Annotated in this window: 63 protein-coding genes (1 of these 63 only partly in view); 22 read left to right on the top strand and 41 right to left on the bottom strand. The window is 46.1% G+C overall.

Going from position 1 to position 54,713, the window contains the following annotated elements:
- The 3 genes in view from ACTTK6_RS07760 to ACTTK6_RS07750 are tightly spaced (at most 33 nt apart) and all read right to left on the bottom strand, a layout consistent with a single transcriptional unit that may run on beyond the window.
- A protein-coding gene (locus tag ACTTK6_RS07760; protein WP_027847484.1) for an NAD kinase crosses the window boundary here: on the bottom strand, positions 1–727 show its 5' portion. The gene continues 68 nt to the left of window position 1, outside the view; the window shows 727 of its 795 coding nt (coding positions 1–727); the start codon lies at positions 725–727; the stop codon falls past the left edge of the window.
- Between the two features lie 23 nt (positions 728–750).
- Positions 751–1,386 carry a GTP pyrophosphokinase gene (locus ACTTK6_RS07755; protein ID WP_079475906.1) on the bottom strand — a complete coding sequence of 212 codons (636 nt, stop codon included), beginning with the start codon at positions 1,384–1,386 and terminating at the stop codon, positions 751–753.
- 33 nt (positions 1,387–1,419) lie between these two features.
- Positions 1,420–1,797, bottom strand: a complete 378-nt coding sequence (locus ACTTK6_RS07750) for a UPF0738 family protein (protein WP_079475905.1) — start codon at positions 1,795–1,797, stop codon at positions 1,420–1,422.
- Positions 1,798–1,946: 149 nt separating this feature from the next.
- On the opposite strand from ACTTK6_RS07750, the gene ACTTK6_RS07745 reads away from it, so the two are divergent.
- From ACTTK6_RS07745 to ACTTK6_RS07730, 4 genes are all read left to right on the top strand, one after another.
- A complete protein-coding gene (locus tag ACTTK6_RS07745; RefSeq protein ID WP_079475904.1) occupies positions 1,947–2,534 on the top strand; it encodes a CYTH domain-containing protein in 588 nt (195 codons plus the stop codon).
- Positions 2,535–2,608: 74 nt separating this feature from the next.
- On the top strand, positions 2,609–3,334 hold the full coding sequence (locus tag ACTTK6_RS07740; protein ID WP_233133416.1) for a lytic transglycosylase domain-containing protein: 726 nt from the start codon (positions 2,609–2,611) through the stop codon (positions 3,332–3,334).
- A 182-nt stretch (positions 3,335–3,516) separates the two neighbouring features.
- On the top strand, positions 3,517–3,903 hold the full coding sequence (locus ACTTK6_RS07735; protein ID WP_079475903.1) for a globin domain-containing protein: 387 nt from the start codon (positions 3,517–3,519) through the stop codon (positions 3,901–3,903).
- Between the two features lie 21 nt (positions 3,904–3,924).
- A complete protein-coding gene (locus ACTTK6_RS07730) occupies positions 3,925–4,851 on the top strand; it encodes a ClpXP adapter SpxH family protein (RefSeq protein ID WP_079475902.1) in 927 nt (308 codons plus the stop codon).
- A 48-nt stretch (positions 4,852–4,899) separates the two neighbouring features.
- Here ACTTK6_RS07730 and pepF read toward each other — a convergent pair whose 3' ends face one another.
- From pepF to ACTTK6_RS07690, 8 genes are all read right to left on the bottom strand, one after another.
- A complete protein-coding gene (gene pepF, locus ACTTK6_RS07725) occupies positions 4,900–6,714 on the bottom strand; it encodes an oligoendopeptidase F (RefSeq protein WP_462833110.1) in 1,815 nt (604 codons plus the stop codon).
- A 29-nt stretch (positions 6,715–6,743) separates the two neighbouring features.
- A complete protein-coding gene (locus ACTTK6_RS07720; RefSeq protein WP_462833109.1) occupies positions 6,744–8,120 on the bottom strand; it encodes a competence protein CoiA in 1,377 nt (458 codons plus the stop codon).
- Positions 8,026–8,688: an adaptor protein MecA gene (gene mecA / locus ACTTK6_RS07715; RefSeq protein WP_079475899.1), complete on the bottom strand. Its 663-nt coding sequence runs from the start codon at positions 8,686–8,688 to the stop codon at positions 8,026–8,028. The genes ACTTK6_RS07720 and mecA overlap by 95 nt, the downstream gene beginning before the upstream one ends.
- Before the next feature lie 301 nt (positions 8,689–8,989).
- The gene (gene spxA / locus ACTTK6_RS07710; RefSeq protein WP_022795164.1) at positions 8,990–9,385 is read right to left on the bottom strand and encodes a transcriptional regulator SpxA; all 396 of its coding nucleotides are present in this window, start codon (positions 9,383–9,385) and stop codon (positions 8,990–8,992) included.
- Positions 9,386–9,767: 382 nt separating this feature from the next.
- Complete coding sequence (aldA, locus tag ACTTK6_RS07705) at positions 9,768–11,219, bottom strand: aldehyde dehydrogenase (protein ID WP_094908754.1); 1,452 nt, start codon at positions 11,217–11,219, stop codon at positions 9,768–9,770.
- A 109-nt stretch (positions 11,220–11,328) separates the two neighbouring features.
- Entirely contained in the window at positions 11,329–11,469 is a 141-nt protein-coding gene (locus tag ACTTK6_RS07700; protein ID WP_022795166.1) for a hypothetical protein, read from the bottom strand.
- 18 nt (positions 11,470–11,487) lie between these two features.
- Entirely contained in the window at positions 11,488–12,060 is a 573-nt protein-coding gene (locus tag ACTTK6_RS07695) for a GNAT family N-acetyltransferase (RefSeq protein ID WP_079475897.1), read from the bottom strand.
- Between the two features lie 202 nt (positions 12,061–12,262).
- A complete protein-coding gene (locus tag ACTTK6_RS07690) occupies positions 12,263–13,471 on the bottom strand; it encodes a putative glycoside hydrolase (RefSeq protein ID WP_462833108.1) in 1,209 nt (402 codons plus the stop codon).
- Between the two features lie 321 nt (positions 13,472–13,792).
- Here ACTTK6_RS07690 and ACTTK6_RS07685 point away from each other — a divergent pair, with 321 nt between their 5' ends.
- Complete coding sequence (locus ACTTK6_RS07685; RefSeq protein WP_094908498.1) at positions 13,793–14,320, top strand: HD domain-containing protein; 528 nt, start codon at positions 13,793–13,795, stop codon at positions 14,318–14,320.
- 52 nt (positions 14,321–14,372) lie between these two features.
- Here ACTTK6_RS07685 and ACTTK6_RS07680 read toward each other — a convergent pair whose 3' ends face one another.
- Both ACTTK6_RS07680 and ACTTK6_RS07675 read right to left on the bottom strand, forming a co-directional pair.
- Positions 14,373–15,248, bottom strand: a complete 876-nt coding sequence (locus ACTTK6_RS07680; protein ID WP_094908497.1) for an NAD(P)-dependent oxidoreductase — start codon at positions 15,246–15,248, stop codon at positions 14,373–14,375.
- A 5-nt stretch (positions 15,249–15,253) separates the two neighbouring features.
- Positions 15,254–15,535 (bottom strand): YciI family protein, encoded by a 282-nt coding sequence (locus ACTTK6_RS07675; RefSeq protein ID WP_079475894.1) that lies wholly within the window; start codon positions 15,533–15,535, stop codon positions 15,254–15,256.
- Positions 15,536–15,709: 174 nt separating this feature from the next.
- On the opposite strand from ACTTK6_RS07675, the gene ACTTK6_RS07670 reads away from it, so the two are divergent.
- The 4 genes from ACTTK6_RS07670 (at position 15,710) to ACTTK6_RS07655 (ending at position 20,834) form a co-directional block, all read left to right on the top strand.
- Entirely contained in the window at positions 15,710–16,705 is a 996-nt protein-coding gene (locus ACTTK6_RS07670) for a sodium:calcium antiporter (protein ID WP_094908496.1), read from the top strand.
- A gap of 208 nt (positions 16,706–16,913) precedes the next feature.
- Entirely contained in the window at positions 16,914–17,903 is a 990-nt protein-coding gene (gene trpS, locus ACTTK6_RS07665; RefSeq protein ID WP_079475892.1) for a tryptophan--tRNA ligase, read from the top strand.
- A gap of 83 nt (positions 17,904–17,986) precedes the next feature.
- Entirely contained in the window at positions 17,987–18,265 is a 279-nt protein-coding gene (locus ACTTK6_RS07660; RefSeq protein ID WP_462833107.1) for a hypothetical protein, read from the top strand.
- 13 nt (positions 18,266–18,278) lie between these two features.
- Positions 18,279–20,834, top strand: coding sequence for a CBS domain-containing protein (locus tag ACTTK6_RS07655; RefSeq protein ID WP_462833106.1), 2,556 nt, complete (start codon positions 18,279–18,281; stop codon positions 20,832–20,834).
- A 38-nt stretch (positions 20,835–20,872) separates the two neighbouring features.
- On the opposite strand, the gene fabF is transcribed toward ACTTK6_RS07655, so the two are convergent.
- The 9 genes from fabF to argC all read right to left on the bottom strand — a co-directional run bounded on the left by fabF (position 20,873) and on the right by argC (position 32,041).
- Positions 20,873–22,117 (bottom strand): beta-ketoacyl-ACP synthase II, encoded by a 1,245-nt coding sequence (gene fabF, locus ACTTK6_RS07650; protein ID WP_462833105.1) that lies wholly within the window; start codon positions 22,115–22,117, stop codon positions 20,873–20,875.
- 154 nt (positions 22,118–22,271) lie between these two features.
- Positions 22,272–22,445 carry a hypothetical protein gene (locus ACTTK6_RS07645; protein ID WP_462833104.1) on the bottom strand — a complete coding sequence of 58 codons (174 nt, stop codon included), beginning with the start codon at positions 22,443–22,445 and terminating at the stop codon, positions 22,272–22,274.
- A gap of 126 nt (positions 22,446–22,571) precedes the next feature.
- Entirely contained in the window at positions 22,572–23,522 is a 951-nt protein-coding gene (gene argF / locus ACTTK6_RS07640) for an ornithine carbamoyltransferase (protein ID WP_079475888.1), read from the bottom strand.
- 3 nt (positions 23,523–23,525) lie between these two features.
- The gene (locus tag ACTTK6_RS07635) at positions 23,526–26,690 is read right to left on the bottom strand and encodes a carbamoyl phosphate synthase large subunit (RefSeq protein ID WP_462833103.1); all 3,165 of its coding nucleotides are present in this window, start codon (positions 26,688–26,690) and stop codon (positions 23,526–23,528) included.
- Positions 26,683–27,762 (bottom strand): carbamoyl phosphate synthase small subunit, encoded by a 1,080-nt coding sequence (locus ACTTK6_RS07630; RefSeq protein ID WP_079475886.1) that lies wholly within the window; start codon positions 27,760–27,762, stop codon positions 26,683–26,685. Before ACTTK6_RS07630 ends, ACTTK6_RS07635 begins: the two co-directional genes overlap by 8 nt.
- Positions 27,763–27,785: 23 nt before the next feature.
- The gene (locus ACTTK6_RS07625; RefSeq protein ID WP_462833102.1) at positions 27,786–28,943 is read right to left on the bottom strand and encodes an acetylornithine transaminase; all 1,158 of its coding nucleotides are present in this window, start codon (positions 28,941–28,943) and stop codon (positions 27,786–27,788) included.
- A gap of 13 nt (positions 28,944–28,956) precedes the next feature.
- Positions 28,957–29,745 (bottom strand): acetylglutamate kinase, encoded by a 789-nt coding sequence (gene argB / locus ACTTK6_RS07620; protein ID WP_425320080.1) that lies wholly within the window; start codon positions 29,743–29,745, stop codon positions 28,957–28,959.
- 15 nt (positions 29,746–29,760) lie between these two features.
- The gene (argJ, locus tag ACTTK6_RS07615; protein WP_079475883.1) at positions 29,761–30,993 is read right to left on the bottom strand and encodes a bifunctional glutamate N-acetyltransferase/amino-acid acetyltransferase ArgJ; all 1,233 of its coding nucleotides are present in this window, start codon (positions 30,991–30,993) and stop codon (positions 29,761–29,763) included.
- A 16-nt stretch (positions 30,994–31,009) separates the two neighbouring features.
- A complete protein-coding gene (argC, locus tag ACTTK6_RS07610) occupies positions 31,010–32,041 on the bottom strand; it encodes an N-acetyl-gamma-glutamyl-phosphate reductase (RefSeq protein WP_462833101.1) in 1,032 nt (343 codons plus the stop codon).
- A gap of 368 nt (positions 32,042–32,409) precedes the next feature.
- Between argC and ACTTK6_RS07605 the strand changes: the two genes are divergently transcribed.
- Both ACTTK6_RS07605 and ACTTK6_RS07600 read left to right on the top strand, forming a co-directional pair.
- Complete coding sequence (locus ACTTK6_RS07605; RefSeq protein WP_462833100.1) at positions 32,410–33,246, top strand: Cof-type HAD-IIB family hydrolase; 837 nt, start codon at positions 32,410–32,412, stop codon at positions 33,244–33,246.
- 33 nt (positions 33,247–33,279) lie between these two features.
- On the top strand, positions 33,280–33,732 hold the full coding sequence (locus tag ACTTK6_RS07600; RefSeq protein ID WP_079475880.1) for a GNAT family N-acetyltransferase: 453 nt from the start codon (positions 33,280–33,282) through the stop codon (positions 33,730–33,732).
- Between the two features lie 32 nt (positions 33,733–33,764).
- On the opposite strand, the gene ACTTK6_RS07595 is transcribed toward ACTTK6_RS07600, so the two are convergent.
- Entirely contained in the window at positions 33,765–34,331 is a 567-nt protein-coding gene (locus tag ACTTK6_RS07595; RefSeq protein WP_094908487.1) for a helix-turn-helix domain-containing protein, read from the bottom strand.
- Positions 34,332–34,396: 65 nt separating this feature from the next.
- Between ACTTK6_RS07595 and ACTTK6_RS07590 the strand changes: the two genes are divergently transcribed.
- Both ACTTK6_RS07590 and ACTTK6_RS07585 read left to right on the top strand, forming a co-directional pair.
- Entirely contained in the window at positions 34,397–35,107 is a 711-nt protein-coding gene (locus ACTTK6_RS07590; protein WP_094908486.1) for an AzlC family ABC transporter permease, read from the top strand.
- Positions 35,104–35,406: an AzlD domain-containing protein gene (locus ACTTK6_RS07585; protein ID WP_158219148.1), complete on the top strand. Its 303-nt coding sequence runs from the start codon at positions 35,104–35,106 to the stop codon at positions 35,404–35,406. The genes ACTTK6_RS07590 and ACTTK6_RS07585 overlap by 4 nt, the downstream gene beginning before the upstream one ends.
- A gap of 32 nt (positions 35,407–35,438) precedes the next feature.
- Here ACTTK6_RS07585 and ACTTK6_RS07580 read toward each other — a convergent pair whose 3' ends face one another.
- The 5 genes from ACTTK6_RS07580 to ACTTK6_RS07560 form a co-directional block, all read right to left on the bottom strand.
- A complete protein-coding gene (locus tag ACTTK6_RS07580) occupies positions 35,439–35,903 on the bottom strand; it encodes a BsuPI-related putative proteinase inhibitor (RefSeq protein WP_462833099.1) in 465 nt (154 codons plus the stop codon).
- A gap of 25 nt (positions 35,904–35,928) precedes the next feature.
- Positions 35,929–36,774: a YitT family protein gene (locus ACTTK6_RS07575; RefSeq protein ID WP_462833098.1), complete on the bottom strand. Its 846-nt coding sequence runs from the start codon at positions 36,772–36,774 to the stop codon at positions 35,929–35,931.
- Between the two features lie 30 nt (positions 36,775–36,804).
- Complete coding sequence (locus ACTTK6_RS07570; RefSeq protein ID WP_462833097.1) at positions 36,805–37,560, bottom strand: serine aminopeptidase domain-containing protein; 756 nt, start codon at positions 37,558–37,560, stop codon at positions 36,805–36,807.
- Between the two features lie 153 nt (positions 37,561–37,713).
- Positions 37,714–38,028, bottom strand: a complete 315-nt coding sequence (locus tag ACTTK6_RS07565; protein WP_079475873.1) for a hypothetical protein — start codon at positions 38,026–38,028, stop codon at positions 37,714–37,716.
- Between the two features lie 139 nt (positions 38,029–38,167).
- Positions 38,168–38,539: a rhodanese-like domain-containing protein gene (locus ACTTK6_RS07560; RefSeq protein ID WP_079475872.1), complete on the bottom strand. Its 372-nt coding sequence runs from the start codon at positions 38,537–38,539 to the stop codon at positions 38,168–38,170.
- Between the two features lie 127 nt (positions 38,540–38,666).
- On the opposite strand from ACTTK6_RS07560, the gene ACTTK6_RS07555 reads away from it, so the two are divergent.
- Positions 38,667–39,566: a PucR family transcriptional regulator gene (locus tag ACTTK6_RS07555; protein ID WP_462833096.1), complete on the top strand. Its 900-nt coding sequence runs from the start codon at positions 38,667–38,669 to the stop codon at positions 39,564–39,566.
- A gap of 1 nt (position 39,567) precedes the next feature.
- On the opposite strand, the gene ACTTK6_RS07550 is transcribed toward ACTTK6_RS07555, so the two are convergent.
- The gene (locus tag ACTTK6_RS07550; RefSeq protein WP_079475870.1) at positions 39,568–40,443 is read right to left on the bottom strand and encodes a fumarylacetoacetate hydrolase family protein; all 876 of its coding nucleotides are present in this window, start codon (positions 40,441–40,443) and stop codon (positions 39,568–39,570) included.
- A 21-nt stretch (positions 40,444–40,464) separates the two neighbouring features.
- Positions 40,465–41,031 carry a hypothetical protein gene (locus tag ACTTK6_RS07545; RefSeq protein WP_079475869.1) on the bottom strand — a complete coding sequence of 189 codons (567 nt, stop codon included), beginning with the start codon at positions 41,029–41,031 and terminating at the stop codon, positions 40,465–40,467.
- Between the two features lie 162 nt (positions 41,032–41,193).
- Here ACTTK6_RS07545 and ACTTK6_RS07540 point away from each other — a divergent pair, with 162 nt between their 5' ends.
- Entirely contained in the window at positions 41,194–41,634 is a 441-nt protein-coding gene (locus tag ACTTK6_RS07540) for a hypothetical protein (protein WP_079475868.1), read from the top strand.
- A gap of 46 nt (positions 41,635–41,680) precedes the next feature.
- Here ACTTK6_RS07540 and accB read toward each other — a convergent pair whose 3' ends face one another.
- Genes accB through accC form a run of 3 tightly spaced genes read right to left on the bottom strand, consistent with a single transcriptional unit; the run spans position 41,681 to position 44,213 of the window.
- On the bottom strand, positions 41,681–42,166 hold the full coding sequence (gene accB / locus ACTTK6_RS07535; RefSeq protein WP_079475867.1) for an acetyl-CoA carboxylase biotin carboxyl carrier protein: 486 nt from the start codon (positions 42,164–42,166) through the stop codon (positions 41,681–41,683).
- A 29-nt stretch (positions 42,167–42,195) separates the two neighbouring features.
- Positions 42,196–42,828: a TetR/AcrR family transcriptional regulator gene (locus tag ACTTK6_RS07530; protein ID WP_462833095.1), complete on the bottom strand. Its 633-nt coding sequence runs from the start codon at positions 42,826–42,828 to the stop codon at positions 42,196–42,198.
- A 23-nt stretch (positions 42,829–42,851) separates the two neighbouring features.
- The gene (gene accC / locus ACTTK6_RS07525) at positions 42,852–44,213 is read right to left on the bottom strand and encodes an acetyl-CoA carboxylase biotin carboxylase subunit (RefSeq protein WP_079475865.1); all 1,362 of its coding nucleotides are present in this window, start codon (positions 44,211–44,213) and stop codon (positions 42,852–42,854) included.
- A 241-nt stretch (positions 44,214–44,454) separates the two neighbouring features.
- Between accC and ACTTK6_RS07520 the strand changes: the two genes are divergently transcribed.
- The 3 genes from ACTTK6_RS07520 (at position 44,455) to ACTTK6_RS07510 (ending at position 46,145) form a co-directional block, all read left to right on the top strand.
- Complete coding sequence (locus ACTTK6_RS07520; RefSeq protein WP_462833094.1) at positions 44,455–45,333, top strand: dimethylarginine dimethylaminohydrolase family protein; 879 nt, start codon at positions 44,455–44,457, stop codon at positions 45,331–45,333.
- A 2-nt stretch (positions 45,334–45,335) separates the two neighbouring features.
- Complete coding sequence (locus ACTTK6_RS07515; RefSeq protein WP_094908502.1) at positions 45,336–45,620, top strand: 4a-hydroxytetrahydrobiopterin dehydratase; 285 nt, start codon at positions 45,336–45,338, stop codon at positions 45,618–45,620.
- Between the two features lie 297 nt (positions 45,621–45,917).
- Entirely contained in the window at positions 45,918–46,145 is a 228-nt protein-coding gene (locus ACTTK6_RS07510) for an EAL domain-containing protein (protein WP_079475862.1), read from the top strand.
- Between the two features lie 183 nt (positions 46,146–46,328).
- Here ACTTK6_RS07510 and ACTTK6_RS07505 read toward each other — a convergent pair whose 3' ends face one another.
- Positions 46,329–46,772, bottom strand: a complete 444-nt coding sequence (locus tag ACTTK6_RS07505) for a DUF2188 domain-containing protein (RefSeq protein ID WP_079475861.1) — start codon at positions 46,770–46,772, stop codon at positions 46,329–46,331.
- 266 nt (positions 46,773–47,038) lie between these two features.
- On the opposite strand from ACTTK6_RS07505, the gene ACTTK6_RS07500 reads away from it, so the two are divergent.
- Positions 47,039–47,494, top strand: coding sequence for a DUF948 domain-containing protein (locus ACTTK6_RS07500; protein ID WP_079475860.1), 456 nt, complete (start codon positions 47,039–47,041; stop codon positions 47,492–47,494).
- Positions 47,487–47,795 (top strand): YtxH domain-containing protein, encoded by a 309-nt coding sequence (locus ACTTK6_RS07495; RefSeq protein ID WP_079475859.1) that lies wholly within the window; start codon positions 47,487–47,489, stop codon positions 47,793–47,795. Before ACTTK6_RS07500 ends, ACTTK6_RS07495 begins: the two co-directional genes overlap by 8 nt.
- Positions 47,796–47,813: 18 nt before the next feature.
- On the opposite strand, the gene ACTTK6_RS07490 is transcribed toward ACTTK6_RS07495, so the two are convergent.
- The 7 genes from ACTTK6_RS07490 to ACTTK6_RS07460 all read right to left on the bottom strand — a co-directional run bounded on the left by ACTTK6_RS07490 (position 47,814) and on the right by ACTTK6_RS07460 (position 53,153).
- Entirely contained in the window at positions 47,814–49,538 is a 1,725-nt protein-coding gene (locus ACTTK6_RS07490; RefSeq protein ID WP_462833093.1) for a pyruvate oxidase, read from the bottom strand.
- A 131-nt stretch (positions 49,539–49,669) separates the two neighbouring features.
- Complete coding sequence (gene queF, locus ACTTK6_RS07485) at positions 49,670–50,161, bottom strand: preQ(1) synthase (RefSeq protein WP_079475857.1); 492 nt, start codon at positions 50,159–50,161, stop codon at positions 49,670–49,672.
- Positions 50,162–50,174: 13 nt separating this feature from the next.
- The gene (gene queE / locus ACTTK6_RS07480; protein ID WP_079475856.1) at positions 50,175–50,894 is read right to left on the bottom strand and encodes a 7-carboxy-7-deazaguanine synthase QueE; all 720 of its coding nucleotides are present in this window, start codon (positions 50,892–50,894) and stop codon (positions 50,175–50,177) included.
- Entirely contained in the window at positions 50,895–51,335 is a 441-nt protein-coding gene (queD, locus tag ACTTK6_RS07475; protein WP_079475855.1) for a 6-carboxytetrahydropterin synthase QueD, read from the bottom strand. It abuts the gene before it with no gap.
- Positions 51,332–52,003 (bottom strand): 7-cyano-7-deazaguanine synthase QueC, encoded by a 672-nt coding sequence (gene queC / locus ACTTK6_RS07470; protein ID WP_079475854.1) that lies wholly within the window; start codon positions 52,001–52,003, stop codon positions 51,332–51,334. The genes queD and queC overlap by 4 nt, the downstream gene beginning before the upstream one ends.
- A 170-nt stretch (positions 52,004–52,173) precedes the next feature.
- Positions 52,174–52,710, bottom strand: coding sequence for a dCTP deaminase (dcd, locus tag ACTTK6_RS07465; protein ID WP_462833092.1), 537 nt, complete (start codon positions 52,708–52,710; stop codon positions 52,174–52,176).
- Between the two features lie 149 nt (positions 52,711–52,859).
- Positions 52,860–53,153 carry an IDEAL domain-containing protein gene (locus ACTTK6_RS07460; RefSeq protein WP_079475852.1) on the bottom strand — a complete coding sequence of 98 codons (294 nt, stop codon included), beginning with the start codon at positions 53,151–53,153 and terminating at the stop codon, positions 52,860–52,862.
- Positions 53,154–53,497: 344 nt separating this feature from the next.
- On the opposite strand from ACTTK6_RS07460, the gene ACTTK6_RS07455 reads away from it, so the two are divergent.
- Positions 53,498–53,890 carry a hypothetical protein gene (locus ACTTK6_RS07455; protein ID WP_462833091.1) on the top strand — a complete coding sequence of 131 codons (393 nt, stop codon included), beginning with the start codon at positions 53,498–53,500 and terminating at the stop codon, positions 53,888–53,890.
- 78 nt (positions 53,891–53,968) lie between these two features.
- The gene (locus ACTTK6_RS07450; protein WP_079475850.1) at positions 53,969–54,622 is read left to right on the top strand and encodes a potassium channel family protein; all 654 of its coding nucleotides are present in this window, start codon (positions 53,969–53,971) and stop codon (positions 54,620–54,622) included.
- The last annotated feature ends 91 nt before the right edge of the window (positions 54,623–54,713 follow it).

Genomic DNA, 54,713 nt, shown 5'->3' with positions numbered 1-54,713 from the left:
CTTTTTCCTCCGCCACCCGGTACTGAATGGACTCGATGCCCTGATCGACGAGAGTAATATGGTCGATGGTGATCTGCATATCCACATCGTTCACCGGGCGCAGAAGACAGGTATGGTGCTGCGGCAGAATTAACGGCGAGCCAATCGTCCGGTAGACCCGGTTATTGATGCTTGCCATTTCGGCTATTTGAATACTTGATAAGGAGGGGTGCAAAATCGCTCCACCCAGTGATTTATTGTATGCCGTGCTTCCGGAAGGAGTAGAAATACACAGACCGTCTCCGCGAAACGTTTCAAAATGCTCGCCTTTAATGTCGACGTTGCATACGAGAGAACCTTCAAGCGTTTTTACCATACACTCATTTAGAGCCAAGTACCGTTCGAACCTCGTATGTTCATTGTAGCGGACAATCACTTCAAGCAGCGGATATTCCACTACCTGAAATGGCGTTTTCGCGAGATGGATCACCAGCTTCTCCACTTCTTCCGGCTGCCAGTCTGCATAAAAACCAAGATGCCCGGTATGTATACCTACAAAGCAAACATCTTCAAGCGATTCATAGTAATGGTGAAACGCCTGGAGCAGCGTGCCGTCCCCGCCGACAGTAATGACAATGTCCGGGTGGACTTCGTCATGAATCAGCCCAAATTCGTTCAGGTAGGAAAGCACTTTGTCCCTAATTTCATTGGAGGTATCATCTCCACGGGACGTGACATTATATCGCATGTTTTCATCAGTGGACGGGATGCTCATGTATTTGGACCCTCACTTTCCCTGTTTTGCATATAGATACGCTGGGCTTCCCGTACCTCGCCTTTAATTTTAGACATTTCTTCATCGAGCTGAAACGCGGCTTCAGCAGCTCGCTGCAGCCGGTGCTTAATATCCTCCGGAATTTCGCCGCTATATTTATAATTTAAAGAATGCTCTATAGTTGCCCAGAAATTCATCGCCATTGTTCGTACTTGGATTTCTGTGAGTACGTCTTTGCGCCCATCGATCGTATGCACGGGATAAGAAACGACCATATGAAACGACCGGTACCCACTATCTTTCTTTTCTTTGATGTAATCTCTTTCCTCTAAAATTTCAAAATCCTGTCTTGTCCGCATCAGCTCCACAATGGTATCAATATCGCTGACAAATTGGCAGACGATACGAATACCGGCAATGTCCTGCATTTTTGTATCAATTTCGTCGAGCGGGATATCCTTACGCTGGGCTTTATCGAGAATGCTGGTTACAGGCTTGACCCTCCCGGTAACGAATTCGATTGGTGTATGCTGTGAAGATGTTTGGTACTGCTCTCTTAACCCTTTTAATTTCACTTTCATTTCTTCTACTGCCTGCATATAAGGCGAAAGAAATGTCTGCCAGTTGCTCATGGTTTACCACCACTCATTTACATTATTATGAGGTTATACGTTGAAAGCTTCTTCAAATGCAGATACCATTTCAGTACCATAATTCCCGTTTCCAGGCACATTATCCATTAAATACTCAATTTCTTCATGGAAGTTTTCTAAATGGAGCTTGCTTCCGCTTTTTACGTAAACATGCTTCTCGCTTTCATAAGCCGATTTCAAAAGCGGCCATACTCTTTTTGGAATACGCAGCTGCACAAATTCGTCTTCCATATCAAGCACATAAACAAGCGTCAACGCATCGGAGTCTGCAAGCATCTGGCCGCCATCGCTTAATTTTCCCCATTCTTTTTCCGGCCATTCTTCCACCGGATACATTATTAATGTTTCATTGTCTTCTTCGTAATGATTTACAGTCAATATATGCTGCATGTCACAACTCCTCCAAAAATGGCAAGTATACATCCCATATCTGTACTTAATTTTATCATAACTTATGTACACAGACAGAGCTCAAACCATATGATAAGATAATGCATAGCGTTTTTCCAGTAATCCGGTAGCAGAAAGGACGATTCATTATGGCGAAAGAACAGGAAATTGAAGCGAAGAATCTTCTGACGGAAAAAGAATTTTCCTCTTTGGTGACCGGCTTCGCAATCCACGAAAGCGATTTTTCTTCGCAGCAAAATACATATTTTGACACAAAAAGCTTTGCTCTGCGTTCCCGTAAATCCGCTCTGCGCATTCGGGAACGCGCCGGCACTTTCACCTTGACCTTAAAAGAACCTGCCCCGGAAGGGCTTACCGAATGGAATCAGTCTGTCAGCGCTCAGAACGCCCGTGAGGCTATTTCGGGCGGGACACTGCCTGCCGGTGAAGTTTCCGAGCGCCTTCGGTCACTGATCGGTGCCGAGCGTGTCGAAAATATAGGGACGTTGACCACCTACCGGGCTTCCCAGCCCTTTCGCACAGGAGAAATCTTTTTTGATCGAAGTCACTATTTGGGAGTCACAGATTATGAACTTGAAATAGAGGGACCGAGTGAAAAAGATGTTTCTTCCTGGATGAATGAGCTTTCAGAGCAGCACCACTTTCCTCTTCGTAATACTCCAAATAAAATTGAACGCCTGTTTCAACGAAACCGGGAGCAAAATGAAGAACAGTAACATACGCACATTGTTCTTCATTTGAAATACTGGTATATTTTTCTTATCTGAATTTTATTAGTGGGGTGAGTTTTTTGACGATTTCTTCCTCTCTTTTTCCGTCTTCCACGGGCTCAGCAGTTGGAAACAGCCAGCAGGCCACGTCCTCGCAGCCTGCGTTTGCTGCGGGACGCTTTGGCTCCTTTTTATACGATTCCCTAAAGTCAACGCAGGCTATCATGGCTGAGCAGACCGGCAGTGGTTTCAGCCCGGTATCTTCCTCGCTATTTTTAAACCCGGCGAGCGCCGGCAGTTATTTTCGTCATTTAGGCGATGATTCCTCCGCTGTTCCAAACGAGCCTTCCAATAAAGAAGTGAAACAGAATGCCGAACCTGCTTCTGAACGTACTTCTTCTTCCAAGCAGAGTTCAAATTCAAGCTCCGGCATTGTTCAGACGATTGAACGTTTGTCAGAAAAATACGGCGTAGACAGCAAGCTTGTACGTGCACTGGTCAAGCAGGAATCCGGCTTTGATCCAGACGCTAAAAGCCATGCTGGAGCTATGGGGCTGATGCAGCTGATGCCCGGAACAGCTTCCATGCTGAAGGTAAATGATCCAATGGACCCTGAACAGAATCTTGACGGCGGCATACGCTACTTAAGAGATATGCTCAATAAGTACAATGGCAACAAAACGCTTGCCCTTGCCGCTTATAACGCCGGCCCGGGCAACGTTGATAAGTATGACGGCATTCCGCCCTTCAAAGAAACACAGAAATACGTACCAAACGTACTCGCCAACTATCAGGACCTTGTATAATTTGCTTTAAAACAACTCCACACCGGGGTTGTTTTTTTGCCCCGTTCCCCTTTTCGTTCAAAATATTTGCGGTTAACATGTCTCATTGCTAGAATAAAAATTGAAAATACAATAATTACGTTTTGCCCAATTGCTCTGTCTTTTCAGGCATGAGCGTTAAAACGTTGTTCCGGAGGTTCACTATGGCTGCTTTTAAACCGAGCTTTGACCAGATTGGCGAAGAGAAACTTTCCGAGCTGATTGATACGTTTTACGGAAAGGTTGGCGCCCATCCGGATCTCGCTCCTATTTTTCCGGACGACCTTACGGAAACCGCCCGTAAACAAAAGCAATTTATGACTCAATTTTTAGGCGGCCCGCCTTTATATACAGAAGAACACGGCCATCCTCGCCTGCGCGCCCGCCATCTCCCATTTCCAATAACGGAAACACGGGCGAAGGCCTGGCTGTTATGCATGGATGAAGCGATGGAAGAAATAAACTTGGAAAACAACGTTCGGCAGGAAATGTTCCAACGGCTTGTGGTGACAGCCCAACACATGATAAATAATACTGAAGAAAATTCATAATGAAAGGAGCGTGAACTGGTCATGAGCAACGAGCATTTTTCTTTTTGTGATGACAGTTCCGGTTCCTGCAGCCTGTCGCAGTCTACCAGCCCATCTTTATCGAAAAAGCCGCTTGAATTATATATTTTTATGGATCCATTATGCCCGGAATGCTGGGCGTTCGAACCTGTACTAAAAAAGCTGCTCATCGAATACGGCCACTATTTCACGCCAAAGCTCCTGCTTACTTCTAATATTGAATGCTGGAGCGAAGAGAAGCAGAAGCCGTTAAAAGAAGATACGAAAAAAGAAATGTCCCTGTTTTACGAAGAAGTTTCCACATGGTCAGGTATGCCGGCAGACGGAAGCGTATGGCTGAAGCATTCGGCTCCTTCTGCCTACATTCCTGCTTTGGCCATGAAAGCAGCAGAAATGCAGGGCAAGCAGTTGGCCTCCGTTTTTTTCCGGAATATTAGAGAAAATTTGTTTCTGCACGGCCGGGATATTTCTACAGAACAAACACTTGTTCAAATTGCAGAAGCTACCGGACTGGATATTGAAGAATTCCAGCGGGATATTCATTCTGCCTGCACCCGTAAAGCTTTGAATTGCGATATCAGAACTTCCCGGGAAATGGAAGTCGATCAGGCACCAACGTTCGTTTTCTTTAACGATCATGTCGAAGATGGCGGATTAAAAGTGTCCGGACTTTATCCCTATCAGGTATATGAAGAAATCCTTTCTGACATGCTCGGGTACGTACCGAATCCGGAGCCCTCGCATTCCTTAAAGCTTGAAGATTTTCTCGCGCGCTATCCACGTATTACGACAAAAGAAATTTCTGTTGTATTCGATTGGAGTGAAAAAGAAGCTGAAAAGCAATTGAAGCAGCTTGTGCTAATGAGAAAAATGAAGCACGTGCCATTAAAAAACGGTGCCTATTGGGAGTATACTCCTTCCTTTACCTAAAAGAAGCAAAAAATTAGCGGAGATGCTCTAAAGCATCTCCGCTAATTTTTATTGAAGCAGCAATTCTTCTAATTCATTCAACGTGTCTTCAAAGGATTTCATGGCTAATTCAATCGGTGTCGAAGTAGTCATATCAACCCCCGCTTTTTTCAGAACTTCAATCGGGTAATCTGAACTCCCGGATTTAAGGAACTCGAGGTAGCGTTCTACCGCAGGCTCTCCTTCCTCTACGATCTGCTGCGACAAAGCAGCTGCTGCACTGTAGCCGGTAGCGTACTGATATACATAAAAGTTCATATAAAAATGGGGTATTCTGGCCCATTCAAGCGCAATATCATCATCAAGCGTCATGTGCGGACCAAAGTACTGCTCGTTTAACTGATAATAAAGAGAATTTAACAAATCCGGAGTTAATGCCTCCCCTGCTTCCGCTTTTTCATGAATTAACTGCTCAAACTCGGCAAACATCGTCTGGCGGAAAACCGTGCCCCGGAAACCTTCAAGATACTGGTTCAACAAATACGCTTTTTCCGTTTTGTTTGTTGTTTGTTCGAGCAAATGACGGGTAAGCAGCGCTTCATTTACAGTAGAAGCCACCTCCGCCACGAAAATGGTGTAATCCGCATAAGGATACGGCTGGTTTTGGTGAGTCAGATAGCTATGCATCGAATGCCCGAGTTCATGGGCAAGCGTATACACATTATTAACACTGTCCTGCCAGTTCATCAAAATGTATGGCATCGTGCCATATGCGCCGGAAGAATACGCACCGCTTCGTTTTCCAACATTTTCATAAACGTCCACCCAGCCCCTTTCAAATCCTCCGGCAATTGTTTCTGTATATTCTTTTCCCAGCGGCTCGAGCGCTTTAAGCACGGTTTCTTTTGCTTCTTCATATGTCATCTTCATATCAATATCTTTGACTAGCGGCGTATACAGGTCGTAGTTATGAATCTCATCAAGCTCAAGCACCTGTTTGCGCAGCTTAACATAGCGGTGAAGCAGCGGCAGATAATCATGAACAGTCGAAATCAGCTGGTCATAAACCTTTTCCGGGATATGATTATTACTTAGCGCCGCTTCCCTCGCCGAACGGTATTTACGTATACTCGCATTGAACGTATTCTTTTTCACCTGGCCGCCAAGCGTGCTTGAAATCGTATTTTTAAACCGGCCGTATGTGCTGTAGACAGCTTTAAAGGCTTCTTCGCGCACACGCCGATCGTCGCTTTCCAAAAAGTTCAGCAGGCGCCCATGCGTCACCTGGGCATCGTTGCCGTTCTCATCTTTTATGGACGGAAATTCCAAATCTGCATTATTAAGCATGCCAAAGGTGTTCCCAGGCACTGCCATCACTTCTGAAGCCTGTGCGAGCAATGCTTCTTCAGATTCTGTCAGCACGTGCGGGCGTTCTTTATTGATGGCATCGAGAGCGTGTTCATACAGGCGCAGCTCGGGCTCCTCATCATAAAAAGCTTTAATCGTTTTCTCCGGTATCGTCAATATTTCCGGCACAAGGAAAGCCGTCGCCTGCCCAAGCTGGCTCGCCAGTCTTCTTGCCCGGTCCTCCATTCCCTGATACAGCGATTCGTTTGTATTTTGATCATAGCGCATATGCGCGTAAACAAATAAACGGCTGAACCGCTCAGTAATTTTATCCTGCTGCTGCAATGCTTCGTACAGCATATGGCCTGAATCTCCAAGACGCCCTTTATACGACTCGATCGCTGGAATTAAGCTTTGAATGTGTTTAAATTCCTCTTCCCATTCTTCGTTACTTGAAAAAATATCCTCTAAATTCCATTTATACTGTTCACTGATTTCTTCGCGTTTTGGCAATTTTTCTACAGCAGATGAACTCAATGGAATGCACCTCCCTTTATCTTTAACTCCTATTGTATCGAACTATCTCCAGTTGTACCAATGAATCGTTTTTCTGTTTCAAGCTTTTTGAGAAAGACTGTAAACATTTTGACGAAACTGCGGTCCTTCGACCATCCTGTTTCCACCGAAACTTCGGGCAGAAGCTCTTTTTTTACATGCCAGCGGCCGTTGTGAAAACAGACCGCCTTCCGGTCCTTAAGCCACTGCAAAAAGTGCCATACCGCCTGGTGCATATACACCTCCGAACGAAGACCCGGACGTATCAAAGGCGCGAGCATTGGATCCTCCTGTACAGAAGCTAAAATATTTTTTAAGGCAGCGCCTTTTTGGTAAATAACCCGGTAAAACAGCAGCGTCTGCCACAGGAGGGGCGGCCCCTGAAAAACGTAACAATACGGTGTCGGCCATCCTAATTCGGCAGGATGCATACTGATGTGGGAAAGAAACCGCGTATATATCTCCAAACCGGCCCAATACTGCCCGCATCCTGCAAATCGGCGAGAGGTATAGCGCCATTTATATTTATGGGCAAGTATTTCACGGTAACCATCGAAGGGCAGGTTCATGGGAGTGAAAAAATGCGGCAGCTTAATAGCTGATAACGGGAATCTTGACGCTCTTGCTGCGATGCGATTAGGCGAGGTTTCAAAAAATGGCTGTACAATTAGAAGTTCCTGGGAAGACCACTTCAGTACAGGCACCGCATTAAAATATCCAGAAAACACCGAACCCCACACCGCTTCATTCCAAAACCAGCGTCCATTGCTTTTTCGCTGGACCAGGTTTGAATCAAAAATCCACAGTGGCAGGATCTTGCTGTCTGTATATGTACGGCTTCTGTCCAAAAGCAATGACGAAGAAATCGCGCTTCTCTGCATCTCTATAGCCACGTTGTTACCCGCCCATTGCACGAATACATCTGCTCTTCGTCCTTCTTCTGGTAATTGTTTTTCCATAATGGGCGAGAGGTTCTGGCCTTTGAGCCAGTCTGCCAGCAAAGCTTTTCCTTGTGTATGTCCCTCCGACTCTCCAAAAACTTGGATGCAATCCGCATTTCGGGAATGAACGAAATGGGGACGGGTGGTTCGGGTTTTACGCAGTTGTAATTCATGATGACAATCCGGGCAGTAGTACGGGGGGTGAATGAAAGGATCCAGGCTTGAAATTGCCCGGCCCTCTGAGGTAAGGGCATTAAACATGAGCATCTGCCTTTCAGGGGAATGACATGCAGGGGATTTTATAAAAAAATAAAAGACCAGCGCCACACGCCAGTCTCTTAGAGATACACACTTATGAGAAGTTTTCGTTAAAGGTTTGAAGACCGTGTTCAGAGGCAATCGTTGTACCATACTCACGTATACGGAAAATGGATAGATCTGATTCATTTCCGTATTCCAGCACGTGGCTTACCATATTGTCCTGTTCATCTTCTGTATAACGCTGATCAAATACTAAATAAAGATAATACCGGTTTTCAAAGAAGTATACTTCATTGTGCACATCCGATACATGAAAAGCTTTACTCAAGCTGATTAGATCTTCCATATCCTGGAACGAAATAACGATTTCCAAATCCTCAGACTCAAGCGACCCATTTCTGTCTGATTTTGACGAACGGTATTGTTCGTCAAGCATATCTACGATGTTATCGTCTACCGGAGCTTCTTCTTTGTTTTCTGAAACCGGAATTTCAAGCTTCACATTTCCATCAGTCACTTGTCCTCTAGTTACAACAATTTCCATGCCCTGGTCGAGTGCCTGTACCTGAATCCATAACGGGCCTTCTATTTCAAAATTTTCTAAGTCGTGAGCTTCATTAATCATGTCAAAGAATAATTCTTCTCCACGTTCACGGTTATACCAAATCTCGTCCCGATCGAAACCACGGTCTTCGATGTCCGTGTACGTAATGTAAAACTTCACTGTCGACTCGTTGATTCTTTCGATTTCCACTATTTTTCTCCCTCCTCAAGCTAGGGTCGGTTTTCTGACTACTATAAAATACTATACCCTAACAATAACATATAGTAATCCTTTTAATCACAGCACCGTATTAGACCCTTTGTGAGTTGTGCTCATCCCAGGATGCAACGTTCGTTGAGGGAGCGGAGCATCAATAATATAACACTGGTTTGGTTTTATATTTTCAGATAAAATCACACTCATGTCAAGGAATGAAACTCATTTTAGCAAAACAAAGCGTAATTATAAAAAGAAGAAAAATTCCGACCGACGCCGAAATTTTTCTTTCTTTTTAGTTTACCATTTTTTGCGCTTCCATCAAGTTAAAAGTACGGACTTTTCTTGGAAGGAAACGACGGATTTCAGCTTCATTATATCCTACCTGCAGTCGTTTATCATCATAGATGATCGGTCTTCTGAGGAGACCGGGATGTTCGCTGATTAATTGAAAAAGGCGCTGCAATGGAAGATTCTCCATTTCTACGTCTAATTCCTGAAAAACCTTCGAACGACGGGAGACAATTTCGTCTGTGCCGTCTTCTGTAAGGCGGACGATTTCTTTTACTTCATCCACAGTTAAAGGTTCTGCAAAAATATTTCTTTCATTATAAGCAATCTCGTGTTCGTCCAACCATGCTTTCGCTTTCCGACAGGATGTACAACTTGGAGATGTAAGCAATGTCACCATGTTAACAAATCTCTCCTTCCCCAACTATTGGGATTAAAATGGGCGAAAACAACGTATAATATTCTCTGCTTTTTAGTCACAAGCTTATTATACAATAATTATTCTAATTTGAAAAGAGGTTTTAATTAGTTTGTGAACAACTATACTTTTGGACTTTAATTCAACAATACTCTGTTTATACCTCTTCATCATGGTTTTAAAACTTTATAAGCGTTTAATTTGTTAACGTTTTGTGACAATTCATCTAAACTGTTCACTTTTTATTTTGAATGAACGATTCTCAATTACTTGCTTTGTTTTTCAACAAATCATTCAATTGTTTCCGCCCTTACTATACATACGTTAGAAAATGGCTGAAGGTTCACCCTCCAGCCAAATTTCTTTAATTTTTTTCGTTATTATACTGCATATACACAACATGTGTGGCCAGAAAGTCTTCCACCCCATGCTTGCCATCGGCGCCTCCGAGTCCGGATTTGCGAAAACCGGCGTGATATCCCTGCACAGCTTCAAAGTTTTCCCGATTAACATACGTTTCGCCAAAACGCAGCTCGTTCACTACTCTCATAATTTCATTCATATCTTCACTGTACACAGAAGAGGAAAGGCCAAACACAGTGTCATTGCCTTTTTCTATTGCTTCATCAAGTGTTTGGAACGTATCGATAGGAATAACCGGCCCAAATATTTCTTCCTGCATAATTTCCATGTCATGACGGGCGTTGCTGATTACCGTCGGCTTATAAAAATAACCTTTATTCTGGTCACCCTGTTCACCGCCAGCTACTACTTTCGCTCCAGATTTTTTAGCGTTTTCCACCATCGCATGCACTTCATCGAGGCGATCTTTACTTACGAGCGGACCGACGTCTGCATCTTTAGAGGCACGCGGATCCCCCATTGTTTTTTGTTCAAACGCTTCCTGCAGGCGCTTGGTAAATGCTTCAGCTATGCTTTCATGCACATACACCCGTTCTGCGTTCGTGCAGGCCTGGCCATTATTGGCAAGCCTGGAGGTTGTAATATGCTTCACTGCAGTCTCGATATCTGCGTTTGCTGTTACAATGGCTGGGGCTTTCCCGCCAAGCTCCAGATTCACTTTTGTAATGTTCTGCGCCGCAGCTTCCATTACTTTTGTTCCTGCAGGCACACTGCCTGTCATTGTGATCATATCTACATTTTCATGAGAAGCAAGGGCGTTGCCTATTTCCGAGCCTGTACCTGTAATCAGGTTATAGACGCCCTTTGGCACTTCATCCATTTCGTCAATGATTTTCGTGAATTCAATGGCTGTGTTCGGTGTCTGCTGACTCGGCTTAAGGACAATTGTACAGCCGGTCACCAAAGCCGTGGCTACTTTCCTGGCTAAAATAAATACTGGAAAATTCCAAGGCACAATGCCTCCGACGACTCCTATCGGTTTTTTGTAAATGAAAATATTCTCATTTTCCCGATCACTCGGAAGAATCTCTCCTTCAATTCTTCTTGCCCACTCGGACATGTAGCGGAAATAATCAATAGCAAGCTCCACTTCACCGCTCGCAAGTCCGTAATCCTTGCCCTGCTCTTCCTGCAGAAGATCAATAAAGCGGTCTTTGTTTGCTTCAATTTTATCTCCAAGAGCGCGGACAATATTACCGCGTTCGATATTTGGTGTCAGTTCCCATCCTTTTTGGGCTGCAGATGCGGCAGCAACAGCTTTATCCACGTCTTCTTTTGTCGCTTTTACCGTACGCGAAATGGTTTCTTCCGTCGCCGGGTTTTCAATTTCAATATATTCATCGCTAGATCCGTTTACGTATTCTCCATTGATATACAGTTGATGTGTCTGCATTAGAAACCCTCCTATTTTCTTTACATTAAGGATTGTTCCACCTCAACCAGCCTCTCAAACCTTACGGCATATAAAAAACGCAGCCCGTCTGAGCTGCGCTTCCATTGTATTAAGCGGTGTGTCTTGAAGGAGTTGGAACGCCCTTTTCGGGCGATTTTTCTTTGTTCAGGCCCTTGAGATTCTTTTTAAGCATATCCCGCAGCACTTCTCTTTTCATTTTTCTGCGTTTTTTTGCAACTGCATTTTTCATACCGCTTCGCCCTCCTTTCTAAGCGTTCTTTAATTCATCTTTGTTATCATACGTGAGCACTTCAGTCACATCCTGATACGCTTTACCATAGATTTCTTCGTCTTTGTACGTATGAATGTTTTTGTACGTATGCTTCATTTTTTCATAAATAACTTCTTCTGAGGCATCGTCCGGCGACCAATACAAAATTTCGAGCGTGTTCACTTCATTTGTTGCCAGAGAAATTCTGCTGTAGCCGATGGATTTCGCCTGCCGGAACCCGGCTCTTTCATAAAAACGAAACCGTTTCGCTGTGTCACTTTCTTCATAATCAAGGGGTTCCACTTCTAAAATTATCGGTTTATTCTTACTTTTAAGGCTATCAAGTAATTTCTGTCCGAGTCCTTCTCCTCTAGCTTCCTTCGCTACCAGCAGGTAGTCGATAAAAACAAATTCTTCGGTTTCTACATACATCATAACATGGCGAGGTCCCTCATCCTTATGGTAAATATCACCTTTTTCATCCAGCAGAACTTCCATATGCTTTTTTGATTTCATCTCTTCAACTGGAAAGTATTGGTTCAATTTTTCGTACCAGTTTAGTTTAGACATAATGACCCCCAAATTTGTGTTAAGTATATTATAACGCGAAACCTGGTATATAGTAAGTGTCTTCAGTACTTATTTAAGCTTTCTGAAGGCGCTCTTTCCTATATACAAGCCCCAAAGAGAAATGTTGTTGCATTTACTCTTTCACACTCGTGCGCACAGCAAAAAGGAGCGGTTTTCATCCCCCGCTCCTTTGATTTTCTTTTTACGGCGTATAGTCTGTACCTTTGGAATAAGAATTCTGGGCGTCCCACAGCAGGTACTCTTCAATGCCGTTATCCTGCAGCGCCTGAATCTGCGCCTCTACTTCAGTGCTTCCGTAATGAAGATAATTACCGCTTCCTAAATAGCTTGCAGTAAAATCCTGAATCCACGGCCGGGTTATCGGCTGCTCTTCGAGACTTGATAAAATCTTTGTTTCTGCCTTTGCATAAGCATCGATCACCTCATACGGCTGTTTGTCTGGTTTATCAATATTAAAATAACCGCTCCCCCAATGGCTTGGGTAGATCATGGAGCTGATAACGTCTACATTTTCAGAAATCAGCCGGAAATCCTGGCCGATACCCGGAGCCCGTTCCTGGGTAGCTGAATAACCGAAGATATCTGCTGAGACATTTACATTATACTTTGTTTGAAGCGTCTCTTCAGAATAGGCGACAAAATCTGTAACGGCGTCTACTCTTTCCTGCACATTGTCATCCCCGTTATCATAGTCGCCAGTAGAGTAAGTGAGCTGGTCATCCCGCGTTTCGAACCCTTCCGGAAAACGAATGTAATCGAACTGGATATCTTGAAAACCGAGCTTCGCCGCTTCTTCTGCTATTTGAAGATTATAATCCCATACTTCTTTCATGAACGGGTTAGTAAACATATGGCCGCTTCCATTCGACCACGTAGCTCCCCCAGCTGTCTGATAGGAATATTCCGGGTGCTTTTTGGCAAGCACATTATCCTTAAAGGTAGTGATACGGGCGATTGGGTAGATATTATGTTCTTCCAGTTTTTTCATCAGGGCTTCGGGATCTTTGATCATATTTTTCCCTATATCAGGAAGCTCCGAGCCTTCCGGCACGCTGAATGTTAAATTCCCGTGATCGTCTTTAATATCTATTACCATGGCGTTCAGATCCGTGGAATCAATAAGATCAATTAACTTATCCATTCGAGCGCCGCCCGCTGAGTGACCGGTCACATATATTCCTTTAACTCCCTCTTCAGGGTAGCTGAAATCCAGCCCTGAGTCATATGTAAAGCGCGGCATGCTGCCTGCTAGGGTTAATGTATGCCCGCCGGCCGTCATCGTCGCCAAATCGTGTTCGTTTCCTTCTTCTGCTTTTGCTTCTGCCACAGTAAGTCCTGAAACAACAGTTAATACTGCTGCTAAGGTCCAAATGCCTAAATTTTTTTTCATATTGTCCCTGCCTTCGATATTTTTTGTAAAAAAAGCAATTAAATAGTCACTGTTTACTGGAATTATTTTCTTTATTCAATTATACGTGTAATAATACATATTACCAACCATCCTTTTAATTTTCAGCTATTTTTTTGCTTATAAATTTAAATATTTAAAATAATAACTGAATGGCAGTTAATCTTTCATTTCTCTTGCAATCTGGGCTCACAGTTATTATACTATTAAAAATATCTTTAAAACTTACAGTACTTCCACAGGGTCCTTAGCCTTCATTGGCCGGGGCCCTTTTGCAAAATAATCTACAAAGGAGGAACAATAATGAGCAGAGTAACGATGATTGATATTTACAAACACCCAATTACTCAAAAGTATGTCCGCCGTTCCGGACTTGCCCATGCCATCCGTGTGGCTGATATAGCATTAGAGCTTGCCGGAGAACGAAACGTGGATGTTGATCTCGCTGTAAAAGCTGGTTTCCTGCATGATATGGGCCATTACCTTTTTTACAAAAATGGGAAATGGGACTTTGAAGAGTACCGGACGAACGACATTCATGCTATTAAGGGAGCAGAGCGGGCGCACAAGCTGTTAATCCGGCTCGGCGAAGAACCGGCTCGGGCAAAAGAAGTCAGTATGGCCGTTTTACTGCATACCGATTCGTATCTTCCGGCAGCTAATATCCAGCGCACTCCGCTGCAGCAAGTAGTTGCGGATGCAGATGAACTTGACGAAGAGCCGTCTGGAAGGCATCATTACCGGTCGATTACAGAAGAAGAAGCATTCACCCGCCTTCATTCTCTCGACGAACGCCTTGGGCGTGCTGTTTCGGAAGCTATGCATTCATAAAATGAAAAGAACCCGCCTTCACGCAGGAAGGCAGGTTCCGTGTCTACATATTTTATTTTTCATTGTTTTTTACGTAATAAAACAAGCTGCTCATATCTTTTTTCCCGAATCCTTCGCGATCTGCTCCTTCAAACAATGAAAGTACCTCTCTTCCCGCTCTTGGAGAAATTCCAACACGATCGCTCATTTCTTTAGCCAGGCCGAGATCCTTCAAAAGCAGTTCAAGCGCAAATCCAGGCTCTTCTTTATTGTCATGAAGAAATTCTGTATAGTGACGGTCATAGATTTTACTCTGCCCCATGCTGTTAGTAATAACGGAATGAAGCATTTCCAGATCAACTCCGGCTTTTTCGGCCATTGTTAACCCTTCGCTTACCGCTGCGGTATGCATACCTACCATAAACTGGTTAATCAATTTCACTTTGGTGCCTTTACCGATACTGCCAGCATACGTAATATTTTTGCCTACCGCTTCAAAAATTGGCCCCGCTTTTTCAAAAGCTTGTTCGCTCCCGCCAACCATGACAGCAAGCGTTCCTGCTTCTGCTCCCGTTGTTCCACCGCTGACCGGAGCATCCAGATAATCCACGCCTTTTTGAGCTGCCTCTGCTTCAATTTTTTCATGCAGCTCTGCCGACACCGTACTGAAGTCGATGACGAGAAGTCCCTGCGAAGCATTCGTAATTACCCCGTTTTCACCGAGCATCATCTCCTCTACATGCTCTGGTTTCGGCAGGCAGGTCATGACGACATCCATTTGCCCAGCTGCCTCAGCCGGAGTGATGCCGGTAGTGCCCCCGGCTTTTTGAAAGCGATCTTCCTTTTCGTTTCCTTTGTTGATTCCGTATACGTCAAATCCTTTATTCAAAATATTAATGGCCATCGGCATGCCCATGTTTCCAAGGCCGATGAAAGCAGCTTTTTTCATAAATACTATTCTCCTTTCGTCCAGACATGCGAGTTCATATCCCACTCATGCATGTGATAATCCCGGGCGCCAAGCTGTATGTAAGGATCCTGTTCAACTATTTTCCGTACAGCCTCCTCTTCTTCTCCGCGGTACATGATTAAACCTCCGGCTCCATCAACAAAACGCCCATAAGCCAGCACATTCCCGTTCAGTTCTTCATCCTCAAGAAACTTCAGGTGCTGGGAACGGAACTTTTGCGATTTTTCTTCGTCTTTCATTGTAAGCAGTACAGCAAATATCTTCATAGTAGCCCTCCTTTGAAGTCTTTCTATTTTATTATAGACGTTGTCCTCCAATATTTACATAGATGAAGGGGTTTTCACGCAGCTTCCTTTTGACCTTCCGGGCAAGTTAAGGTACACTAACCCTGTTCTAAAGCGTTTTAAGCTGAAATTATTGTTAGAGAGGGGACCCCATCATTGGTCTTTGTATTCTTTTTTATAGCGGCTGTTGTTACAGTTATCGCTGCCACTAAGCTGTCTTCGTACTCTGATATTATCAGCGAAAAATCTTCTCTTGGCGGCATGATGGTCGGTACTCTTTTACTTGCTGGAGCCACTTCCCTGCCGGAAGTTACGACGAGTTTAACGGCTGTATTTCTGGATAATCCGGATATTGCCGTAGGCAACGTGCTTGGAAGTAATTTATTTAACATTCTTATTATTGCTGTATTTGATATTTTTTACCGCCGAAGAAGGCTGTTCAACCGAGTTTCCCCAGGGCATACATATACAGCCGGACTTGGAGCGCTGCTTGCTTTTGTCACGGGAGCAGCTTTTCTTCTTCAGCTGTCCTGGAATATTTTTGGTGTCGGTGTTGATGCGCTCGCCCTTTTAATTTTTTATGCAGTCGGGATAGTCTGGGCAAACCGCCAGAATGAAGGGGTTATTCCAGACGAAGAAGAAGAAGAGGTGCCAAAGCCGAATCTTTCACTGCGCCAGGCTGGAATTGGATTTATTATCGCTGCTTTATTCACCTTGGCCGCTGGTACAGTCCTCACGACCACCGGCGACCAGATCGCTGTAATAACAGGCCTGGGCTCAAGTTTTATCGGCAGTTTTTTAATAGCTGCTTCAACCTCCCTGCCTGAAGCAGTTTCTGTTTATGTAGCGATGAAGCTGAAAAACTACAATCTGGCGCTGGGTTCTATTTTGGGAAGCAACTTGTTCAATTTAACCCTGCTTGCCCTGAGTGATATTTTTTACAGAGGAGAACCAATCATTTCCGCAGCAAGCCGGACAAACCTGGTGACTTCTCTCGGCATTACGCTTCTTGCTGCCATAGTATTTTACGCGGTCCTGCGAGGCAGCAAGCGGAAAACACCAGCCTTCTATCTCTGGCCTTCCATCACCCTTGTCATTGTTTACTTTATCGCCTCCTACTTAACCTTTATCGGCCTGGGGGCTGAGTGGTGATGAAGCCATGAAAAGCAGCCTTCGTCTGTGGATGCTTATAACAGCTCTATTGTGGATAGCAGCGCTTGCCCTGCAGGCTCGCTTCGGAGGATTTCCCGCCTGGCCGGGATTTATTCTCTTTATCGTACTCGTTATTGAGTGGTCCGCCCTTCTTGTTCTTAAATATAAAAATCAGCGGAAGTAAGTTTTGGATGAAAGGATGTATAATATGAAAACCGTTTTTTCCGGTGTCCAGCCGAGCGGAACACCTACCATCGGCAATTATCTGGGAGCAATCAAACATTTTGTCGATTTACAGAAGGACTACCGCAGTTTTTTCTGCATTGTAAACCAGCACGCTATCACAGTGCCTCAAGGTAAGCAGGAGCTGCAGCACAACACTCGGAGTCTGGCAGCATTGTATATCGCCGCCGGCCTCGATCCTGAAAAAGCAACGATTTTTATTCAATCGGAGGTTCCTGCCCACGCCCAGCTTGGCTGGATGCTTCAATGCATTGCCTATATCGGGGAGCTTGAACGCATGACCCAGTTTAAAGACAAGGCTGAAGGACGCTCAGGAGTGCCCGGCGCTCTTTTGACTTACCCGCCGCTGATGGCAGCAGACATTCTTTTATATGGTACAGATATTGTTCCCGTCGGTGAAGACCAGAAGCAGCATCTGGAACTGACACGGACGCTCGCTGAACGTTTCAATCAGCAATACAATGATATCTTCACCGTTCCGGAAACAAAAATTGCCGGAAACGGGGCAAGGATTATGTCTCTGCAGCATCCGGATAAGAAAATGAGCAAATCTGATTCCAATCAAAAAGCTTTCATCTCTATGCTTGATGATGAAAAGACGATCATGAAGAAAATGAAAAGCGCTGTTACGGATTCGGGACGGGAGATCCGCTATGATACTGAAAATAAACCCGGAGTAAGCAACCTCCTTACTATTTACGCTATTTCTAAAAACATCAGCATCGAAGAGGCGGAGCAAAAGCTCAGCTCAGAAAGCTACGGCTCTCTTAAAGAAGAGACCGGTGCCGCTGTTGCTGATATTCTCGTGCCGCTTCAGGAGCGCCACGCAGAACTGATGGCGTCTTCAGAGCTCGATGAGATATTAGATCAAGGGGCAGAAACGGCCCGCCTGGCCTCCTCCAAAATGCTTGCAAAAGCAGAGCGTGCTATGGGCCTTGAACGAAAGAAAAGGTAGAAGCTCCCAAGCCGGGAGCTTTTATTTTTTCCTTCCCGGGTATTAGTATAGAGGAAATATATCTCGCACCTGGAGGGTCGAAAGTGACTGTACGAGAAGAAAAACAAAAACAGCTGCGCGAGCTGCTTAAACAATCTGAGGAGCTGCAACAGTCCATCAACCAGCTGGCCCGGGAACTTGCAAATGAAACCCGGGTGCTGCAGGTTCATTTATACAAGGAGCAAAAAGACCAGCTTGAAGATATTACCCGGTATTTTGACGAAGTGAATATGGTGGCCGACCAGACCCGGCCTGAAGCCATTCTTACCATGGCGCTCAATCACTTCCACAGTCATTTGATGCATGTAAAAAACAGCGACTAAGGAGGCAGCTGCCATGGATGTAATTTTAACCCACCGCCATATGGATTTTGACGCTCTCGCTTCTGCTGTAGCTGCTTCCAGGCTTTATCCGGAAGCCCGTCTCGTTCTGCAGGAGGATCAATCCGAAGAAGTTAATGAATACCTGGCGCTTTTTAAAGATGAATTTCCATTTGTGTCCTCCCGCCATATCGATTGGAATGATCTGCATACAGTAATTTTGACTGATGTCTCCGAACCGGACCGGGCCAGGGACGGACTCACTTTTTCCTCAGCACCGCACTGGATTATTTATGACCATCATACAAACAAAAAAGTGCCTGGGTCACCGGAAGCAGCAATCGATGCAAGGATCGAACCAACAGGCGCTGCCGTCACCATTCTTATTGAAGAACTAATACAGCGCCAGCTCTCTCTTACTCCAACCGAGGCCACTCTGTTAGCTCTTGGGTTATATACCGATACCGGATCGCTCGTCTACCCGAGTACAACGCTTAGAGATCTGCAGGCTGCAGTATTTTTAATGGAGCAGGGCATGAATTTAGATACTGTGGGTCAATATATGGAAGAGTCTCTTTCTCCGGATCAGCAGTATGCTCTACGGGCATATCTCGGAGCAGCAGAGATCATCGAACGCGAAGGACTTCAGCTTTTAATCACAAAATTTGATGCCGGCGACAAGCACATCGGCGGCTTGAATACCGTTACTTCGAATTTGATAGAAACAACCGGTGCTAGCGCTGTCATTACCTTGACCAAAGCCCAGGGAAAAATATTCGTTATCGGCCGATCGGCTACCGACCGCATTCATCTCCCGGATATCTTAGCCCCTTTTGGCGGTGGCGGACATTCCCGGGCCGGGTCTGCCACCATCAAAGATCAGCTGCTTGATGATGTTTATGACCAGATTAAATCACAGCTCCAGGCTGCAGTAGGACGTTCCATTACTGCAGAAGAACTAATGAGCAGGCCGGTGAAGACGTTAAAACCTGAAACGACCATCAAAGAAGCAGAAGGTATGGTACTCCGCTACGGCCATAGTGGCTTCCCGGTCGTAAACGACCAGTATGAATTGGCAGGCATTATTTCCCGCCGCGATATTGATAAAGCAATGCATCATCAGCTGGGGCATGCTCCTGTTAAGGGATACATGAGCTCTAATTTGCATACCGCGTCCCCACACCACCGGTTTGAAGAACTGCAGCAGCAGATGGTTCAGCATAACGTTGGCCGGCTGCCCATTATCGACCGCCGCGGGGCGTTAATCGGCCTCGTTTCGCGCAGTGACATCATTGCCCGCCTTCGTGAAGATTCTACTGCCTCTGAAACGGTCAATATGGAAGAAAACATGCGCATGACTCTGCCTGATTCGATTCAGCGGTGGCTTCGGGCAGTCGGTGAAGAAGGCGCCCGGCAGCATTTGCGCACCTATTTAATTGGCGGCGTCGTTCGCGACATTATTCTACAGAAGGGCAATGAAGATATAGATATTGCTGTCGAAGGCGACGGCATTGCCTTTGCTTCAGATATCGCTTCCAAGTGGAACGGTGAAATTCATAAGCACGAAGCTTTTGGAACTGCTACAATTACTTGGCCGGACGGATTAAAAATGGACATCGCAAGCTCACGCACCGAATTTTATGAAAAGCCCGGCTCCCTGCCGGACGTGGAAAGTTCTACCTTAAAAGAGGACTTATTCCGGCGGGATTTTACGATTAACGCTATGGCTCTTGCCCTTCATCCTGAAGAGTTCGGGAATCTCATTGACCATTTTTCCGGGCTCGAGGATTTAAAACGAGGGTCTATCCGGGTGCTGCACAATTTAAGCTTTGTGGAGGACCCCACCCGCATTCTTCGGGCTATCCGCTTTGAACATCGCTTTGATTTTGCTATGGATCATGAAACCGAAGCTTTTATTGCCCAGGCGGTTAACGCTATTCATGCGTTGTCGACAGACAGAATACTGGCTGAATTTCAGCGACTCACAGCTGAAATGCCTCCTGCCCAGCTATTTCACCGTCTCCAGAAGCTAGATGTTTTATCTGCCTTTCTGCCTGGAGCGGTCTGGGATAATACGGCAGAACGATTGCTTCCTTATATCACCAGTCTTCAATCCTCTTTGTTCATGACCCTGCTGCCATTGTTTCTTCAGGAAAGCGGGCGGGTGCTATCAGCTGGGCGGGTGGCCGTACGGAAACAGGATAAACAGCTGGTCCGGCATGTGCATCACCTGCTCGATGAAAGCTGGGCACTCTCTATTGAAAGACCCGGAGATTTTCACCGGATAGCTGCGCATGTCTCCCCTCTTTCAGTTGACATCGCTGTTTACTGCCTTGAATACAGTGCCCGGCAGCCGGAAAAAGCGTCTTTGCTCAGACAATACCAGGAGAAATGGCAAGAGCTTCCCTCCTGGATTTCCGGCGCTGACCTTCGGCGCCTCGGGCTCCGCCCCGGACCGCTCTATAAATTCATTATCAGTGAAACCGAAAAAGCCATTATTAATGAAGAAATCACTTCTTCCCAGGAAGCGCTCAATTACGCGGAAGCTCTTATTCACAGCTGCCAGCCCTAAGTGCATAAAAAAACCCGGGCGCTTTGCCCGGGCTCTTTTTATGCCTTCCATTTTTTAAATGCCAGGGTAGCGTTATGCCCCCCAAATCCAAAGGTGTTGCTGAGAACAGCCTGAATGTCGCCTTTACGGGATTCGTTCGGCACGTAATCAAGATCGCATTCCGGATCCGGCTCGTGCAGATTAATGGTCGGCGGTACTACATTATCTTTTAACGATAGAATACTGAAAATGGCTTCAATTCCCCCGGTTGCTCCAAGCAGATGGCCGGTCATGGATTTCGTCGAGCTCATCCATACGTGGTCCGCGTGGTCTTTAAACACTTTACGCACGGCAGTAGTTTCAAATTTATCATTGTACTGGGTGCTTGTGCCGTGAGCGTTAATGTACTGAATATCTTCTGCTTTAAGTCCGGCATCATCCATAGCCATCTGCATGGACCGCTGAGCCCCTTCGCCGTCCGGCGCTGGTGCCGTCAGGTGATAGGCGTCACCGGTGGAGCCGTAGCCCACGATTTCAGCATAAATTTCTGCGCCTCTCGCTTCAGCGGACTCCAGACTTTCCAGCATTAAGATGCCTGCTCCTTCACCCATCACGAACCCGTCCCGGTTTTTATCAAACGGACGGGACGCTGTGTCCGGGTCTTCATTCATGGTAATCGCTTTGGCGGAACTAAATCCGGCGATTGCCATTTTTGTGATCGGCGCTTCTGTCCCCCCGGTAATCATAGCATCAGCGTCGCCGCGCTGAATTACTTTATAGGCGTCTCCGATGGAGTTGGAGCCTGTAGCACATGCCGTAACCGTACAGGAATTCACTCCCCTGGCCCCTGTATAGATGGAAACCTGGCCGGAAGCCATATCCGGAATCATCATTGGCACAAAGAACGGGCTTACCCGTTTATAGCCACGCTCCATAAAATTTTGGAACTGGGTTTCATACGTTTCCATTCCACCAATGCCAGATCCAATCCATACACCAGTCCGAGCTGCATTTTCTTCTGTAATTGTGTAATCCGCATCTTCGAGTGCCTGCATGGAAGCAACAATTGCAAACTGGGTGAAGCGGTCCATTTTCCGAAGTTCTTTCTTTTCCAAATAAGCCGAAGGGTCAAAATCTGTGACTTCTCCCCCGATTTTCATCGGAAGCTCAGAAACATCCACCCTCTCAATAGCATTAATGCCGGATAATCCGTCGACAGCGTTTTTCCATGAGGATTCCACTGTCTGGCCTAACGGGTTGACTGTTCCCATTCCCGTTACAACCACTCGCCTGTTTTCATTCATGCCACTCTCTCCTTTGTTATCTTCCGCATTTTCCTGTATATTCTCCAGGCCTATGTACCGAATCAGACTGGATATTTTCATTAGTCTGGCAATAATTTTATACGAATAGGGCACAGTTGTCTACTTTCTGCACGCCGTTTTGTTCATATAACCTTTATTCCTTTACAAACGACCGGTGATAGGTCCATTCAGCGATTAACGCTCCTATAATGGCTGTAAGAACAGCTGTCGTCTGGCTGCCCTGAAAAAAATAAACGATGCCTGAATATACAGCAATTAATACACAGATAAAAATAATTACCCCTGCCACAGCACGCTGCATTGTCATGTCATCCCTCCCGCTTCTTACCGCCTTCCCGGCAATTATACAAGCAGGCATCTGCTAATCCAAGTGATTATCCTCCTTTCTTCTCACAAAAGAAACCGCCCCTGTGTACAGGAACGGTTACCCGGTCTAGCTAATGACTGAAGCGAGTATTGCCTTTTGCACGTGCAGCCTGTTCTCCGCTTCATCATAAACGGCTGAATGAGGGCCGTCGATGACCGACGCCGCCACCTCTTCTTCCCGGTGTGCGGGAAGGCAATGCAAAAAGATATAGTCCTTTGCTGCATTTGCTGTCAGTTCTTCAGAAATCATAAAGCCTTTAAAAGCCGCGAGGCGTTTCGCCTGCTCTTCTTCGTATCCCATGCTTGTCCAGACGTCCGTATAAATAACGTCCGCTCCTTCTGCTGCTTCTTCAGGGTCCCTGGTGCGGGTGACTGAAGCTCCGGACTGCTCCGCGGCCTGTTCAATCTGCTTCCAGACTCCCGGATCTGGGCCATATCCTTCCGGCGCTGCGAGCACCGCATCCATCCCCATTTTCACGCTTGCTATCATCCAGGAGTGAGCAACATTGTTCCCGTCGCCAATAAAGGCGCTTTTTAAGCCCTGAAAGCTTCCCTTTTGCTCCTGCACAGTTAACAAATCGGCAAGCGCCTGACACGGATGGTATAAATCAGTGAGAGCATTGATCACCGGTACATCCGCATGATCTGCGAGTGCTTCCACTTTCCCGTGGTCGTTTGTCCGAATCATTAAAGCATCCACGTACCTTGAGAGCACTTTGGCTGTATCTTTGATCGGCTCCCCGCGGCCGATCTGCATGTCCCGGGGGCTCAGAAATAAGGAATGGCCGCCCATCTGGGTCATTGCTACCTCAAAGGATACGCGGGTCCTCGTCGACGCATTTTCAAAAATCATTCCAAGGGACCGGTGCGCGAGATGGGTATAATATGCTCCAGGGTTGTTTTTCATATCTGCTGCCAGTTCAAGCAGCTGCTTGATTTCCTCCGCAGAAAAATCAAGCAGTGTTAAGATACTCTGCTGCTGCAGATTTGAGGCAGGATTATTCAGGTTCGTTGCCATTTGTTACACTCCTTTTTCGGACAAAGCGTAATTTTGCAGCCATGATTCAATTGGGGCAGGCAGCTCTGGTGCTCCCTGAATCGCCTGGACCATCACACTTAGCGTACGTGCATTCGTTACAATTGTTTTACGTTCAATTAATGCTTTTTGGCGGCGCTCTTTGCCTGTTTTATGGCCCACCTCCGGGATACTGATAAAAGCTGAAGCATCCTCTGAGTGAATCCATTCATCAAACGGTATTTGCTGCGGGAACACTAATGTGTAACCCATGCCTTCGAGTTTGTCCAGGGACGGCTTTGCTTTGTCGTATTCCCCGGCAGCAATTTCGCAATAGACACTTCCAGTTTTTTTAAACAGAAGAGGCACCTGGGTTTCTGACCATGCAAATGCTTTCTGGAAAGCCCCGGAAAGATCTTTGGATATACCGATCAGCTCCCCGGTGGATTTCATTTCTGCTTCCAGTACCGGGTCGAGTCCGCTTAATTTATCGTTGGAAAAGACCGGAGCTTTCACTGTGTAATAGCCCGGCTCCTCATGAAGGCCCGCTTCTTCCATCCATGTTTTAAGTGAATGGCCAAGCAGCAGATGCACCGCCCCTTCGATCACTTTTTCTCCGGTGATTTTGGCAAAGACCGGCACTGTCCGCGATGCTCTTGGGTTTATTTCAATTACGTACAATTCACCGGCTTCGTAGACGAACTGGATATTAAAAATACCGTGAAAATCCATGCCTTCCGCAATTTTCTGCGTATAGTCCACCAACAGCTGCTTTACCTCTTCGCTAATGCTGAACGGAGGAGTCACAGCCATCGAATCGCCTGAATGAACGCCCGCTTCCTCCACGTGTTCAAATATACCAGGTATCCATATGTCTTTGCCGTCTGTTAATACATCCACCTCAAGCTCTGTGCCCGGCTTGTAGGAATCAATTAATATTGGGTATTCAATATCGTTGGCCGGATCTTCAATATACTCCACCAGTTCTTCTTCTTTGGTCGCAATTGCCATGCCGCGGCCGCCAATTACATAGGAAGGCCGGAGAAGCACCGGATAGCCGATTTCTTCCGCCTGCTTCAGCGTTTCATCTCTGCTGCGGCCGGAAACTCCGGGAATATGAGGCACGTTTACCTGCTGCATAAACTGGTAGAAACGGTCCCGGTCTTCCAGCTGGTCGATAATATCAGACGTCGTCCCCAGCACTTCCATCCCTGCTTGTTCAAGCGATTCAGTCAGCGCTATGCCGGTCTGGCCGCCAAGCTGCACAATCACTTTTGTTACTTGCTCTTCCTTTGCCACGTGAAGCACATCTTCGGCTGTGAGTGGTTCAAAATACAAATGATCTGCCATTTCAAAATCGGTGCTTACCGTTTCAGGATTGTTGTTTACTATTACGGCTTCGTAGCCTGCCTCCTTCAAGGCACGTGCTCCGTGCACCGAGCAATAGTCAAATTCAATGCCCTGTCCGATACGGATCGGGCCTGACCCGAGGACGAGCACTTTGTTTTCTGTTGGCTCGGCCTCACGGTCGCTTTCCTTATACCAGCTTGAATAATAATACGGTGTTTCTGCAGTAAATTCTGCTGCACACGTATCGACCATATGGTATGAAGGAAACATATTTAACTGCTCCCGCAGCTGAAGTATTTCTTTTGTTCCGACGCCGGAGAGCGTATGCAGCTGTTCGTCCGTAAAGCCAGCCTTTTTCCATGAGAGCAACTGGTCTTCGCTCCACTGTCCCCATGGAAGCGCCGCAATGTCTTTTTCTTTTTGAATAAGAGCTGAAAATGTTCTGAGAAAAAAGTACTGAATGCCTGTCTTTTTGTGGATCGTTTCCATATCCCCGTCCCGGCGGAGCCACTCCATAATATAAAAGAACCGCTTGTCGTCCTGCTTTAGTATCGCAGGCAGTATATCTTCATCCGGCACTTCCCTGCATTCCGGCAGAGCCAGCCCGTCATGCTTGATCTCAAGCGACCTTACCGCCTTCTGCAGAGCGGCCTCAAGATTTCTTTCGATGGCCATGACCTCTCCGGTTGCCTTCATCTGTGTGCCAAGCGTGCGGTCAGCGTAGGAAAATTTATCAAATGGCCAGCGCGGAAATTTGACTACTACATAGTCCAGTGCGGGTTCAAAGCTTGCATACGTATGTCCGGTGACCGGGTTTAACAGTTCATGGAGGTGATACCCGATGCTGATTTTGGCGGCCATACGGGCAATCGGATAACCGGTTGCTTTAGAAGCAAGCGCGGAGGAACGACTGACCCTTGGATTCACTTCAATTAAATAATACTGCTTGCTGGCAGGATCGAGTGCGAACTGAATATTACATCCGCCTACAATCCCAAGCGCCCGGATAACTTTTAACGAAGAGCTCCGAAGCATCTGATACTCTACGTCTGTCAGCGTCTGGGACGGAGCCACCACAATGGAGTCTCCGGTATGGACTCCTACTGGATCGATGTTCTCCATGTTGCATACGGTGATGCACGTGTCATTTGCATCCCGCATTACTTCATACTCAATTTCTTTGAAGCCGGCAATGCTTTTCTCCACCAGACATTGATGAATTGGGCTTGCTTCAAGCCCTCCTTCGATGATGTAGCTAAGCTCGCTTTCATTTTGGGCGATACCGCCGCCGCCGCCGCCAAGCGTGTAAGCGGGTCGCACGATAATTGGATAGCCTGTTTTTTCTGCAAACGCCAGTGCTTCTGCTTTTTTCTCCACAATCTCACTTTCAGGCACTGGCTCTCCGAGCTCGTGCATGAGAGCACGGAATGCTTCTCTGTCCTCTCCCTGCCGGATGGAGTCGATCGGGGTACCAAGAAGCTCCACCCCGTACTTTTCAAGCGTCTGCTGTTCGGAAAAAGCAAGTGCAAGGTTTAGTCCGGTCTGGCCGCCAAGGGTGGCGAGTACCCCATCCGGACGCTCCTGTTCAATGATCCGTTCCACTGTTTCTACAGTAAGCGGCTCAAAATATACCTTGTCGGCACAGGTGTCATCTGTCATCACAGTCGCCGGGTTGTTATTCAACAGGATGACTTCGATATCTTCTTCCCGCAGCGCCAGGCAGGCCTGGGTACCTGAATAGTCAAATTCTGCAGCCTGCCCAATGACGATTGGGCCGGAGCCGATCACCAATACTTTGTTTATATTTTTATCTCTAGGCATAGGTGGCTTCTCTCCCTTTATTCTCTATCGTTTCCAAAAATTCATCAAAAATCTCTTCGCTGTCTGCCGGCCCTGGATGGGCTTCGGGATGAAACTGTGCTGTCATGATTGGAAATTTTGTATGCACCATGCCCTCTACCGAGCCATCATTGACGTTTTTATATTTTATCTGGAAGGAGTCTTTCGGCAAGGATTCATCCGTAACGACATAGCTGTGGTTTTGAGAACTCATAAAAACTTTGTTTGTTTTCAGGTCCTGCACCGGCTGATTCGCACCGCGATGGCCAAAGCGCAGCTTCTCCGTATCTCCGCCGAAAGCCAGCGCAAGTAGCTGATGACCCAGGCAGATTCCTAATGTCGGATAGGTTGTGGCAAGCTCCTTATACGTACTCAAATAATGCTCAAGCTGTTTGGGGTTGCCTGGGCCATTGGAAAATAGGAGGCCATCGGGAGCCAGATTTTCAATAGTTTGTTTCGGCGTATCGTAAGGCACGATCGTCACTTTGCACCCTTTTTTGTTCAGCTGATCCACCATCGACTGTTTGTAGCCAAAATCCATCACCACTACGTGCCGGTCGCCGCTGCCGACCGTTATCTGCTTATCCACCGTTACAGTTTCAATCACATCACGCTCGCCGAGCGGCTCATACGCTCCAACGTTTACGGAATCCGGATCACCAGTCATAACAGCACCCATATCTCCCTTTTCCCGGATATTTTTGACGAGCGCCCGGGTGTCTACATTTTCCATAACAGGGATTCCAGCAGCAAGTGCTGCTTCTGCAAGCGTCTGGTCGCCTTCGTAGTGTCCTGAAGTACTGCATGCTTCACTAACAACAATACCCGCCGGCTGTGGCTGCGTGCTTTCATTGTCGGTTGGATTCACACCGTAATTTCCAATCAGGGGGTAGGTAAAAACCACTATCTGTCCATGAAAGGAAGGATCAGTCATTACTTCCTGGTAGCCGGTCATTCCTGTAAAAAATACAATTTCCCCATACGTATCCGGAAAGGCTTGCTGCCAGCTGCCTTCAAATATTTCGCCTGTTTCCAACTTTATATAACTTTTCATTTACAAACCCTCCTGGTACGCTTTTATTTTTCAAGCACTTCTCTCAGCGCTGCTGCGGCTTTTTCCAAGTCATTTTTTGAAATTGTCAGTGGTGGCAGAAGTCTCAGCGTGTTAGGCCCTGCAGCGATTAGCAGAAACCCTTTTTTCTGCATGGCGAGTACATAAGGTGCAGCACTATCATTAAGCTCGATGCCGATCATAAGCCCCGGCCCGCGTATTTCTTTCACCGACGGCAGGGAGGCTATTTTTTCTTCAAGCAGGCCCGTGAAAAAGCGTCCTTTTTCTGCTGCCATCTTCGGGGCATTGATGCTCATCAGCTTTTGAAGTGTCCCCTCTACCGCTGCCATGGCAAGCGGATTTCCACCAAATGTAGATCCATGGGCTCCGGGACCAAAGGCTTCCTGTAAATATTGTTTGCCAATCATCGCTCCCACCGGGAAGCCATTTCCAAGTGCTTTTGCTGTCGTAACGATATCGGGATTTACACCTGCCTGCTCATACGCAAACATTGTACCGGTACGGCCGAGTCCCGTCTGTACCTCATCTAGGATCAAAAGGGCTCCGTACTGCCTTGCAAGCTCTGCGGCTTTTTGGATAAATGCATGTTTTCCTGGAATGACGCCGCCCTCGCCCTGCACCGGCTCAAGCATAATTGCTGCAGTATCCTCGTCCACAGCTTTCTCCAGCGCATTCACATCGTTATACGGTAAATATTCAAAGTTCTCGAGCATGCGGCCAAATCCCTGATGAATGGCGTCCTGGCCGGTTGCTGCCATGCTTCCGTATGTCCGTCCGTGAAAAGACTGGACAAAGCTTTGGATTTTCTTACGCCCCGTGTATTTTCTGGCGCATTTTATAGCTGCTTCGTTTGCCTCTGTACCACTGTTTGCAAAAAACACAAGATCCCCGCCCGTAAGCTCCGTTAAAAGCCCGGCCGCCCGCTCCTGCTGTTCATATTGAAAAAAGTTGGAGCCGTGCCATCCAGCATGCAGCTGTTTCTCTACGTGCTTTATAACATCAGGATCCCCATGGCCAAGGTTCAACACGCTGATGCCGGCCATCAGATCTGTATATTTATTACCTTCTTTATCTGTTACTGTACACCCTTCTGCATGTGAAAAGGTGAGTTCCCATCTTTTATACGTTTCAAATAAATGCGATTTTTGTTCTGTCTGCTGCATTGTTATCTTCCTTTCAAGTCAGGGCCTGGACCTGTTCTCTGATTATTGCCGTTCCTTTCAGCTTTCCATTTGCTTGATCTGTGTGACCGTCCGCCCCGGCAATAACGACCTTTTCCAGGTCGCCAGTCAAACTTGCCGCAGCTGCCTGCACTTTCGGTATCATCCCGCCGTAAATCTCTCCGTCGTAAATGAGCTGTTCAAGCTTTTCTACCTGTATATAGTCGGCTTTGCTTCCATCGATGAGCACTCCCTCAACGTCTGTAATAAACAGAAGCTCTTTTGCGCCTATTGCCTGAGCGACAGCGGAAGCAGCCGCATCAGCATTCACATTTAGTTTTTTGCCGTTTTTATCAGCTGCAATCGGAGCTATTACTGGGACAAACCCATTTTCAATCATAGACTTTATGCAGGCAGTATTGACGTTTACAACCTCCCCGACGAGTCCAAGGTCCTGATCAGCCACCTGTTCTGCTTCAATCAGCCCCCCGTCAACACCGGACATGCCAAAAGCCCGGGTACCGGTGGTTTGAAGAGAAGAAACGAGGGCTTTATTCACTTTTCCAGAAAGAATCATTTCTGCCACTTCGAGTACTTCTGGGGTTGTTTTTCTCAAGCCGTTTACAAACTCACACTCAATCTGCATCTGTTCAAGCATACGGTTGATTTCAGGGCCTCCCCCGTGCACAAGAATTGGATTCATTCCTGTTTCTCTCATAGCAGCTATACTTTTGAAAAATTCTGCTGTGAGCTTGTTCACCGTCGAACCTCCGCATTTGACTACAGTGATGTTCTCCACGCTCATCTCCTCCTTCTTCCCTTACGTCCGGTAGCCGGCGTTGATTCTTACATAATCATATGTCAGGTCGCATCCCCATGCTTTACCACTTCCGCTTCCTATGTGGAGATTTACTGTTATCTCCACCGTGTCACTTTCCAGGTAAGCTTTTGCTTCTTCTTCGGAAAAATGAACCGGCGTGCTTGCTTTCAAGGTCTCCACCGGCCCTACTGATATATCCACCGTATCCGGATCAAGCTCCACTTCGCTGTACCCGAGAGCGACAATCACCCGGCCCCAGTTGGCGTCTGTGCCGTATACAGCGGTTTTCACCAGGTCTGAGCCGACAATCTGCTTAGCCGCCTGGCCGGCTTCTTCATCCGTAGCAGCACCTTCCACTTTTACTTCAATCAGCTTAGTGGCCCCTTCGCCATCTCTTGCTATCTTTTTCGATAGAGACTCGCAAGTTTCTTTTAATCCGGCAACAAAAGCATTCCAGTCAGGATGCTCAGGATGAAGCGGGTTGTTTTCCGCCTTACCGCTCGCCATGACAACTACCATATCGTTTGTTGACGTATCTCCGTCAATGGTAATCCGGTTAAATGTTTTGTTCGTAATTTCTGAAAGCGCCGTCTGCAGGTGAGCAGGTTCAATCGCAGCGTCCGTAGTCACAAACCCGAGCATTGTGGCCATGTTCGGATGTATCATGCCCGACCCCTTAGCCACGCCTCCGATAAACACTGCTTTATTGTCCACCCATGTCTGAAAGCACGCGTGCTTTCCGGCAACATCTGTGGTCATAATCGCTTCGTTAAAATCCTGCGCCCGTTCAAAACCCGTTTCCGGTTCGAGATGTGCGATGCCTTCATTGATTTTATCCATCGGCATTGCTTCACCGATCACCCCGGTGGAAGTTACTGCTACCTGATGTTCGGGCAGCCCGAATTTTTTGGCACTGTTTTTTCTCATGGTATAAGCATCTTCAAGTCCCTGTCTGCCTGTACATGAATTGGCATTCCCGCTGTTGACGACAATGGCCCGGAGCTTCCCCTCTTCGGCAATGCTCTCTTTTGTCACCTGCAGAGGTGCTGCCTGAATTTTATTCAGCGTATATACAGCGGCACTCGACGCCGGCACGTCACAAATAATAGCTCCGAGATCTTTTCTTTTTCTTTTGACCTTTGTATGAATACCCGCTGCGGAGAAACCAGCAGGGCTCAAAATGCTGCCTCCCGATACTTCTATTACCTGCTCTGCTGTCGATGCCTCTACCATGATTTTTCTTCCTTTCTTATGGATAAACCGGAAGCTGAGAAATCCCTTCCTTCTCGTCTGCTCCCAGCATCACATTCATATTTTGTATCGCTTGCCCCGAGGCGCCTTTAACTAAGTTATCAATTACTGAAACGACCGTCAGCCGGCTGGTGCGTTCGTCCACTGTCCAGCCGATATCGCAAAAGTTACTGCCATATACTTCTTTTGTTGCCGGGAATGCTTTCTCTCCACGTACCCGGACAAATGGCTCTTTGTCGTATGCCTGATGAAACAGCTCCTCTATATGCCCGCTCTTCGTCCCGCTGGTAAGCGGTACATACATAGTCGCTAAAATCCCCCTAGTCATCGGTACTAAATGAGGACTAAAAGTAACGGGATGGTTCTCGCCCGTACGCATGTCCAGTGCCTGTTCAATCTCCGGCGTATGCTTATGCTCATTTACTTTATAAATTTTAAAATTTCCGTCCATTTCACTAAAATGAGTAACTGCTGACGGCGTCCGCCCGGCTCCTGTGGTTCCTGTTTTAGCATCAATAATAATATTTGAAGGATCAATCGCAGCTTTGCCTGCGAGCGGCAAAAGACCCAACAGCACCGCAGTCGGGTAGCAGCCGGGATTGGAAAGCAGTGAAGTTCCTGCCACTTCGTTTCTATTCCATTCTGTTAAACCGTAGACGGCTTCTTTCAGCAGCGTTTCCGGAGCGCTTTCGCGCTGATACCAATCCTCATATGTGGCGGAATTCTTCAACCGGAGGTCTCCGGATAAATCAATCACTTTTGTGTGCTTTGCAATGGTTTCGCTCCAATCCGCCGATATGCCGGGAGGCGTGGAAAGAAATACCACCTCATACGCGGACCAGTCAGCTGCTTCGAGCGGCTGTAGAATTTCATTATATAAATCTTTCATATGCGGATACATATCAGAAAGCATCGTATTGTGCTTCGACGAAGAATAAACGTCAATCTGTTTAACCCCGCGGTGCTGGGCCAGCATGCGTATTAATTCCACACCGCCGTAACCAGTTGCTCCAATAATCGCTATATTCATAAAGTTGCACCTCTATTTATCTTTATACAATGTGTTCTGTTGATTATTATAAGTCTGAATATATATTAATGCAACTGTATTTTTATTTTTTCTTTATATTTTTTATATCTGTGCAGAAGGCAAGTTTTTAAGCTTTTTCCATCTAAATACCGCTTTTTGCGGAAAAACATTTTATGTATGAAAATGTACTATCAATGTATAAAGGTGCTGAGTTTTTATTTTCGTTTTCACTAAATAGCACCATTCCTTTTCTTTTCTTTTTGTTTTCATTCCAGTAAAATAAGGAACGAATCTTGTTTTTTTCTATACTGCTTCTACGCAGCTGGCTATATGCATTTATATTTCCATTAGGAAAGAAGAGGTTTTTTATGAAAAAACATTTGATAGCTCTTGATTTAGACGGGACGCTTCTAAAAGACGATAAAACAATTTCCACAAAAACCTGGAAAGTGATTCAGAAGGCCAAAGAGGCAGGACATACAGTTGCTATTGCTACCGGCAGGCCATACCGGGCCAGCAAAATGTACTATCAGCAGCTCGGCCTTTCTACGCCTATTGTTAACTTTAATGGGGCATACGTACATCACCCGGCCGATCGATCTTTCCGCTCCTTCCATGAACCGCTTGACCTTGACCTTGCCCGGACAGTGATCGAAACCTGCCGGACGTTAAATGTGCAAAACATGCTCGCAGAAGTGCTCGACGACGTGTATATGGATGAGCATGATGAATCCTTTATCGATCTTCTGGCTTTCCAGGGACCGGTGACCGGATCCGGGAGGCTCGAGAGAGTACTGTCCCACTCTCCTACTTCCCTGCTCGTGTATCCTCAGGAGGGCACAGCAGAGCAGCTGCAGGACCTGCTTTCATCCAGTGAAGCTCAGGGTATGCACCAACGCTCCTGGGGCGAGCCTCATCATATGATTGAAATTATTAAAAAGGGAAATCATAAAGCAAACGGCCTGGAAAAAGTCGCTGCTTACGCGGGGCTCACCATGGAGGATGTGATCGCTTTTGGGGACGAAAATAATGACTTAGAAATGCTTGAAGCTGCTGGAACGGGGCTTGCGATGGGAAATGCAAGTACAGATACGAAGTCAGCAGCAGATGAAGTTATCGGTACAAATGAAGAAGACGGCATCGCCCATTATTTAGAAGAACGGTTGAAGCTTTCCACGGATAACGCGGTGCTTTTTAAGAATTAAACGCGTGATTTTGAATAAGGATGTGTTCAAACAATGCAGGTGTATAAAGTACCTACAGATACCGAACAGCATGTGAGGAATCAAATAGCTGACCTGTTGATGGGCCAGATGGATTCTATCGGCATGAAGGATGCATACAGGTTTCTGCAGCGGGCCATTAACCTTTCCCTTGACTCCGATTCTACTGCCCATATTTTCGTAGCCGAAACCGATGAACAGATCGTAGGTGCCGCTTTCTTAAATATCGGTATCAGTCTGGAAAAAGGCGGCTACTATGTCTGGCTGAATGACCTCTATGTGAATCAGCAGTACCGGAATCGGGGCATTGCGAAAAAGCTGCTCTTAAAAATTATTTACTGGGCTGAACATAATGATATTAAAGGTATTGAATTAGAAACCGGCGTGAACAACGCAGCTACCAAAGCACTGTACAATTCACTCGGGTTTTACGATGTTATTTCTAAACGTTATGGCTTTCGTTTTTAACTCCTGTCTTCCCTTATATCGGGAAGACTTTTTTATTGTCTGTAGGCAGTGTAGAAGAGCATAAGAATTCCTTTGACTTCGTTCGGCCCGGCGCTAATATAGGCATGGTCATGGTCAGCCTGAAAACGAAGCGCGTCTCCAGGTTCCATAAATTGTCTGCTTTCTTCTTTCGTCTGTACTTCCATTTGCCCTTCGTGCACAAAAATATACTCTTCCACGCCGAATGGATGAGCAGAGGAGTAGTGACTACCATCGGAAGAAAGCACGAATTCATACCATTCGACTGGGGCCTGCTCATGCTTGGAAAAAATATTTCTGACTGCGTATCCGTTTTCTCCTTCCAGCCATTCGGCTTTATCTGCAGGAACAAATTCCGTATCCGGGCGGTGCTGCTGCAGAAATGCCGAAAATCCTACACCCATTCCTTCTGCAATCTTCCACATTGTCGTAATCGTCGGATTCGATGCCCCGCGTTCAATCTGTCCAAGCATAGGTTTACTCACTCCAGTCGCTTCCGCCAGTTTATCCAGACTCCACCCGCGGGCATGGCGAAGCTGACGTAAAGTTTTACCGATTTCTTTCCCTATTGATTCTTTCATTTTTTCACCTCTGTTGTATAATATAACATACAAATGTATACTGAAATCAAAAAGGAGGGAAAATCATGAGCAGTACAGCTTCGTTAGAACACTCCTGGATGAACGGCCTTACTCAGGGGGTGCCCATAGCTGCGGGCTACATCCCTGCTGCTTTGGGATTTGGCCTGCTAGGTGCCAACAGCGGCCTTTCCATCGTTGAAACTGCCCTCATGAGCATTATTATCTTCTCCGGCGCCGCCCAGTATATGGCCCTTGGATTAATCACTGCCGGCGCCGGTTTATACAGTATATGGGTCTCCACCTTTCTCCTGAATATCCGGCATTTGTTGATGAGCGCATCTGCTAAACAAATTTTTTCTTCTGCTTCTAAATGGAATCAGGCTGTTTTAGCCTTCGGCTTAACGGATGAAGTCTTCGCCCTGATCTCTGCCAGAAAAGATAAAACAAATGTATTTTTTGGGATCGGGGTTTTCTTGGCAGCCTACATCAGCTGGGTAGCTTTTTCGTGTGCAGGATATTATTTTGGCGCTTTGTTTCCCGATTATCTTCAGATCAGCATGGACTTTGCGCTGTATGCCTTGTTTGCGGCATTATTGTTTCCAATGATTTTAAAATACCGGATGGCTCTATATACCGCTGGCTTAAGCGCAGCAATCAACACACTTCTTGGACTCTGGATTCCCTCCGGATGGGCCATTCCAACAGCAATGACAGCTTCAGTATTTATTGTCGTATATGCCAGTTCTTTGAAGCAGGAAAAGGAGAGTCAGCCATGAACATGCTTCTCTTAATCATTGGAATGGGTGTTATTACATACGTAACGAGAGTTGTGCCCTTTTTTTCGTTAAATATCGAACGCCTGCCCCTTCCAATTCAGCAGGCACTTCAGCTTATTCCCTACGCCGCGCTCGGAGCAATGCTGCTTCCGGGAGCCCTTCGTTCTCCGCCTGATACCTGGTTTGGTCTGCTTGGACTCTGCACTGCTTTTTTGATTGCCTTTTTAGGCGGAAAATTTATTGCTATTATTTGCGGCACTGTCGGGCTGCTTTCCCTCGCTGCTTTTTTTATTTATTAATATAAAAAGCAGGAGCTCTGCCAGCTCCTGCCTTACGGGGTTTTGGACGTGTCCAAAACCGGAGAATCCAGATTTTCAGCAAGCATTTGGAATTCTGCCTGGTACGAATTTTCAGGGTCGAGAAGATCTGCATCAAGCTCCCCGTCCCACCTCCGTTTGTTTCCCGGGCTGACCTCCACGGATTTCTCCGCCTGCGTAAACACCTTTCCTTCTGAATAAACATAAACCGTCTCAGAGTCGTCTTCTTTTTTAACAATTACTTCTGCTTCCTGGCCGTCCTGGAAATTCAGCTTCATTTCTTCATTTCCCGTATTTTCAAATTCTAAATGCCACGTGTTGTTTTCAGTATCCAGCGTCCCGGAAAGCGTCCACGTGTTTTCTTCCATTGAAGCTTCCAGAGTGCCGGGGGAAGATTCTTCAGCCTGTTCGCTGCCACAGCCAGCTGGAAATATACAGAAACACGCTATCACCGCAGCTAACCACTTTTTTACAGCCATTCCTCTCACTTCCCGGCTTTTTTGATCAGTCGTCTTTACGGAACAGACCGAACACAGTAGTTGTGTTAATAATGTTTGTAAACGCCTCCGGATCTGCTTCCTGGACTACTTGCTGAAGCGTGTACATTTCATAACGCGTAATCACTGTCATTAATATTTCTTTTTCGCTGGCATCAAATCCTCCCCGCGCCGGAATCCGTGTAATTCCTCTGGTCAAATTTTGATGAATAGCATCCCGCATTTCGTCCGGATTTTTCGTTACAATTAAAGCCGTCAGTTTTACATGGCGTGTGTGGATAGTATCTATAACCCTCGAGCCGACATACAGCGTTACCAGGGTATATAAGGAGCTCTCCCAGTTGTATAAAAACCCGGCTGCTATCACGATAATCCCGTTTAACAGCATAAAATATGTGCCGACCGGACGATCACTCATACGGGCCAGTACGAGGGCTACAATATCCAGGCCGCCTGCCGAAGCACCCCACTTTAAGGCTACGGCAGCCCCAGCTGCTGTGATCGCTCCACCAAAGACACTGTTTAATAAAATGTCTCCCGAAAGCTCGGTAATAGGTATAAGGTCCAGAAAAAAGGTCGTCAGCGCTACGTGTAAAAAGCTGTAAAACGTAAACAGCCGTCCTACTTTGAACCAGCCTAGCATAGCAATCGGTATATTAATTAAAAACAAAAGCACCCCAGTGGAGAACGGCAGAAAGCCTGCAATAATCTGCGCAATCCCTGTAGCCCCGCTCGCAAATACGTTTGCCGGCTCCAAAAACAAGTTTAGGCCGACCGCCATAATTAAGGCCCCAAATACGATAACCAGGACGCGTGTGACCTCTGAGACGATAGATGAATGGCTTGTAAGCATAGTGTCCCCCTTTCTGCTGCAATGTTTATTCTAAATATGGGAAGAAGCCCATTTTGAGGCTGCTATCATCCCTTCTCTCGTTACTTTGTGACCTGCTTCCTGCTGAAGATAATAGGCCTGCCTGGATGACTCTCTATATGGGAGACGTTCAAAAAAGCGATACGACAGTTCGTAAGGCACCACATCATCTTCTTTTCCGTGCCAAAAAAAGATAGGCTTCGATTCAACTTTAGCAGGTTCAAGAGAAAGATCGTAGGTGGCCAGCTTCTCTAAAAGATCCTGTTCCTCGTGCTCTGACAGCTCCCAGTCAGTGTTTTTCTTTAGCGAACGTATCTGCTCTTCGGCCATCGCTTTCCAGGACGGCGACCCCATCATGATTATGCCCCCCTGAATCCATTCAAACGATTTAAGCGCCCCGCATGAAATGATTCCTCCCATGGAAGTGCCGGAAACGTATATGCGGCCGCTGTCAATCCATTTATATGTAGTCATTTCATTCACCAGGCTTTGGGTTTCGTTTACCGCCTGCATAACAATATCCCAAAACGCATAGGTTCTTCTGCCAGCATCAATATCTCCCGCGCGCTCTCCGTGATAAAGAGCGTCGGGGAGCACGACCCGGATCCCCTTTTCTGCCAGATAATAGGCAAAGGAAAGATTTTGTTCTTTACTGCTGCCAAGTCCGTGCCAAAATAAAACCGTAGGCTGCGGATGAAGTTTATCTGCCTGCCTGAAGATATGCAGGCTTGGAATATCTGCGATCGTTTGGTTTTCAATGGTAATCATGCTATTCCATCCTTTGCAGCCATTATAGTAGTGCACTCTGAATATTGTACCCCAGTAAAGCAATTATTGAAAAGACCGAAGCTTTCCATGTGCTCTAGAAACAAAAAAGACAGCTGCGTGCATTTAGCACTTCGACAGCTGTCTCTCTTTTGCCTATTTTTCGTCTTTTTCCTTTGCTGTCCGGAGCGGTTCTTCCTCTTTTTCCTCTGCTTCTTCATAATGAAGTACAGAATATTGAGCACCTTCAGAGACCATTTTGTTGTCTTCAAAATCCTGAGGGTCCGGGTTGCCCACCGTTTCATTCAATTCTTTATCTTCATCTTCCTTCGTTTTGCCGCCTACCTTAGCCGCAGTGCGCTTAGATACATCTTTTACCTGGGCCCTTGTTTCTCCGTCTTTTAGAAAGTAGACGGCTGCGCCCACAATTAGTGCCGTCAGTACGGTCCATAAAATACCATTTTTCTGCATACAATATGCCTCCTGTCTCGATCAACTGATTTCAGTGCTTCTTTTCGCTATTTCCCAAATCATTTAATACTAAACCCTTCTTCTTTATGAAAAATGTTACATAGAAAAACTGCAGAATTAATCTGCAGCTTCTCCCGAATTATTTTTTATATAGATCGTTTACGTCTTTCAATGGGTTTTCCATGCCGGAATTTGTTTCTTCATCCCAGGCGAGCATTCCTCCAGCAAAATTATAGACATTCTCGATCCCATTATCCTGAAAATACTGAGCCGTATGCTGGCTTCTCGAGCCGCTCCGGCAGATAAACACATATGATTCATCTTTTTTGAACTGATCGATCACTTCAGGCACCTGGTTCATCGGAAGCAGAGGCACCCCCGGTATGTGCCGTTCCTCATATTCCCCCGGCTCTCTTATATCAATCATGATTGGTGTATTTTTTTTGCTGCGGTATTGTTCTTTCAGTTCGTTTACATCTATTTGACGGATTCCTTCTAATTCATAGGCCATACTGGTTCATCCTTTCTATATTAACTTTCGGATTAATTCTACCATCTATATACTGATTCGTTAAAAGTCTTGTACCTTTGAATATGCCGTGTCTGATACAATAATGTAAGAATAGGAGGCGGTCAGCTTGAATAACGATATTATTTCGCTGTTTCCAGAAGCAGTGCCTAAGGAGCGGTGGAAAAAAATCACCCGCCCCGAACACTACCTTTATTACCAGCTTCCGGATGGCTCGCAAATGGCTCTTCCCATTCAATCCCTGTCTGTCCGGGAGCAGCGGCTGCTCGAAGCTATGCTTACACCGATTTCTCCCGGCATAGAGGAAACTTCTCCATGGGCAGATTACCTTCAGGAAAGAAGCGATAAGCTGCCTGAACGGATTCCTGATCCGTTTCGCTTTTTGTTTCTTGAAGGCTCCAGCCTGCATCTTTGGAGAAACGATATTCATGATACACTTCTCGAATATTACCAGCGCTCTGTCGTCCTATCAGCAATTAGTGATGAAAAGCTTCTTGCCATCATCCCGGACGATGGTCCGGAAGAGGAAGAAGTATTTGAGGCTCAGGAACTATCAACTCTGCTTATGGGAGACACGATGGTTGACGCTTCTGTGTATTACGGGAGAAAAATTTACCGCAGTGAAAATCTCCGTTCAATTTTTCAGCAGGAACAGAAAATGTTTTCGTTTCTTCAGGAGCAGCAGCCTTCCAGGCGCTCTTTCGCTCCCTTTGAAGCGTTGCCCTGTATCCATATGGCCGAAAATAATCAGCTCTCAAAAAAAGAGCTGATCCATTATGCCCTGGGCGGACTCGAGCAGGATGAAGAATTAATGCATACGCTCTATACTTTTTTCCTCGAAAATTTAAACAGCAGCGCCACTGCCAAAAGGCTTCACCTTCACCGGAATACGCTGAAATACCGGCTCGACAAAGTGACAGACCGGATTGGCATCGACGTCAAACAGTTCCTGCACGCTGCCCCGCTATTTTTGCTTCTTCAGGCTCAGTACGGCTCGGGCATCGCATAGGTTATACTTTTTTAACTTTATTCGAAAGTGTACCAATCGCCTTTACATAGACCTCTATCTCGTCTCCATCCTGTAAATACTTAGGAGGAGTAAAACCTGACCCGACCCCTGACGGCGTCCCTGTCGCAATGACGTCGCCAGGTCGAAGCGTCATTCCGCTGGATAATTGTTCGATCAGTTCTGCAATGCCGAAGATAAGGTCCGATGTGCTTCCGGACTGTCTTTTCTCTTTGTTTACATACGTTTCTAGTTTCCATTCCGAGGACTGATCGGAAGGACCGACAGTAACATATGGCCCAATCGGTCCGTACGTGTCCCCGCTTTTGCCAAGAAAAAACTGCTGATGTCGCTTTTGTACATCCCGGGCGGTAACATCATTGAACAGCGTATATCCAAACACATGCTCCATCGCTTGTTCTTTGGAAATCCGCCGGCCAGCCTTTCCAATAACTACAGCTATTTCCCCTTCGTAATCAAGAGCCTTTGTAAACGCTTCGTCCAACTCTATATCTTCCCCATCCGCAATCAGTGACGAAGAAGCTTTCGTGAAGACCAGAGGTGCTTCCGGAGCGTCTTTTTCACCCATCTCCGCAGCATGGTCTGCATAATTTTTTCCAATGCAGATAATGTTCTGCCCTTCCCGCTTTACCGGCGGAAGCACCTTTACGTTTTCAGCAGCGTACGTTTTGAATTGGTGGCGGTGCTCTGCATAATCCTGCCACCGCTCCACAAGCAGGGCATTTGCATTAACAGTTTCTTCAAGCCACTTTCTTAAATCGCCATCTTCCCCAATTTCCAAATCAACATACACGTCAAATTCCTCATCGTATCCCGCAAGAAACGACTGGCCATTTTGTTCTACCGCTGCAATCCTCATGATTATTTTCCTCCTTGAACATTATTGTGTCTGCTCAGCACTGATCGTTACTCCGTCGAGCTTTAGGGTCCCCCCGTCCAGCAGCCGGCTTTCGGCTTCTTTTGCAGAAGCCTGCCATTCCTGTTCATACGCTTCTTCAAACCTTACCCTGGAATGGTTAAAAAATATGCCGTTTCCGGCTATATACTGATCATACGATTCCAAAAAAGCCTCTTCCCCGGTTACCCGGACACGAACAAGAACGTCACTTCCGTTCCATTGGTCGTTTTTATAATATCCAAAAGCGTATACGTTATCCAGCACCGCGTAAGAGCCCAGCGGGATAATGGCTTTTGTTTCCTGCGCCTGTTCCAGGCTGTCCGCGGTAATTAATTGTTCCCCCGGCTGCAGGCGGTCGGCAAAGCTGAAGCTCAAGTAAAAAAATAAACCTACCATAAAAACAGCGAGCAAGGGGGAAAGCATCCGTTCTATGCGTTTCGACCGGTTTGCGCCCGCCCGGTGCAGTGCATATGCAACCGCTCCTCCTATTACCAGTGTAACAATGGCGCATATGACGTAAAAAATCCAGGGGGTTATTGTCCAAATCATCGTCTAATCCTTTCTTCATGTCTTCGTTAAAAATTCCTTTCCTATCGTATCATATCCTCCCTCCCCATCAGAAACAGAAGCTTTTTCCCTCAGCCGTATATACGGGTTTATTTCTGGATGAAAGCGGTAATACAACTTTAAATACCTCAGGGGGGATTGTTGATGAACAAACTGCACACCTCACTGGCTGTCTGGGCACTTTTTTTATTTGTTATGGCCTTTGTTCTCCCTTTTGCGACAAACGGCACCAGTATTCTGGCTGATTTAATGCACAGCTATACGATCTATGGCTTCTTTTCCCTCGTACCAATCATTGTTTACGGAACTATCCTCTCCATTTGTTCAGACTGGATCACTAATCTTTTTTTCAAGCGTTTCCCCGAAGTCTCTCTCGTTCTGCATATTATTGGCGGTGCTTTTGTTTACGTTTTTTCCCAGCATTGGAACATTGCACTTATGGGGATTTTCGCTGCTGTTTTGTTCTTCACGCTTGATCAGCTGTTTGTACTCTGGCATCGAAGGTTTACCTTTATGGCAAACATTCCATTTGTTCTCAGCTTCAGCAGCGTCCTTCTAATGTTCATTGGCGCTTCCTTTCCCTGAAAAAATATAAATAAGCCCCGGGAACTTCAGCCCCGGGGCTTATTTGTTATGAAGGGTTCACCCGAAAAAGAGGCTGCCCGTATTCTACTAATTCTCCGTCTTCCACCAGGATCTCTGCAATTTCTCCACTGACTTCTGCTTCAAGCTCATTCATTAATTTCATCGCCTCTACGATACAAACGATGGTATTCGGCTTGATCGTTGCCCCTTTTTCTACATAAGCACCTGCTTCCGGTGAAGGTGAGCGGTAGAATGTGCCTACCATCGGGGAAGTAATTTCATGATAATTAGATTCATTGTTCTTTTCTTCGCTGCCTTCCGGCGCGCTTTCTTTTTTCGTTTCTGCCGGCTGTGGGGACGGCTGGGCGACAGGTTGCGGTGCCGGTTCTACAGCTTGCTGTGCCACGGGCCTCATTGCTGATTCTTTACGTATAGTAACCTTTTCTTTCATGTCGTTTCGAATTTCCAGTTCTCCGACAGACGAGTCGTCCACCGCCTGAATGAGCTCTTTAATTTCTTCAATAGAATACATTAAGCTTCTCTCCTCTCAAAAATAAACACTTACACATGCGTTGAACTTAAGAAAAAGCGCTGATACTTTTGCTGCTGCCTCGCTTTTTCAGTAAGCACCGCATTCATTACCAGATCGCCAAATATGTTTGCGATGTCTTGAAGCGAATACAAACCGCTTGATTTGTACCACTTGTATGTCCAGTTCATCATTCCAAATATCGCCATCGAGGTAATCGGCACTGGAAGCTCCTTTCGGAACTCTCCTTCTTTAATACCCTTTTCGACCAATTGAAACATCGTATTCTTGTATTCATCCCGTTTAGCTTCAAGCCGCTTGAAATAATCTGTAGATAAATGCTTTCCTTCCTGGTAAAACACTGTTACGTGCGGGCGGTACACTTCAAACATGCGGACAAACGAGCGTATCACTTCATATAACCGCTCAGCCGGCGTATCATACCTGGACTGCACTTCATCGGCCTTTGTGAGCACGTAGGTGATAAACGATTCATGAATAGTATAGAGAAGTTCTTCTTTAGACGTGAAGTTGTGATAAAAACCGCCTTTAGATGTGTGGCTCTGTTTCACAATGCGATCGACGGTGACCGCATGGAAGCCAAATTCTTCAAACAGCTCTAAAGCTGCATCCGTAATTCGCTTTTTCGTCGATCTGGTCGCCATCGATCCTTCCGCCTTCCTATATGCTAGACACTGCTTTCTTCTTCCATAATAGAATAGGTGTCCAAAAAGTTTGTAGTAAAGTTTCCGGAAACAAAATCTTCGTGCTCTAAAAGCTTTAAGTGAAACGGGATCGTCGTATCTACTCCGTCGACGACAAATTCGCGCAGCGCCCGCTTCATCCGGGCAATCACTTCTTCTCTATTTTTCCCGCGGACAATAAGCTTAGCTACCATCGAATCATAATAAGGAGAAATTTTAAACCCGGTATACATTGAGCTGTCCACCCTTACTCCAAGGCCTCCCGGCGGCAGATACAGATCAAGCTTTCCGGGGGAAGGCCTGAAATTTTTGGCAGGGCTTTCCGCGTTGATTCTGCATTCCATCGCCCACCCTTCTATTTCAATTTCCTCCTGCTTTACCTGCAGCTCATGGCCGGCTGCTGCATAAATCTGTTCCTTGATTAGATCGACACCGGTCACTTCTTCTGTCACGGGATGCTCTACCTGAATCCTTGTATTCATTTCCATAAAATAAAACTTTTTATGGGCATCCAAAAGGAATTCCACTGTACCTGCCCCACAGTAGTCAACTGCTTTTGCAGCCTGAACGGCAGCCTCTCCCATCGCCTCTCTCGTTTCTTCATCAAGGGCCGGTGAAGGGGCTTCTTCTACAAGTTTTTGGTGACGCCTTTGAATCGAACAGTCCCGTTCTCCTAAATGGATAACGTTTCCGTGACTGTCTGCCATAACCTGAATTTCAATATGTCTCGGCTCCACGACCAGCTTTTCCATGTAAACACCGGCGTCTCCAAAAGAACTCTCTGCTTCCTGACGGGCCATCTGGATGCATTTATCCAGGTCTGCAGCGGTCTGGGCTGCGCGCATTCCTTTGCCGCCACCGCCGGCAGTAGCCTTGATCATAACAGGATAACCGATATCTTCTGCCAGCGCATGAACGTCAGTATTTTCATCAATCAGTCCATTACTTCCTGGTACAACCGGCACGCCCGCTTCTCTCATTGTTTCTCTTGCCACGTCCTTTGTTCCCATACGCCGGATGGCTTCCGGGGAGGGACCGATAAACGTAATATCATGGTCTGCACAAATCTCGGCAAACTCTGCGTTTTCGGCTAAAAATCCGTAGCCTGGATGAACTGCTTCAGCTCCGGTTTTTAAAGCAGTAGAAATTAAATTAGTCATTTTTAAGTAGCTTTCCGAGGAAGCGTACGGCCCTACACAGTAAGCTTCATCCGCCATATGAACGTGCAGGGCGTCTTTATCTGCTTCTGAATACACGGCCACGGTTTCGATTCCAAGCTCCTGGCAGGCTCTTATAATACGAACGGCGATCTCACCGCGGTTGGCTATTAATATTCGTTTAAACATACTTCGCGCCTCTCTTTCTGTAAACAACCAGCGGCTGATTCCCGCCCCCGCTGACAATCTATCTCGAAAACCCTTGATATGTAAGGATTTTTCATAATTATACTACCCTTCATTTTATTCCTTTTGTCAATTCTTCTCAACAATTTTTTTAAAACTTTTCTTTCCTTCCTGTTAAGCGTACATAAACCCAGCCATTTTGTCTGATATAATAGATGCTTAAAGAGAAAAGGAGCGGGTTCTGTTGACCAACACTGTAACTACATATGTTAGAGATGAATATTCTGTTTTAGCGGATGTTATCATGTGCGAACCCAGGCATATGGCCATTAAAGAAGTAATAAATGAAATGCAGAAGCAGCATGCTTCCACCAATATCAATATAGAAAAAGCAATACTTCAGCATAACCAGCTCTCGGCTGTCATTCAGGAATTCGGGGCTTCTGTGCATTTTCTCCCTGCTTCCGCTTCTCTGCCCGAGCAGGTTTTCACCCGGGACATCGGATTTGTTATTGATGAGAAATTGATCGTATCAAATATGGGCGCCTCTATCCGTTTAGAAGAAACCAAAGCACTCGCAGACTGGTATGAGCGTCGTTACGGCTCGTGCTTCTATTTAAAAAAAGGCACCATCGAAGGCGGGGATGTTATGCTTTCAGATGATCTTCTTTTTATTGGCCAGAGTTCCCGAACGTCTAGCGAAGGACTTGAAGAACTCCAGCAAATGTGCCCCCATAAGCAGATTATACCGCTCCATTTCGACCATCGCCATCTCCACCTGGACTGTATTTTTAATATTGTGGCCAGTGCTACTGCTATTGTTTATGAACCTGCATTTGAAGCAGACAGCCTGGCAGCAGTCAAACAACGTTTTAATATAATCTCTGTACCAGACGAAGAGCAGGCCCGGCTTGGCACCAATGTATTCTCCCTGGGCCGCCGCCACATTATATCGCTGCCGGAAAACATGCATGTTAACAAACAATTAAGGGAATACGGATTTATAGTTCATGAAGTGCCCTACGATGAAATCATCAAATCCGGGGGCTCTTTCAGATGTACTACTCTCCCCTTGCGGCGGGAAGAAAAAATTATTAACAAAGAAAGGAACGTGGAACAATGATCATGTCTGCAGAAGAGATTCAAAATGAGCTTAGCAATCTGCCCAACTGGAATAACGACGAGGACAGGGCCATTGTGCGTGAATATAAATTCTCCAATTATCTAGACGGCATTGAGTTTGTTAAAGAGGTCGCGGCACATGCAGAAAATGTTCAGCACCACCCAAAAATTACCGTGGACCACACCAATGTAACTATTTCTTTTACTACTGTAGATCAGGGCGGCGTCACCGAAAAGGATTTTAACGCAGCTAAAGAAGTAGAACGGCTTGCTGAAGATGTCCAATAGCGCTTAAATTCTTTTCTATATAATTCGTCTAAAAACAGCTGCCGAAGCTTTGAATCGGCAGCTGCTTTATTTTGCGAGGCTAAAGTCACTATTTACATGTATCTTTATACAGACTTTTATGCCTTTACATATGTAACAGAGATACTTATATTAATAATTTGTCTTAAATACAGATTCAATCGCTTGAGTATATTATGGACTCCCTGGATGCCGGGCTGGCAGAAATTTGCTTTCCGCCCCGTCTTGTCCAAGTTGAAATTACAGAGGATAATATCTATTACGATCCCCAAATGACCATTGATTTTTATTAACCGCCTCCAGCAGCGCGGAGTCAAAGTTGCGCTTAATGACTTTAGTGCGGGAAGTTCGCCGCTGCATTCCCTGCAGGATCTTCCTATTGACTTGGTAAACCTTGACCGCAGTTTTATCCTCCATATTCCTTCTGCTAATTTTGATATAACACTTCTAACCGGCATTTACCGTCTTAGAAGAGCTCGGGCTCGACGTTGTTACGGAGGGGGCTGAAAATGCCGAACAGCTGGAGTTTGTACAGCAGTACAGCACCTCTTCCTATGTCCGGGGATATTACTTCAGCCGTCCGGTACCAAAAGCAAAACTAATGGCTTTTATGCAGGAAAGCAACAAAAAAATTCTTCATTTACCCATTAACAGGGGCAGCTGCCTTTTATGCAGCTGCCCCTGTTTCAATTAATAAGAATGCTTTTTTTCTACTGTGCCATCTTTTTTATAAATGACGGCTTCCGTGCCTTTCTTTTCTGCCACTTCTTTTGCACGTTCGATAGCGTCTGATTTGTTGTCGTAGACAATATCCGGTTTTTTCGCACTTTTCGCCCGGACAGCCCAGCCATCTTCATGCGGCTCCACCAGCTCGGCTTTTTCCATCAGCTCCGGATCAGAACTGCTTTCCCCGTCGTCACGGGATTTAGGATCTTCTTCTTCCATGAATTCGGTTACTTCTTCTTTAGAAGCATTATTGTACCATTCTTTTGCCTGTTCGGTCGCGATTGGAATGGCCCGTCCTTCATCGTAGCCATCATCGAGCATGGAATTGGCTATATCAATTGCTTTTTTCTTCACAGGCTTGTCTAAATTCTTTAAGGATGAAGGGTAATCATTCATCGTCCAGGGCATGTTCTTTCCTCCTTGTTTTTTGAGTTACCTTTCTTTTCCCTCATTGGTTCTAAATAAAAACCAGCTTTTCTCTTTTAGAGGAGAGCAGAGCTTTAATTTCTTAGGATAATTTGTATGAGAAACTGTTTAGGGCACTGAAAAGCAGGGTACAAGAGAACTAGACATTATTATATAATCCACATGCCCTGGTGCTCTGCCATAAATCATGGTACCATTTATTAGGCTGTAGGATTAATCGCATTTATTGTAAGGAGGAATGGTGAATTATGGATATGATCGGTGGCATAGCTTTACTTATCATTGCGGTAGCTTTTGCAGTATTAGTTATTTTCTTAGCCCGCGTTTTAAGTAACCTCACTAAAACATTGAACGGGGTGAACGAAACAGTAGACAAGCTGCCTGACCAGCTTGACCAGGTAATGAATCAATCGGAGCTGATTTTACATAACAGCAACGAGACGATTCTAGATGTGAATGAAAAGCTCCATTCGTTGAGCCCGCTGTTTTATATTGTTGGAGATGCCGGGGAAGCTTCCAGAAAGCTCAGTTCAAGCCTTGTTGATATGACAGCAGGCATGAAGCGAAGCTCCACTGAAGGTAAAGGTAAAGTGAACGAGCAGGCTCTTGGCGGCCTTTATGGCACTCTTGCTTTAGGATACTACATGTACCAGAAGCGCCAGGCTATCAAGGACTGGAAAGAGGAGAATACAGGAAATGCATAAAAAAAGCCTATGGTCGGGAGTTGCTGCCGGATATGCTGTTTCGGTGCTTGCCAGTCTGCTCACTGCTCCGAAAAGCGGAAAAGAATACCGCCGCAAAGTATCTTCCGGAGCAGGAACCGTACAGCAGACACCCGCCCGGGTGAAAGGAAAAGCGAACGCCCGGGCCGAAAAGCTGTATGAATCCGGAAAAGTCCGGTACGAACTGCTGCACGGTAAACTCGATAATATTCGCCTGGAAGCCCGTATCAAAGGTGCATCAAGTATGCAGCACCAATCAATGCAAAAACCAGCTGATGAATAAAATCAGCTGGTTTTTCTTTTATTTTTTTATCCGTTTCCACCCTTTTTTCAAAGGCGGCAGAGAAAGCTCCCCGCGTTCAAATACGTTTTTTATAATAAACTCACTGTAATGCACTGCCTGCTGGTACGAAATTCTTCCCGGAAGCGGAGGCTGCATGTCCACTACGCAATCAATGACTACCGGCTTGGTGGCAAGCACAGCTTTTTGCAAAGCCTCATGCAGCTCCATTTTTGATCTTACTCTGTAGCCTTCACCACCGCACGCCTTGGCAAATTCCGCAAAATTAATATCACTGATATCTGTTTCCGTATCCAAGTGACCCATCTGCTGTTGCTCGTACTCAATCATTCCAATTTTTTCATTGTTAAATATGACACATATCATTGGAAGCCTGTACTTCACGGCAGTGGCAAAATCCTGCATGCCCATTGCGAAGCCCCCGTCCCCGGCAAGCATAACGGTCTGCCTTTCCGGCCAGGCCGCCTTGGCGGCGATTGCACCCGGAAGTCCGCAGCCCATCGTAGCCATCCATCCAGAAATGACGAAATCCTGTTTTTTCAGCTTCAAATAACGAGTCGCCCATACGGTGACATTTCCAACATCTACAGACACTACCGCATTTTCCTCCAAAAACTGCTGCACTTCGTGAATTACCTGTGGTGGCTGCAGCGTGTCTGTTTCCTCGGTCATATCTTTTTCAAGCTCCTCCCACCACTCCTTCCTCTTTTCTTTATATTTTTTCATAAAGGCGGAAGCTTCCCGGCGTTCGAGGTTTTCCGTGTACCACTTCAGAGCCATACCAAGGTCAGAAACTAAACCAACCGTCACAGGATAGTATTTCCCTATCACTCTTGGGTCAATATCGATCTGAATCGCTTTCGTGTTTTTCGGCATAAAATCGCGATAAGGAAAGGATGTTCCCGCCAATATCAGCAAATCCGCTTCCTGAACCGCTTCGTAGGACGGCGTTGTGCCAATCTGTCCGTTCTGTCCCAGACTGTGCTCGTGCTCGTCAGGGACGACACTCTTTGCAAGCAGGGTGGATACCACCGGGGCCTGTATATGTTCAGCAAATGAAAGCAGTTCACTGACGCTTTCCCTAGCTCCCTTCCCGGCTAGAATTACCGGCCTCTGCGCCTCGTGCAGCAATCGGGCGGCTTCCACCATATCTTCCTTCTGCGGCCAGATTTGCGGCCTGGCAAACGCACTAGAGGACATAGGGACTTCGCGCTTAATTTCTGCCGTGGAGATGTCGTCCGGGATAACGAGCACGGACACACCCTTCTCTGTATATGCAGTACGAATCGCCTGGTGCAGCATATCCGGAAGCTGCTCGGCACTTTGTACACGCTCGTTAAACACACTGACATCAGCAAACATTTGGTTCAGCTGGATTTCCTGAAAATTGTCTGTGCCTATGATCGAAGAGTCCACCTGGCCGACCAAAGCAAGCACCGGCACTTTATCTCTTTTCGCGTCATACAAGCCGTTCAATAAATGAACACCACCGGGGCCGGCAATGGAAGAGCAAACTCCCAGCCTTCCTGTGAGCTTCGCATAAGCTGCGGCGGCAAGAGCCCCGGTCTCTTCATGACGGATCTGGATGTATTCCAGGCCGTCTTTCTCCTTTCTCAGCTCTTCCATGAGCTCATTAATGGAATCCCCGGGCATTCCGTACAGATGGCTTACTCCCCATTCTTTAAGTATTTCCACCACTTTATTTCCTGCTGTTTGATTACCCATCGCACCCGTTCCTCCTGTTTTCACGAATTTTCACAATTCTTTACTTCTCTACCCCTCTTCTTATTTACTTCAAACCTCCTGGCGTTTTTTCCTGTCACTACTGAAAAAGCCTCTCCCATATTGGGAAAGGCTTAGCGGTTGTCTATCGGCTCAGGGTATAAATCATGCTGAAACAGCCGGTTTTCTGCAAGCTGTTCGTATTTGCTCCCCGCCCTGCCGTAGTTTACAAACGGGTCAATCGAAATACCGCCACGCGGAGTGAATTTGCCCCAGATCTCCAAATAACGAGGGTTCATTAAATGGACCAGATCGTTCACAATCGTATTTATGGAATCTTCATGGAAGCCTCCGTGGTTTCGAAAGCTGAACAAATACAACTTCAGCGATTTGCTTTCCACCATTTTTTCATCCGGAATATAGCTGATATACAGCGTGCCAAAATCTGGCTGTCCGGTTTTTGGACAGAGCGTGGTGAATTCCGGACAGTTAAATTTTACGAAATAGTCCCGATATGGGTGCGTATTTTCAAATGTTTCCAGCAAAGAAGGGTCGTACTCAAATGTATACGATGTTTTTTCACTGCCCAGCTGGTCTAATTGTTCAATGTCTTCTCTTTCCGGCATGCTTTTTTCCTCCTTATACTCCCTGTTTGTTTCCCCAGAGCAGTGTATGCAGCTGCGGCAGGACCCGCACTCCATTTAAACGCTCTTCCTGCAGCACTTTTTCTGTAAGCCATTCGTATTTCGCAAGCAGGTGATCTCTTAATTTCTCCACCTGCGGCGTTGCGGTGTCGTCATTTCCCACCTGCAGATACATTGTTACGTCAGGATAACGCTCATGCACGTCTATCGCATATTTCAAATCGTTTTCATCAAAAACGACGACCTTCAGGCTGAGGGCTTTATCCCTGCGCGGCTGCAGTTCTTCCATATAACGGTCCAGCCTGGGCCAGTCCGTTTTCATCAGCGAACTCGGCGGCTTCGGAGAAACTGTTACTTCGTCAATTTCCTTTACCCATTCGTTCCAGATAGACCCCTGCGTCTCAATCGCCGTCTCAATTCCATGCTGCTGCAAAAGCTCCACAAGATCTCCGAGCCCGGGGTGCATGGCTGGATTGCCTCCAGAGATGGTGACGTGATTAAAGGCTTCTCCTCCGGTTTCTTTTAATTTATCATAAATGGCTTCTGCACTCATCGCTGCTGCTTTTTGCGATCCGTCCCACGTAAAGGCGGAATCACACCAGGAGCACCGGTAGTCACAGCCGCCAGTGCGAACAAACATCGTTTTCCGTCCGATAACCATGCCTTCCCCCTGAATTGTCGGTCCGAATATTTCCAGTACCGGTGTTGCTTTCATTTAGGAAAAGTCCCCCTCTTTGGGCCGAAACACAGCATAGCTTGTCGGAGTCTCTCTGACGAGCACCTGCAGGCATTTCGGTTTATTGGACGTTTCATCGAGCTTCTGCTGGACTGTTTTCCAGATCACCTGGGCCACCACCTCTGTCGTCGGATAAGCGGCTTCAGTTTCTTCACTGGCAAACTCTGGATGGTCGTTCAGCATCGTATGGTCGTAGCGCTTATGGATCCATTTTTTTAATACAGTAAAATCAATTAAAAATCCGTTCTGGTTCAATTCATCACCGGCCACCGTCACATTGATCGTATAAGTGTGCCCATGCACCCGGCGGCACTTCCCCGCTTCTTCAGACGGGATATAGTGCGCCGCACTTAAATGCATATCTTTATTTAATTCATACCGGTAGTTGTGCGGCCACTGTGGGTAATACGAATAGATCATAATCCTTCCCTTTCTTTTTGTTCCAAGTATTGCTCATACCCGGCACGACGCAGATTACAGGCTGGGCATTCCCCGCACCCGTCTCCTGGTATGCCGTGATAGCAGGTGAGCGTTTCATCTTTTATATATTTAAGCCTACCGAGACGGTCGGCAAGCTCCCAGGTCTCTTTTTTATCGAGCCACATTAACGGTGTATGCAGCACAAACTCTTTGCCTATCGCCAGGTTTAACGATACATTCAGTGATTTCACAAACACATCCCGGCAGTCCGGGTATCCGCTGTAATCGGTCTCGCATACACCTGTAACGATATGTTTTGCCTTTTTCTGTGAGGCAAGAATCGTTGCAAAAGAAAAGAATAACAGGTTCCGGCCTTCTACAAATGTAGAAGGAAGCTCTCCGTCTTCCCCTGCCTCCACTTCAATATCATCCCGTGTTAATGCATTCGGCGCCAGCTGACTTAAAAGTCCCATATCCAGCACATGATGCTCAATATTAATATCCTCAGCAATCCGCTTTGCTACTTCTATTTCTTCATCGTGCCGCTGTCCATAAGAAAAAGTTACGGCAATAACTTCTTCAAATTGCTCTAATGCCCAGAACAAACAGGTCGTGCTGTCCTGGCCTCCACTAAAGACAACGACCGCCTTTTCATTTTGAAAACCCAATTGTTATTCCCTCTTTCCACCAAGACATTTCACAGCGTCCCTATTATAACATCTTTTTACGTACGTGCCTCTGCTCACGCTTACCTCGAAAAAACCCGTGAACAGTAAAGGTCACGAGTCTTTTGAATCGTTATTTTTCATTTCACGTATGTACGTTTCTGACCATAATGTTATTCATTTTCCTGGTCTAAAAAAGCGTGGCTTCCCATCGCATTCCGCTGTCCCTGGTATTTACCTGTATAAGGCACTCCTGCTTCTTGGTCCATTTCAGCAAATACGAGCTGGGCGAGCCGTCTTCCGGACGTTAAACGAATGGGAAGGCGATTGGCGTTGTAAAGCTCGAGTGTAATCTCTCCTTCAAATCCTGGATCTACCCATCCAGCATTTTGAATAAAGAGCCCCATTCGCCCGATCGAGCTTCTCCCCTCCACAAAAGCTGTAATATGCTGGGGGAGCCTGATATATTCTTTTGTAGTCGCAAGCAGAAACGAATGCGGAGGTATAATCACCTGGTCGCTTTCAAATTCTACATATTTGGCGGGCTGGTCCAGCTGAATCGACTCAATAGCGTTTTCGTCGATTTTTAAAAAGTGCGTGCCCAGACGAATGTCTACCGATGCCGGCTGGATTTGATGGTCTTCTAACGGATCGATACTGAGAGCGCCCTGGCCCATCATCGAGCGGATTGTTTGGTCGGAAAGTATCACCAGCTCTGCCTCCTTCGCATTTCTTTCTTTCCCAGTATAAAGAACAATGAAGAAAAACGCCAACACCGCAAAGCAAGGGAAAATTTTTCTTTTTATTATTTCACAAAAAAGCACCCTCCAGGCGGAGCCAGAAGGGTGTTAATGCCGTGTTATACAAATTCGAGTTCCAGCTTGTATCCTTGTTCAAACAATACTTTTCCGTCCTTGTATTCATCCATCAATTCTTTATAGGCCTCTGTCCATTCGTTAAAAGCCTTCTTGTCATGCATATCCAGGGAGTCATCAATTTTGCGCAGAAGCCGCTCTCTGTTAAATTCAAACACAGCGTACTCCATCATCATTTGAGCATATAGAGATTGAAGAATCTGCCTTGAAGGCCTTCTTCCATTCTGAATTGGCTTTACTTTTTTCATAAAATGCTGTTCATGAGTTGGATGTAACATATTCGTCGAACCCCCTGTTCTTATTGCAGCGCCCGCTGGGCACTGATCTTTTTTAAAGCGGGCGACGCGCGCATGGCCTCCCAATGCCTCTCTATTGATTGCCAATAATTTGTGTGTACTGCACTATACCCACCTTTAATGTCAATAAAACTAATCGTCTGACAACTTCATGGAAAATAAAAACGGATTGTATCCGCTTACATAATCCCATTATAGACCATTATTCATAAAAATTCGAGTTATACAATTGAAAAAATTATTGTCCAGCCAAAAAATTTCATTGAAAAAAGGGAACACACATTCGTATAATGAATATAACTACGTATCGGAAGGAGGGGGCAGGAATGGTTGTTACAGAAAAGGAGCATATTGTTATCCACTATGCTGTTCTACTCCCGATTGTAAAGAAAGTACTGGCGCTTGACACCGAGGCGCTTAAATCTTCTGGTTTTCGCCTGCAGGAGCCCTACGAGCGCTTGTTTCACCAGGCTTTCGATGCTCTTCAGCACGACCTCTGCCAACTTCGCCTTTACATGAATAGAAAGAACATACACATTACCTTTGATCGAAACGATGGTATCTTTACGCATTACGTGTATTATCTTGACGGCGGCTCGGGCCGCACCTCCCATTTAAATGCCAATTTAAAAAAACAGACAGAGCGCTGTCTACATCTTTATTTTGCCGGCCGCTCCGCTTTAACCAATGACGAAGTGCTGCATCCGGCTTCCGTTTGACAAATCAGGCCTGCGGCGGTACATTAACGATACAATCTCAGGAAGAAAACCCGCAGTTTCGCAAAAGGAGAAAGCCGTGTGAAAAAACAATTTGCCATTATCGGACTCGGCCGGTTCGGTGTCAGCGTCAGTACAGAATTGTATAAGCTTGGACATGACGTACTGGCCATTGATAATAATGAAGAAAAACTCGATGATATTACTAATCATTCTACGTACAGCGCCGTCGCTGACGGCACAGATGAAAAAGAATTAAGAAACCTGGGCATTACAAACTTTGACCATGTCATCGTTGCTATTGGTGATGATCTTCAGGCAAGTATTTTGTGCACTCTTTTACTGAAGGAAATGGACATTCCCTCGGTTTGGGTAAAGGCGCAGAATTTTCACCACCATAAAGTTCTCGATAAAATCGGAGCAGATAAAATCATCCATCCGGAGCATGATATGGGTAACCGTATTGCCCAGCATCTCGTTTCTGACCGGGTGATTGACTATATTGAACTTTCAGCAGAATATTCTATTATAGAAATTACCGCTCCAGCATCTATGCATAAAAAAACGCTGGCCCAGCTCGATATTCGTGCTAAATACGGCGTCACCGTTCTAGGCATCCGCCGCGGCAAAGATGTTAATATCTCTCCGACGGCCCAGGACCGTCTCTACAGAGAAGATATACTCATTGCCATCGGACATAATAATGATCTCCGGCGGTTTGAAGAGACCAACTAACCTTTTGACCATACAAAGAAGCAGCAGTACCCGTATCAACGGGGCTGCTGCTTTATTATGTATAATTAATTCCTGGATGATTAACGAAGTC

The sequence above is a fragment of the Marinococcus salis genome (genome assembly GCF_054971365.1).
The sequence above is the reverse complement of the archived record's forward strand: the minus strand, read 5'-3'. Positions and strand labels throughout refer to the sequence as shown.

What these genes read in the sequence shown, in the direction of transcription:
- ACTTK6_RS07745 (WP_079475904.1), top strand. Translation starts at nt 1,947, where the DNA reads ATGGCGAAAGAACAGGAAATTGAAGCGAAGAATCTTCTGACGGAAAAA.
- ACTTK6_RS07460 (WP_079475852.1), bottom strand. Translation starts at nt 53,153, where the DNA reads ATGTTACATCCAACTCATGAACAGCATTTTATGAAAAAAGTAAAGCCA.
- ACTTK6_RS07700 (WP_022795166.1), bottom strand. Translation starts at nt 11,469, where the DNA reads ATGAAAAATGCAGTTGCAAAAAAACGCAGAAAAATGAAAAGAGAAGTG.
- ACTTK6_RS07550 (WP_079475870.1), bottom strand. Translation starts at nt 40,443, where the DNA reads ATGAGGATTGCAGCGGTAGAACAAAATGGCCAGTCGTTTCTTGCGGGA.
- ACTTK6_RS07560 (WP_079475872.1), bottom strand. Translation starts at nt 38,539, where the DNA reads ATGGCCTATGAATTAGAAGGAATCCGTCAAATAGATGTAAACGAACTG.
- fabF (WP_462833105.1), bottom strand. Translation starts at nt 22,117, where the DNA reads ATGAATGAAAACAGGCGAGTGGTTGTAACGGGAATGGGAACAGTCAAC.
- queD (WP_079475855.1), bottom strand. Translation starts at nt 51,335, where the DNA reads ATGATCTATTCGTATTACCCACAGTGGCCGCACAACTACCGGTATGAA.
- queF (WP_079475857.1), bottom strand. Translation starts at nt 50,161, where the DNA reads ATGCCGGAAAGAGAAGACATTGAACAATTAGACCAGCTGGGCAGTGAA.
- ACTTK6_RS07605 (WP_462833100.1), top strand. Translation starts at nt 32,410, where the DNA reads ATGAAAAAACATTTGATAGCTCTTGATTTAGACGGGACGCTTCTAAAA.
- ACTTK6_RS07490 (WP_462833093.1), bottom strand. Translation starts at nt 49,538, where the DNA reads ATGGGTAATCAAACAGCAGGAAATAAAGTGGTGGAAATACTTAAAGAA.
- argJ (WP_079475883.1), bottom strand. Translation starts at nt 30,993, where the DNA reads ATGGTAGAGGCATCGACAGCAGAGCAGGTAATAGAAGTATCGGGAGGC.
- argB (WP_425320080.1), bottom strand. Translation starts at nt 29,745, where the DNA reads ATGAGCGTGGAGAACATCACTGTAGTCAAATGCGGAGGTTCGACGGTG.
- ACTTK6_RS07655 (WP_462833106.1), top strand. Translation starts at nt 18,279, where the DNA reads ATGGATGTAATTTTAACCCACCGCCATATGGATTTTGACGCTCTCGCT.
- accC (WP_079475865.1), bottom strand. Translation starts at nt 44,213, where the DNA reads ATGTTTAAACGAATATTAATAGCCAACCGCGGTGAGATCGCCGTTCGT.
- ACTTK6_RS07505 (WP_079475861.1), bottom strand. Translation starts at nt 46,772, where the DNA reads ATGCCCTGGACGATGAATGATTACCCTTCATCCTTAAAGAATTTAGAC.
- ACTTK6_RS07600 (WP_079475880.1), top strand. Translation starts at nt 33,280, where the DNA reads ATGCAGGTGTATAAAGTACCTACAGATACCGAACAGCATGTGAGGAAT.
- ACTTK6_RS07500 (WP_079475860.1), top strand. Translation starts at nt 47,039, where the DNA reads ATGGATATGATCGGTGGCATAGCTTTACTTATCATTGCGGTAGCTTTT.
- ACTTK6_RS07675 (WP_079475894.1), bottom strand. Translation starts at nt 15,535, where the DNA reads ATGAAGATATTTGCTGTACTGCTTACAATGAAAGACGAAGAAAAATCG.
- ACTTK6_RS07585 (WP_158219148.1), top strand. Translation starts at nt 35,104, where the DNA reads ATGAACATGCTTCTCTTAATCATTGGAATGGGTGTTATTACATACGTA.
- ACTTK6_RS07515 (WP_094908502.1), top strand. Translation starts at nt 45,336, where the DNA reads ATGTCTGCAGAAGAGATTCAAAATGAGCTTAGCAATCTGCCCAACTGG.
- ACTTK6_RS07720 (WP_462833109.1), bottom strand. Translation starts at nt 8,120, where the DNA reads ATGAATCAGATCTATCCATTTTCCGTATACGTGAGTATGGTACAACGA.
- accB (WP_079475867.1), bottom strand. Translation starts at nt 42,166, where the DNA reads ATGTATTCTATTGAAGAAATTAAAGAGCTCATTCAGGCGGTGGACGAC.
- ACTTK6_RS07540 (WP_079475868.1), top strand. Translation starts at nt 41,194, where the DNA reads ATGAACAAACTGCACACCTCACTGGCTGTCTGGGCACTTTTTTTATTT.
- argF (WP_079475888.1), bottom strand. Translation starts at nt 23,522, where the DNA reads ATGGCAACGAACCTGAATAATCCTGCCTCAAATCTGCAGCAGCAGAGT.
- ACTTK6_RS07680 (WP_094908497.1), bottom strand. Translation starts at nt 15,248, where the DNA reads ATGAAAAAAGCTGCTTTCATCGGCCTTGGAAACATGGGCATGCCGATG.
- ACTTK6_RS07685 (WP_094908498.1), top strand. Translation starts at nt 13,793, where the DNA reads ATGAGCAGAGTAACGATGATTGATATTTACAAACACCCAATTACTCAA.
- ACTTK6_RS07730 (WP_079475902.1), top strand. Translation starts at nt 3,925, where the DNA reads ATGAGCAACGAGCATTTTTCTTTTTGTGATGACAGTTCCGGTTCCTGC.
- ACTTK6_RS07695 (WP_079475897.1), bottom strand. Translation starts at nt 12,060, where the DNA reads ATGTCTAAACTAAACTGGTACGAAAAATTGAACCAATACTTTCCAGTT.
- ACTTK6_RS07635 (WP_462833103.1), bottom strand. Translation starts at nt 26,690, where the DNA reads ATGCCTAGAGATAAAAATATAAACAAAGTATTGGTGATCGGCTCCGGC.
- ACTTK6_RS07595 (WP_094908487.1), bottom strand. Translation starts at nt 34,331, where the DNA reads ATGAAAGAATCAATAGGGAAAGAAATCGGTAAAACTTTACGTCAGCTT.
- ACTTK6_RS07645 (WP_462833104.1), bottom strand. Translation starts at nt 22,445, where the DNA reads ATGACAATGCAGCGTGCTGTGGCAGGGGTAATTATTTTTATCTGTGTA.
- aldA (WP_094908754.1), bottom strand. Translation starts at nt 11,219, where the DNA reads ATGCAGACACATCAACTGTATATCAATGGAGAATACGTAAACGGATCT.
- ACTTK6_RS07545 (WP_079475869.1), bottom strand. Translation starts at nt 41,031, where the DNA reads ATGATTTGGACAATAACCCCCTGGATTTTTTACGTCATATGCGCCATT.
- ACTTK6_RS07750 (WP_079475905.1), bottom strand. Translation starts at nt 1,797, where the DNA reads ATGCAGCATATATTGACTGTAAATCATTACGAAGAAGACAATGAAACA.
- spxA (WP_022795164.1), bottom strand. Translation starts at nt 9,385, where the DNA reads ATGGTGACATTGCTTACATCTCCAAGTTGTACATCCTGTCGGAAAGCG.
- ACTTK6_RS07690 (WP_462833108.1), bottom strand. Translation starts at nt 13,471, where the DNA reads ATGAAAAAAAATTTAGGCATTTGGACCTTAGCAGCAGTATTAACTGTT.
- ACTTK6_RS07755 (WP_079475906.1), bottom strand. Translation starts at nt 1,386, where the DNA reads ATGAGCAACTGGCAGACATTTCTTTCGCCTTATATGCAGGCAGTAGAA.
- ACTTK6_RS07570 (WP_462833097.1), bottom strand. Translation starts at nt 37,560, where the DNA reads ATGATTACCATTGAAAACCAAACGATCGCAGATATTCCAAGCCTGCAT.
- ACTTK6_RS07590 (WP_094908486.1), top strand. Translation starts at nt 34,397, where the DNA reads ATGAGCAGTACAGCTTCGTTAGAACACTCCTGGATGAACGGCCTTACT.
- ACTTK6_RS07495 (WP_079475859.1), top strand. Translation starts at nt 47,487, where the DNA reads ATGCATAAAAAAAGCCTATGGTCGGGAGTTGCTGCCGGATATGCTGTT.
- queE (WP_079475856.1), bottom strand. Translation starts at nt 50,894, where the DNA reads ATGAAAGCAACACCGGTACTGGAAATATTCGGACCGACAATTCAGGGG.
- ACTTK6_RS07735 (WP_079475903.1), top strand. Translation starts at nt 3,517, where the DNA reads ATGGCTGCTTTTAAACCGAGCTTTGACCAGATTGGCGAAGAGAAACTT.
- ACTTK6_RS07625 (WP_462833102.1), bottom strand. Translation starts at nt 28,943, where the DNA reads ATGCAGCAGACAGAACAAAAATCGCATTTATTTGAAACGTATAAAAGA.
- ACTTK6_RS07575 (WP_462833098.1), bottom strand. Translation starts at nt 36,774, where the DNA reads ATGCTTACAAGCCATTCATCTATCGTCTCAGAGGTCACACGCGTCCTG.
- ACTTK6_RS07530 (WP_462833095.1), bottom strand. Translation starts at nt 42,828, where the DNA reads ATGGCGACCAGATCGACGAAAAAGCGAATTACGGATGCAGCTTTAGAG.
- argC (WP_462833101.1), bottom strand. Translation starts at nt 32,041, where the DNA reads ATGAATATAGCGATTATTGGAGCAACTGGTTACGGCGGTGTGGAATTA.
- ACTTK6_RS07565 (WP_079475873.1), bottom strand. Translation starts at nt 38,028, where the DNA reads ATGCAGAAAAATGGTATTTTATGGACCGTACTGACGGCACTAATTGTG.
- ACTTK6_RS07630 (WP_079475886.1), bottom strand. Translation starts at nt 27,762, where the DNA reads ATGAAAAGTTATATAAAGTTGGAAACAGGCGAAATATTTGAAGGCAGC.
- ACTTK6_RS07580 (WP_462833099.1), bottom strand. Translation starts at nt 35,903, where the DNA reads ATGGCTGTAAAAAAGTGGTTAGCTGCGGTGATAGCGTGTTTCTGTATA.
- trpS (WP_079475892.1), top strand. Translation starts at nt 16,914, where the DNA reads ATGAAAACCGTTTTTTCCGGTGTCCAGCCGAGCGGAACACCTACCATC.
- ACTTK6_RS07455 (WP_462833091.1), top strand. Translation starts at nt 53,498, where the DNA reads ATGGTTGTTACAGAAAAGGAGCATATTGTTATCCACTATGCTGTTCTA.